Raw genomic sequence first — 56,335 nt, 5'->3', positions numbered from 1 at the left:
TCGCCCGGGCGGGGCCGCAGCGCCGGATCCTCGGGCACCGCCACATGCACCAGCCGATTGTCGCGGGCGCGCCCCGACATCCGCGCGGTCGCGGCGTCCTTGCGCCCCTCCCCGTCGGCGAACATCACCTCGACGGTCTCGCCGACCAACGCCTTGTTCTCCGACCACGCGATGTCGTCGACCAGGGCCACCAGCCGCTCGTAGCGCTCCTGGACGACCGCCTTCTCGACCTGGTCCGGCATCGTCGCGGCGGGCGTACCGGGCCGCTTGGAGTACTGGAAGGTGAACGCCGCGGCGAACCGCGCGCGCTCTGCCACCCGCAGGGTCTCGGCGAAGTCGGCCTCGGTCTCGCCGGGAAAGCCGACGATGATGTCGGTGGTGATCGCGGCATGCGGGATGGCCTCGCGCACCTCGTCGATGATCGCCAGGTAGCGCTCCTGCCGGTAGGAGCGCCGCATCGCCTTCAGCACCGCCGACGACCCCGACTGCAGCGGCATGTGCAACTGCGGCATCACGTTCGGGGTCTGCGCCATCGCGGCGATCACGTCGGAGGTGAAGTCCTTCGGATGCGGGCTGGTGAACCGGACCCGCTCCAGGCCGTCGATCTCGCCGCAGGCCCGCAGCAGCTTGGCGAACGCCTGCCGGTCACCGAACTCCACGCCGTAGGCGTTGACGTTCTGGCCGAGCAGCGTGATCTCCTGCACCCCCTCGGCGACCAGCGCCTCGATCTCGGCGAGGATCTCGCCGGGCCGCCGGTCGGTCTCCTTGCCGCGCAGCGCCGGCACGATGCAGAAGGTGCAGGTGTTGTTGCAGCCCACGCTGATCGACACCCACGCGGCGTAGGCCGAATCGCGCCGGGTCGGCAGGTCGGAGGGAAACGTCTGCAGCGCCTCGACGATCTCGACCTGGGACTCCTGCTGCACCCTCGCCCGCTCCAGCAGCACCGGCAGCGCACCCACATTGTGGGTGCCGAAGACGACATCGACCCAGGGTGCGCGATCGGTGATGGTGTCGCGGTCCTTCTGTGCGAGGCAGCCGCCGACGGCGATCTGCATGCCCGGTCGCGCCTGCTTGGTCGGCAGCAGATGGCCGAGATTGCCATACAGCCGGTTGTCGGCGTTCTCCCGGACCGCGCAGGTGTTGAAGACCACCACGTCCGCGTCCTCGCCGTCGGCGGCGCGGGCGTACCCGGCGTCCTCGAGCAGTCCGCCGATCCGCTCGGAGTCGTGCACATTCATCTGGCAGCCGTAGGTGCGGACCTGGTAGGTGCGCGGCGTGATGGTGGTCGTCATGGCAGCACAGATCCTACGAGCGGCGCCGAACGTAATCGAATCTCAACCATTACCGGGCGCAATCGGCGGCCCCGCTGCCCTAGGGTCACCCCATGACCTCCGAGCCCACCGCGCCGACCGGCGAGCCCTTGGTCGTGCTCGATCAGGTGAACAAGCATTTCGGTTCGCTGCACGTGCTGCAGGACATCGATCTCACCGTCAATCGCGGCGAGGTGGTCGTCGTGATCGGGCCATCGGGCTCGGGCAAGTCCACGCTGTGCCGCACGATCAACCGCCTGGAGACGATCGACAGCGGGACGATCACGCTGGACGGCAAGGCGCTGCCCGCGGAGGGCAAGGCGCTCGCCCGGCTGCGCGCCGACGTCGGGATGGTGTTCCAGCAGTTCAACCTGTTCGCCCACAAGAGCGTGCTCGACAATGTGACGCTCGGACCGACCAAGGTACGCCGCAAGAGCACGAGCGAGGCCAACAAGCGCGCCATGGAGCTGCTGGATCGCGTCGGCGTCGCCAACCAGGCGCAGAAGCTGCCGGCCCAGTTGTCCGGCGGCCAGCAACAGCGCGTCGCGATCGCGCGGGCGCTGGCGATGGAGCCGAAGGTGATCCTGTTCGACGAGCCGACCTCGGCGCTGGACCCCGAGATGGTCAACGAGGTGCTCGACGTGATGATCGATCTGGCGAAGGCCGGGATGACCATGGTCGTGGTGACCCACGAGATGGGCTTCGCGCGCAAGGCCGCCAATCGTGTCGTGTTCATGGCCGACGGCCAGATCGTCGAGGAGAACACCCCCGAGGAGTTCTTCACCAATCCGCAGTCCACCCGCGCCAAGGACTTCCTCGGCAAGATCCTCACCCACTGACCGCCGAACCCCCTACCGACCCGTGTCGAGCAACCGGAGGAAACCAATGAAGACGAAAAAGTTGTTGGCCGCGGCCGCCGCGACCGCCGCGGTCGCCCTCGCCGCCGCCGGCTGTGTCAGCCAGCCGGGCGCCGCCCCGGGCGGGGCGAGTGGCGGCGAGTCCGTCACGATCGGCATCAAGTTCAACCAGCCCGGCCTCGGGTTGAAGGAGGGCAACGACTTCTCCGGGTTCGATGTCGAGGTCGCGCGCTATGTCGCCAAGGAGCTCGGCTACAGCAATGTGAACTTCGTCGAGTCGCCCTCGGCCCAGCGCGAGACGATGCTGCAGGGCGGGCAGGTGCAGATGATCTTCGCCACCTACTCGATCACCGATACCCGTAAGGAGAAGGTCTCCTTCGGCGGGCCGTACTTCGTGGCCGGCCAGGATCTGCTGGTGCGCTCGGACAATACCGACATCACGGGTCCGGATTCGCTGAACGGCAAGAAGCTGTGCTCGGTCACCGGCTCGACGCCGGCGCAGAAGATCAAGGACGAGTACGCCGACCAGGTGGACCTGCAGGAGTTCCCCGACTACGCGACCTGCGTCACGCAGTTGGTGAACGGCGGCGTGGATGCCGTCACCACCGACGACGTGATTCTCGCCGGCTTCGCCGCCCAGCCGCAGTACGAGGGCAAGATCAAGGTGGTCGGCAAGCCGTTCAGCGAGGAGCGCTACGGCGTCGGCATCAAGAAGGGCGATGTCGAGCTCTGCAACAAGATCAATTCCGCGATCACCAAGATGGTCGACTCCGGTGGGTGGCAGACCGCGCTGGACAAGACGGTCGGCACCTCGGGCTTCAAGCCGAACGCCGAGTACAACCCGCCGAAGCAGATGGACGCCTGTTCCTGATCAGATGACACAGCGCCACGCCGGTGCCCGCGGCAACTCGTTCGCGGGCATCCGGCGCGGCACCAGTCACGGGAGGTGACGTGGAGGGACTGGCCGAGGCGATCGCTCAGTTCGATGTGCTGGGAGCGTTCTGGCTCACCATCAAACTGTCCGCCGCGACCATCGTCGGTGCCGGCATCATCGGGCTGGTGATCGCCGTGATGCGGGTGGCCCCGTCGTCGGTGATGCGGGCGATCGGCGGAGCGTACGTCTTCATCTTTCGCAACACCCCGCTGACCTACCTGATCACGCTGCTCTACATCGGCTTCGCGGTCACCCTGGGGTTGCAGCCGCTCGGCCCGGGGGCCGACTTCACCGCCCAGACGTTCTTCTGGGCGACCATCGGCCTGTCGCTGTACCACGCGGCCTATGTGTGCGAGGCGTTGCGCTCCGGCATCAACACCGTGCCGCCCGGTCAGGCGGAGGCCGCCCGGACCATCGGGCTGGGCTTCTTTGCGGCACTGGGCCTGGTGATCTTGCCGCAGGCGCTGCGCGGCGCCCTGGCGCCGCTCGGCAACACCTTGGTGGCGCTGATCAAGAACACCACGGTGGCGGCCGCGATCGGCGTCGTCGGCCCGTCGGTCGTGATGCAGCAGATGATCGAGTTCCGGCCTGACCTGGGGTTGTGGATCTTCCTGATCGTCGCGATCGGCTTCGTCATCCTGACGCTGCCCGTCGGCGCGTTGTTCACCTGGTTGTCCCGCAGGCTGGCGGTGCAGCGATGAGCGATGTACCCGTGCTGTTCGATGTTCCCGGTCCACGGGGCCGGCGCCTCAATGTTGTCCTCGGCGTGGTGGCCGTGGCGCTCGCCGCCGGCGCGGTCGGCTGGGTGATCTGGTTGATGCGCGCCCAGCTCGGCCCGGAGATGTGGCAGCCCTTCACCGAGCCGAGCACCTGGCTGTACTACGTGATTCCGGGTCTGATCAACACGCTGCAGGCAGCGTTGATCTCCGTGGTGTTGGCGTTGCTGCTCGGGATCGCGCTCGGCATGGGGCGGGTGTCCACGGTGCCCGCGATCCGGGTCGTCTGCGGGGTCTTTGTGGAGTTCTTCCGCAGCGTGCCGGTGCTGGTGCTGATGGTCTTCTTCTACACCACCTTTCTGTTCAGCGGCCTGGTGTCCGGTCCGATGCTGCCGCTGCTGGGCGTCGTCTGCGGCCTGGTGCTCTACAACTCGACCGTGATCGCGGAGCTGGTCCGGTCGGGGGTGGGGTCGCTGCCGCGAGGCCAGCGCGAGGCCGGCCTGACGGTCGGCCTGACCGAGGGGCAGACGCTGCGGGCGATCTTGTTGCCGCAGGCGATCACCGCGATGCTGCCGTCGCTGCTGAACCAGCTTGTGGTCATCCTCAAAGACACCGCGCTCGGCTACATCATCACCTACCCCGAGCTGCTGCGTAGCCTGCAGACGCTCGCCAGCGGCCGCAGCAACCTGATCGTCTCCTTCCTGGTCGGAGCCGCCATCGTGATCGTGCTCAACTTCGGCCTGACCAGCCTGGCGACGGCCGTGCAGCGGCGGCTGTCGCGCCGAGGGCGCGCGCCGAAACAGGAAGCGGTCGCCCAGGAGGTCTGACCTGCACGGGGGCGACCGAGCCGCGGCGCCGCGCCGCGAGCAGCGTCAGCTCGTCGCGGTGGCGAGGGCCCGGACGAGCCGCTCGACCTCGGCCGCGTCGTTGTAGGGCGCGAAGCCGATCCGCAGGCCGCCGGCGTCGCGCAGTCCGAGCCGGTGGCTCGCCTCCCAGGCGTAGAAGTGGCCCGCGGGCGCCTGGATCCGTTCGCCGGCGAGTTGCTGTGCCACCTCGGCGGCGGAGATCTCGTCGAAGATCAGCAGCGTGGTCGGGGTGCGATCGGCCGCACGCGACAGATTCGTGACGCCCGGCAGGTCGGGCAGCGCCTCGAGCAGTTGCATGGCGAGCGCGTCCTCGTGCTGCTCGGCAGCGGCGAGCGAGACATCCAGCCGCTCCGACCGGGTTCCCGTGGCCGCGTCGTCCAGACCGGCCAGCCAGTCGGCCACCGCCGGCAGCCCCGCCAGCAGCTCGTACGGCAGCGTACCCAGCTCGAACCGCTCGGGAACGATGTCCGGCGACGGCAGCAGCTTGTCCGGCCGCAGCTCGTCGATGGCGTCCGGGGCCGCGGTCAGGACCCCGAGGTGCGGCCCGCACAGCTTGTAGGGCGAGGTCGTCAGCGTGTCCGCCCCGAGAGCTGCGAGATCGACCCGGCGGTGCGCCGCCAGGTGCACCGCGTCGATGTGTACGTGCGCGGCCACCTCGTGACCGATCCGGACCAGGGCGGGCAGGTCCGGCACCGTGCCGATCAGGTTCGAGGCGCCGGGCAGCGCGACCAGGACGGTGTCCTCGGTCACCACCTTGCGCAGATGCTGCGGGGTCAGCTCCCCCGATTCGGGATCGAAGTCGCAGAACCGGACCGTGGCCCCGGCCCGCTCGGCCGCGATCACCCAGGGCCGGATGTTCCCGTCGTGATCGAGCCGGGTGACCACCACCTCGTCGCCGGGCGCCCAGCCGAAGGCGAGGGTTCGGGCCAGGTCGAAGGTCAGCATGGTCGCCGAGCGCCCGAAGACGACTCGTTCCGGCGCGGCACCGAGCAGGTCCGCCATCGCGGCCCGGGCCTCGATCGTGATCCGCTCCGCATTGCGTCCACCCTCGGTGAGAGTCGTCCGGTTCGACAAGGGCGCGGACATCGCCGCCACCATCGCCTCGATCACCGGCGCCGGAAGCTGCGTACCCCCCGGAGAGTCGAAGAAGGCCGGGCCACCGGCCAGCGCCGGGATCTCGGAACGGATGCGTTCGATGTGGTACGCCACGGCGAACATCGTCACACAGGAGGGCGGCAGCCCGCCCGCGGCCCACCGGCGCTGCCGAGGCCGGGCCCCGACGGTCGGTCCCGACCCGGGTCAGAACACCGCCTCACCGCGCTCGGGCAGCGCCGCCGCGACGCGGGCGGCCATCTCGGCAGACATCGCGGGCAGGTCGTCCGGGGCGAACCAGGCCGCCTCGGTGTTCTCCCCGTCGGCCGGGTGGGGTACGCCCGCGGACCAGGTCAGCCGCCAGGTCAGGTCGATGTAGCGGGTCCGGTCGCCGTTGGCGTAGGTGATCGTGCTCGTCACACCGACCTTTGCCAGCCTGGTCGGCGATGCGGTCACCGCCGCTTCCTCGGCGACCTCGCGAACCGCGGCATCGGCGGGGTGCTCGCCCGGATCCACGATCCCGGTCACCGGCGTCCACTCCCCCGTGTCCGCGCGGCGCACACACAGCACCTGACGCCCGGCGCCCGGCTCGTCCTTGATCACCACCGCGGTCACGCCGGTCAGCCACAGCGGCGCCGTGCCGATCTTGTCGCGCAGTTCGAGGATGAAGTCCGGTGTCGGCACGCCCCGACCCTAGTGCGTGACAGCCGCGGACCGCGGCGCCGAAGCCGGGCCGCGCGGGGCTCAGCCGTCGCCGGTACGCATGGCGTCCTCGACGGCGGACTCGTCGAGGCCGCCCGCCATCTCGTCGAGGACGCGGTAGACGATGCCGGGCCCGAAGCCACGGCGGGCGAGCGCGCCGGCCAGGCGACGCCGGCGAACCTCGGGGTCGAGGCCGCCCATCGACCTGGTCTTCTTCTCCGCGAGGGCGCGCGCCGCGCCCAACTCGTCGTCGCTGTCCACCCCGGCGACGGCGTCGGTGATCACCTCCGGCTCGACGCCCTTGCCGGCCAGCTCACGCTTCAGCGCGCTGCGGGACAGGTGCCGGCGCTGCTGGCGCGACTCCACCCACGCCTGCGCGAAGGCCTGGTCATCGACCAACCCGACCTCGCCGATTCGGTCCAGCACCGCCCGCGCGGCGTCCTCCGGGATCCCCTTGCGGGCAAGGATTCGCTCCAGCTCGACGCGGGTGCGGGCCTGCCCGGTGAGCTGGCGCAACACGATCGTGCGCGCCAGCTCCTCGGGATCGGCGTCGGGATCCGCGGCGCGGTCGTCGCCCGGGCCGGGGCCGGTGTCGCGACGGCTCAGAACGCGACCTCCCCGGTCACCGGGTCGACCCCGGCGGGCACGTCGACCTGCGGGCCGATGCCGAGCTTCTCCTTGATCCGCTTCTCGATCTCGTTGGCGACGTCGGGATTGGTCTTCAGGTAGGTGCGGGCATTCTCCTTGCCCTGGCCGAGCTGATCGCCCTCGTAGGTGAACCAGGCGCCGGCCTTGCGGATGATGCCGTTGTCGACGCCCATGTCGATCAGGCTGCCCTCGCGGCTGATGCCCTGGCCGTAGAGGATGTCGAACTCGGCCTGCTTGAACGGCGGGGCCACCTTGTTCTTCACGACCTTGACGCGGGTGCGGTTGCCGACCATGTCGGTGCCGTCCTTCAGCGTCTCGATCCGCCGCACGTCCAGCCGCACCGAGGAGTAGAACTTCAGGGCGCGGCCACCGGTCGTCGTCTCGGGCGAGCCGAACATCACCCCGATCTTCTCCCGCAACTGGTTGATGAAGATCGCGGTCGTGCCGGCGCCGCTCAGCGCGCCGGTCATCTTGCGCAGTGCCTGGCTCATCAGCCGCGCCTGCAGGCCGACGTGGCTGTCGCCCATCTCGCCCTCGATCTCGGCGCGCGGGGTCAGCGCGGCGACCGAGTCGATCACGATCAGGTCCAGCGCGCCCGAGCGGACGAGCATGTCGGCGATCTCCAGGGCCTGCTCGCCGTTGTCGGGCTGGGAGACCAGCAGCGCATCGGTGTCGACGCCGAGCTTCTTGGCGTACTCCGGATCCAGCGCGTGCTCGGCATCGATGAATCCGCAGATGCCGCCCGCGGCCTGCGCATTGGCGATGGCGTGCAGCGCCACCGTCGTCTTGCCCGAGGACTCCGGGCCGTAGATCTCCACCACCCGCCCGCGCGGCAGGCCACCGATGCCGAGGGCGACATCCAGCGCGATCGATCCGGTGGGGATGGTCTCGACCGGCGCACGGGTCTCCTCCCCCAACCGCATCACCGAGCCCTTGCCGTGGGTCTTCTCGATCTGGGCGAGCGCCGTCTCCAGCGCCTTCTCGCGATCTGCGACGGCCATGCCGGCACCTTTCTCTTCACGCTGCTTGTGGGTCTCTTCACGCTGCTTGTGCGTTCGCGCCCCGCTCGGGCGGGAGCTGTTGTGCTTCTTCATCACTTCCAGACCGTAGGAGCGGGGTCTGACAATCGGGTGGGCCGGTGGGAATCTGTGGAGAAATCCCGCCGTTTGCGTACCCAGTGGAAAACCTAGGCGAACAGGTGTTCGAACCCAAGCGACACGCCGCGGAGGTCAGCGCTCGCTTGCGGGGAGTTCCAGCGCCAGCCAGACGGCGCGCCAGATTCGTTTGAACGGTACGCCCACCGCGATCGCCTCCTCCACGGTGCGACCGAGATCCGGCAACACGGTCTGCGCCGCCCAGACATGGCTGTAGGCCGCACCCAGATGCCTGTCCAGCCGCTCCCAGAGCTCGGTCTCGCGCACCCGGTCAGCGTAGCCAGACCGAGCCTGCAAGACTCGGTCCCGCGCTGCCCACACCGGCCGCTGCCCACACCGGCCGCTGCCCACACCGGCCAAAGGAGTCCCGTGAACAATCGCCCGCCCGTTGTCGCCCTGATCGGCGCCGGCGGCATCGCCTCACCGCACCTGGCCGCGTGGCTCGCGCTCGGCGCCACCGTGCGCATCCATTCCGTCGAGGGCGCCGAACGGCTGGCGGCCGGAGCCGCCCGGGTCGAGGTGGCCCCCGATCTCGAGGCGGCGCTCGACGGTGCGGAGATCGCCGACATCTGCACCCCCACCCCGTCCCATCCCGAGGTAGCCGCGGCTGCGGCCGGCGCCGGGGTGCACGTGGTCTGCGAGAAGCCGCTCGCGCTGACCGCGGCGGCGGCCGACGAGATGCGGCGGATCTGTGCCGAGGCCGGAGTGCGGCTGTTTCCCGGCCATGTCGTCCGGTTCTTCCCCGAGTACCGGGCGATGCGGGCCCACGTCGCCTCGGGTGCGCTCGGCCCGATCGCGGTGCAGCGCTTCTCCCGGACCGGTACGCGGCCGGCCCGCGAGTGGTTCTACGACACCGCGCGCAGCGGCGGCATCGTGATGGACCAGATGATCCACGACCTCGACTTCGCCCGCTGGACGGCCGGCGAGGTGGTCAGGGTGCACGCCCGCGCCGCCTCCGGTGGCCCGCAAGGGGTCAGCTCGGCCCAGATCGTGCTGACCCACGACGGCGGCGCGCTGAGCTATGTCACCGGCACCTGGGCCGCGCCGGGCACCGCCTTCCGCACGACCTTCGAGATCGCGGGGCCCGCGGGTCTGGTGCACCACGATTCCGCGGCCCGCGCCGCCCTGCGGGTCGACGGCGGCGATGCCGGCGCCTCCCGTGGCCTGCTGCCCGCGGCCGCGTTCGGGGAGAGCCCCTATCTGACCGAGCTGCGCGCGTTCTTCGAGGCGGTCCGCGGCGGACCCGAGCCGCCGGTCGACGCCGCCGACGGGGTGGCCGCGGTACGCCTCGGCGAGGCGGCGAACGAATCGCTGGCGACCGGCCGCGCGGTCGAACTCCGGCCGGCAGGGGAGGTGGCGGAATGACGACCGATCCGTTGACCATCGGGATCGTCTCGTTCGCCCACCCGCACGCGCTGAGCTATGCGCGAGCGCTCGGGCAGCGGGCGGACGTGCGGTTGGTCGCCACCGACCCGGGCCCCTACGCGCCGGGTGAGGATCGCGGCGCAGAACTCGCCGAGAGCGCGGCCATCCCCTACGTCGACACCGTCGACGAGCTCTACGCCGAGGGTCTGGACGGGGTGATCATCTGCACCGAGAATGCCCGGCACCGCCCCTTCGTCGAGCAGGCCGCGGCGGCCGGCGTACCCGTGTTGTGCGAGAAGCCCCTGGCGACCACGGTCGCCGATGCCGAGGCGATGGTGGCGGCCTGCGAACGAGCCGGCGTGCCGCTGATGGTGGCCTTCCCCGTCCGGTTCTCCCCGGCCTTCGCGGCGCTCCGCGAGGCGCTCGCCGCGGGCGCGGTGGGCGAGCTGCGGGCGCTGACGGGCACCAACAACGGGCAGCTCCCCGCGGGCCGCGGATGGTTCGCCGATCCCGAACTCGCCGGCGGGGGCGCGCTCACCGACCACGTCGTGCACATCGCCGATCTGGTCGATGCCCTGACCGACGGTACGCCCGCGGCGAGCGTCTACGCCCAGAGCAACAACCTGCTGCACCCGACCGCGGCCGTGGAGACGGCGGGCCTGGTCTCGGTGCGCTATGCGAACGGGCTGTTGCTGACCATCGACTGCAGTTGGTCCAAGCCGGCGGACTATCCGACCTGGGGCGGGCTCACCCTGCAGGCCGTGGGTGAGGCCGGGATCGCCGACCTGGACGCCTTCGGCGAGCGGGTGGACGGGTTCGCCGGCGGGCGGCAGACGTGGCTGTCCTACGGCGCGGATGCCGACGCGGTGCTGCTCGACGCCTTCCTCGCCGGCATCCGCGACCGCACGGCACCCCAACCGGACGGGCACGTGGGAGTACGCACGGCGCGCATCGTCGCCGCCGCCTACGAGTCCGCCCGCTCCGGTCAACCGGTCGAGCTCGGCTGAGCCGCACCGGCTGTCGGTGCCGCGTGGCAGCATCGGTGCGATGACCACGGCACGGACGACCGGCATCGCGGGTGGCGACGCGCTCGCGGGTTTCGCCGCGCCCACCCGCGCGTGGTTCGCGGGCGCGTTCCGGGCCCCGACGCAGGCACAGTCGCAGGCGTGGGCGGCCATCGGCAGCGGTCATCACACCCTCGTGGTCGCGCCCACCGGTTCGGGCAAGACGCTCGCGGCGTTCCTGTCCGCCATCGACCGGCTCGCGTCCCGGCCGGCGCCTGCCTCCCCGCGTACCTCCGTGCTCTACGTCTCCCCGCTGAAGGCGCTCGCGGTGGATGTCGACCGCAACCTGCGCGCCCCGCTGCAGGGCATCGCGCAGGCCGCCCAGCGGATGGGCGAACCGTTCCGCGAACTGAGCGTCGGGGTACGCTCCGGCGACACCTCGACCGGCGACCGGCGCCGGCTCGTGCGCAACCCGCCGGACATCTTGATCACCACGCCGGAGTCGCTGCACCTGATGCTGACCAGCGTCGCCCGCGAGACCCTGCGCGAGGTCGAGACGGTGATCATCGACGAGGTGCACGCGCTGGCCGGGACGAAGCGCGGCGCTCATCTGGCGCTCGGGCTCGAGCGCCTCGCATCCCTGTCCGGCAACGACATCCAGCGGATCGGGCTGTCGGCAACCGTGCGGCCGCCCGAGCGGGTCGCGGCCTTCCTCACCGGCAGCGCGCCGACCCGCCCGATCGACATCGTCGCCCCGCCGAGCGAGAAACGCTGGGATCTCGACGTGGTGGTCCCGGTCGAGGACATGACCGACCTGGCCCCGCCGCCCGATGCCGACCCGGCCGAGACCAGCCGGTCGATCTGGCCGCACATCGAGCGGCGGATCCTCGACCAGATCGGGCAGGCGCGCTCGACGATCGTGTTCACCAACTCGCGCCGGCAGGCCGAGCGGATGACCACCCGGCTCAACGAGCTGCACGCCCAGCGGTCCGGGATCGCGGTCGAGCGCGACCAGCCCGCGGAGATTCCCGCGCAGGCGGGCACCTCGGCCGGGCTACCTGACACCGCCGTGATCGCCCGGGCGCACCACGGGTCGGTCTCGCGCGAGCAGCGAGAGCAGATCGAGTCGGCGCTGAAGGCCGGCACGCTGCCGTGCGTGGTCGCGACCTCCAGCCTGGAGCTGGGCATCGACATGGGGGCGGTCGACCAGGTGATCCAGGCCTCGGCGCCGCCGTCCGTGGCCGGGGGGCTGCAGCGCGTCGGCCGGGCCGGCCACGATGTCGGAGCGACCAGCCGCGGCACGTTCTACCCGACCAGCCGCGGCGACCTGCTGGAGACCGCCGTGGTCGTGCAGCGGATGCGCGAGGGCGCCATCGAGGAGGTGGCGACCCTGGACAACCCGCTCGACGTGCTCGCCCAGCAGATCGTCGCGATCACCGCGCTGGACCCGATCGGCGTCGACGACCTCTATGCCCTGGTCCGCCGCGCGCAGCCGTTCGCCCGACTGACCCGCGGGGTGTTCGAGTCGGTGCTCAACATGCTCGCCGGGCGCTACCCCAGCGAGGAGTTCCGCGAGCTGCGGCCCCGGCTGGTCTGGGACCGGCAGGCCGGCACGCTGACCGGCCGGCCGGGCGGCCAGCGGCTCGCGATCATCTCCGGCGGCACCATCCCCGACCGAGGCCTGTTCGGCGTGTTCCTGGTGGGCTCCGACGAGGGCACCCGACGCGGGCCCGGCCGCCGCGTCGGCGAGCTGGACGAGGAGATGGTCTATGAGTCGCGCGTCGGCGATGTCTTCACCCTGGGCACCACGAGCTGGCGGATCGAGGAGATCACCCACGACCAGGTCCTGGTCTCCCCCGCCCCCGGGCAGCCGGGCAAGCTGCCGTTCTGGCGCGGCGACGCCCAGGGCCGCCCGCTGGAGCTCGGCCGCGCGCTCGGCGCCTTCACCCGGGAACTGTCGGCGGCTCCGGCGCAGGAGGCGAAGCAGCGGCTGACGGCGATGGGGCTGGACGCCAACGCGGCCCGGGGCGCGGTCGACTATCTGGCCGAGCAGCGGGCCGCCACCGGAGCGCTGCCGACCGACCGGCAGGTGATCTTCGAGCGCTTCCGCGACGAGCTGGGTGACTGGCGGGTCTGCGTCCACGCCCCCTTCGGCACCGCGGTGCTCGCGCCCTGGGCGCTGCTGATCGAGGCCCGCGCCCGCGACCGCCTCGGGCTCGAGGTCCATGCGCGGGCCAGCGACGACGGGATCGTGCTGCAGATCCCCGACACCGACGCCCCGCCGCCGGCGGCCGACCTGATCGTCTTCGACGCCGAGCAGGTCGAGGAGCTGGTCACCGAGCAGGTCGCCGACTCGGCCCTGTTCGCCGCGCGCTTCCGCGAGTGCGCGGCGCGGGCGCTGCTGCTGCCCCGGCGCAGCCCGACCTCGCGCTCGCCGCTGTGGCAGCAGCGGATGCGGGCCGCCCAGTTGCTCACCATCGCCGCCCGGCATCCCGACTTCCCGATCATGCTCGAGACGATGCGGGAATGCCTGAGCGATGTCTTCGACCTCGCCGGGCTGGTCGATGTGCAGCGCCGGGCCGCCGGCCGCGACCTCGCGGTCGTCGAGGTGGAGACGCCGCAGCCCTCGCCGTATGCGCGATCACTGCTGTTCGGCTATGTCGGCGAGTACGTCTACACCGGTGACCTGCCGCTGAACGAGCGCCGCAACGCCGCGCTCAGCCTCGATCTCGGCCTGCTGGCGGAGCTGCTCGGCAAGGACGCGGTCTCCGAACTGCTGGACGCGGACGTGATCGCCGGCGTCGAGGACGGGCTGCAGGCGCGCACCGAGGGGCGGCAGGCGGGCAGCGCCGAGCAACTCTTCGACCTGATCCGGTCGGCCGGGCCGTATGCGCCGGGCGAACTGGCGGCGCGATCCACCCAGGATCCGGGCGGCTGGCTGGCCGACCTGATCGCCGCGCGCCGGGTCGCGGAGGTCCGGATCGCCGGTCGGCCGATGATCGCCGCCGCCGAGGATCTCGGCCTGTTGCGCGAGGCGCTCGGCGTACCCACCCCCGCCGGGTACGGCACGCCGGACCCGCCCGACGACGACCCGATCGGCGCGCTGACGCTGCGCTGGGCGCTGACCCACGGACCGTTCACCGCCGCGGAGCTGGCCGATCGTTACGGGATCGGCCAGCCCGCGGTGCTGCGGCAGTTGCGCGCCCTCACCTCCGCCGGCGCCCTGGTCGAGGCCCGGTTCACCGAGGCCGGGAGCGGGGCCGACCAGTGGTGTCACCACCGGGTGCTGGGGCTGATCCGTCGCCGAATGCTGGCCAAGCTCCGCGACGGCATCGAGCCGGTCGAGCCGGCCGCCTATGCCCGCTTCCTGCCCCGGTGGCACGGCATCGCCGCGCGGCCCGGCCTGCACGGGGTGGACGGGGTGCTCAGCGCGATCGAGCAGCTTGCCGGGGCGGCGGTCCCGCTGTCCAGCGTGGAAACCACGCTGCTTCCCTCGCGAGTCGCGGACTACGCCCCCGCGATGCTGGACGAACTGCTCGCCTCGGGCGAGATCGACTGGGTCGGCGACGGCGCGATCGGCGAGCACGACGGCTGGGTCCGGTTCGGCGTCAGTGGCCTCGAGCTGGAGCGGCCGCAGGGCGACCCGGGATCGCCGGAGGCGACCGAGTTGCTGCGGCGGCTGGCCGGCGGCGGCGCGTGGTTCTTCGACGATCTGCTGCCCGGCGAGGCCAGCCGGACGCAATGGGCCTCCGCCCTGTGGCAGCTGGTCTGGGCGGGGCTGGTGCGCAGCGACTCCTTCGGGCCGGCGCGGGCGCTGCTGGCGAGCCAGGGCAGACGGCGCGGGCGACCCGCGCGGCCGAACCGTCCACGCAGCCGCACCGCGCTCAGCGCGGTCCGGGCGGCGCGCGTGGCGCGGACCGGTTCGCCGACCACGGCCGGGCGCTGGTCCGTGGTGCCGGAGCCGGAGGGTACGCCGGACTCGCGGTTCACCGCGGGGCTGTTGGCGCAGCTCGACCGGTACGCCGTGCTGACCCGCGGCGCCGTCCAGGCGGAGAACTCGGCGGGCGGATTCGGTGCCGCCTATCGCGGCCTGTCGGTGCTGGAGGAGCAGGGCCAGTGTCGCCGCGGCTACGTGATCGACGGGCTCGGCGCGGCGCAGTTCGCGCTGCCGGGGGCGGTGGACCGGCTGCGCGCCGATGCCGAGCAGGCGGCGGGCACGGTGCTGCTCGCCGCGACCGACCCGGCGAATCCCTACGGTGCGGCGCTGCCCTGGCCCGAGCGTGCCGGGCACCGGCCGGGTCGTAAACCGGGCGCCCTGGTGGTGCTCGTGGAAGGCAACCTGGCCCTCTTCGTCGAGCGCGGGGCGAGGACAGTGCTCACCTTCAGCGACGACACGGACGCGCTCGACGCCGCCGCGGCTGCGCTCGCGGACGGGGTACGCCGCGGCTGGCTCGGCACGGTCCTGGTGGAACGCATCGACGCGCAACCGGTGTTCGAGCCGCACTCGCTGGTCGACGCACTGACGGGGAGCGGTTTCCGGCTGACCCCGCAGGGTCTGCGGCTGCGGGCCGTCGCCGGCTGAGCGGTCGCGTCGCGCTCAGGTGGCGTAGACGTCGCGCTCAGGTGGCGTAGACGTCGCGCTCAGGCGGCGTAGACGGGGGGCTCAGGCGGCGTAGACGGGGGGCTCGATCCGCTTCGGCGGGATCGGCAGCGACTTCAGCGACTCGGTCCGCGCGACCTTGTCGCTGACCGTCCGCAGCAGCACCGACATCGGCACGCCGAGGGATTCGCAGATCGAGGCCAGCAGCTCCGAGGAGGCCTCCTTCTGGCCACGCTCGACCTCGGAGAGATAGCCCAGGCTGACCCGGGCATCGGCGGAGACCTCGCGCAGGGTACGCCCCTGATCCGTGCGGGCCTCGCGCAGCGACTCCCCCACGGCCTCGCGCAGCAGCACCGGCCTCACGTCCACCTCCACCATGTGTCGACTCTACCCAAACCTTCCCAACGCGATGACGGGCGGGCCGGGGGGCTGATCATCCCGGACTCGCCAGTTCCTGCAACGCCTCGGCGGCGGGGTTCATTCCCCGCCCGAAGCGGCGGCGCCGAGGTCGACGAGCCGGGCGAGCGCGGCCGTCGCGGCGGCGTACCGCACCTCCGAACGGCCGGCGGCCACCGCCGCGGCGGCGACGGTGACGCGGTCGGCGCCGCGATCCCTCCCGTCGGCCCAGCCGACCCACACCGTGCCCGCCGGGTGTCCCTCCTGGGGGTCGGGACCCGCGACCCCGGTGAGCGCCACGGCGACATCCGCGCCGAGCCGCCGCCGCGCGCCGTCGGCCAGCAGTTCGGCGGTCTCGGGCGACACCGCGCCGTAGCGCGCCAGCACCCGCGCCGGTACGCCGGCCAGGGTCTCCTTGCTGTCGGTCGCATAGGTGATCAGCCCGCCGCGATAGACGACCGAGGCGCCCGGCACGGCCGTGATCGCCGCGCCGAGCAGGCCGCCGGTCAGCGACTCACAGGTTGCGGCGGTACGCCCGGCCGCGCGCAGCGCCGCGACCGCCGCAGCGGCGTCAGGCAAGATCACGGGGCGTCCCGCGGACCAGCCGCCATGCCGCGCGCAGGTAGTCCAGGCCGGTCAGCACCGTCAGCACGAGGGCGCCGATCATCGCCACCCAGCCGATGACATCGGGGATCATGATCACCGAGAAGGGTTCGCCCACCGATGGCAGCGGCAGCAGGAAGAGCACGATCGCGGCCGTCTGCAGGGCGGTCTTGGTCTTGCCGCCGCGATTGGCCGAGATCACCCCGTACCTGATCACCGCGAACCGCATGATCGTGATTCCCCATTCCCGCACCAAGATGATGATCGTGATCCACCAGGGCAGCTCGCCGATCACGCTCAGACCGATCAGCGCCATCCCCGTCATCGCCTTGTCGGCGATCGGATCCATCAGTTTGCCGAAACTGGTCACCAGGTTGTGCTTGCGGGCGAGATGGCCGTCGATCAGGTCGGTGATCATCGCCACCACGAAGAGCGCGGTCGAGGCGATCCGCCAGCCGGGATCGGCGGGGTGGGCGATCAACATCCAGCCGAGCAGCGGCACCAGCAGGATCCGCAGCACCGTCAGGGCGTTCGGCACGTTCCACGGCGACACCCGGCCCTCGTCCGCCACTCAGATCACCTCCGCGGCAAGGTCGGCACCCTCGCTGGCCAGCACCCGGCAGCAGACCAGCTCGCCCACCTCGGCACTGCCGCGGACGAGCGCGGTCTGGCCGTCCACCTCCGGGCCCTGGTGCGCGGCGCGGCCGACCGGCCCGTCCTCGCCCAGTTCCTCGACCAGCACGCTGAGCCGGCTGCCGATCCGGTCCTCGGCGCGCTGCTCGATCAGCGCATCAGCAAGATCAACCAACTCGCCGCGGCGGGCGTCGATCTCCTCGGCATCGAGGTGGCCCGGCAGGTCGACGGCCGCGGTGCCCTCCTCGTCGGAATAGCCGAACACGCCGATCGCGTCCAGCCGCGCCGCGATCAGGAAGTCGCGCAACACGGCAACATCATCGGCGCTCTCGCCGGGGAAGCCGACGATGAAGTTGGACCGGATGCCGGCCTCCGGCGCGAGCGCCCGCACGGAATCGATCAGGCCCAGGAAGGACTCGGCATCGCCGAACCGGCGCATCGCCCGCAGCACCGGCCCCGACGCGTGCTGGAAGGAAAGGTCGAAGTACGGCGCGACCTTGTCGATGCCGCAGATCGCCTCGACCAGCGCTGGCCGGGTCTCGGCCGGCTGCAGGTAGGACACCCGGATCCGCTCGATCCCGTCGACGCCGGCGAGCCGTCCCAACAAGTTCTCCAGGGCGCGGATGTCGCCGAGGTCCTTGCCGTAGGAACTCGTGTTCTCGCTGACCAGGAAGACCTCGCGCACGCCCTGCTCGGCCAGCCAGCGCGCCTCGGCCAGCACGTCGTCCGGCGGCCGGGAGACATAGGAGCCGCGGAAGGCCGGTATCGCGCAGAAGGTGCAGCGCCGGTCGCATCCCGAGGCCAGCTTGAGCGGCGCCATCGGGCCCGCGGTCAGGCGACGGCGTACCGCCGCCCGCGGCCCGGAGGACGGCGCGATCCCGGACGGAAGATCCGGCCGGTCGCCGTGGCCGGGCGTGAAGCCGCGGGCCGCCGGCCGGTCGATCGGTGTGATCGGCAGCAGGGTACGCCGGTCGCGCGGCACGTGCGGGGCGTGCCGCTCGCCGGCCAGGATCCCGCGCAGCCGGTCCGCGATGGACCCGTAGTCGTCGAAGCCGAGCACCGCATCGGCCTCGGGCAGCGCCTCGGCGAGCTCGTTGCCGTAGCGCTCGGCCATGCAGCCGACCGCCACGACGGCGCGCGCCGAGCCGGCATCCTTCAGATCGGCGGCGGCCATGATCGTGTCGATCGAATCCTTCTTCGCCGCCTCGATGAAGCCGCAGGTGTTCACCATCACGGCCTCGGCGTCGTCGGCGGAGTCCACCAACCGGAAGCCGCCGGTCTCCAGCCGTGCCGCCAGTTCCTCGGAGTCGACCTCGTTGCGCGCGCAGCCCAGCGACACCAGGTGGACGGTCGTGGGTTCGGGCACGCGGACACTCCTCGCTGCGGGATCGGTTGCGGGGTCGGCGCCCAACTGTACGCCGATCCGCACCGCGCCCGGTCAGTTGCTGGACATGCTCTCGATCAACCACTTGTCCCGGCCCGCGGGTTTGACCAGCGCGAACTCGACGGTCATCGACGAGCCCGGCCGGGTCGGCGCAGCCGCAGGCCGACGTCAGCCCTCGGCCAGAGTGGCCAGCACCTCGTCCAGTTCGTCGGGTTTGACCAGTACGTCGCGCGGCTTGGAGCCCTCCGACGGCCCGACGATGCCCCGGGTCTCCAGGATGTCCATCAGCCGGCCGGCCTTGGCGAACCCGACCCGCAGCTTGCGTTGCAGCATCGAGGTCGACCCGAGCTGCAGGGTGACCACCAGCTTGGTGGCCTCCAGCACGAGCTCCAGGTCGTCGCCGATGTCCTCGGCGACCTCCTTCTTCGCCTCGGTCGCGGCGGCCACGTCCTCCCGGTACTGCGGGCTGAGCTGCTCGCTGACGTGCTTCACCACCCCGCGTACCTCGGCCTCGCTGACCCAGGCACCCTGCACGCGGATCGCCCGCGAGGCCCCCATCGGCACGAACAACGCGTCTCCCTGCCCGACCAGCTTCTCCGCGCCGGGCTGGTCCAGGATGACGCGCGAGTCGGTCATCGACGAGGTGGCGAAGGCCAGCCGGGACGGCACATTGGCCTTGATCAGGCCGGTCACCACGTCGGTCGACGGTCGCTGTGTCGCGAGCACCAGGTGGATACCGGCGGCGCGGGCGAGCTGGGTGATCCGGACGATCGAGTCCTCGACATCGCGCGGGGCGACCATCATCAGGTCGGCCAGCTCGTCGACCACGACGAGCAGGTACGGGTAGGGCTCCAGCCGTCGCTCGGAGCCCTCGGGCAGCTTGACCTGACCCGCGCGTACCGCCTTGTTGAAGTCGTCGACGTGCTTGAAGCCGAACGCGGCGAGGTCGTCGTAGCGGGTGTCCATCTCCTTGACCACCCACTGCAGCGCCTCGGCGGCCTTCTTCGGATTGGTGATGATCGGCGTGACCAGGTGCGGGATCCCCTCATAGGCGGTGAGCTCCACCCGCTTCGGGTCGACCATCAGCATCCGCACCTCGTCGGGCGTGGCCCGCATCAGCAGCGAGGTGATCATGGAGTTGACGAAGCTCGACTTGCCCGAACCGGTCGCGCCGGCCACCAGCAGGTGCGGCATCTTCGCGAGGTTGGCGATCACGAAGCCGCCCTCGACGTCCTTGCCCAGGCCCATCGTCATCGGGTGATGATCATTGCGGGCCTTCGGCGAGCGGAGCACGTCACCGAGCGAGACGATCTCCTTGTCGGTGTTCGGGATCTCGATGCCGATCGCCGACTTCCCCGGGATCGGCGACAGGATCCGCACGTCGGCGCTGGCGACGGAGTAGGAGATGTTCTTGCTCAGCGCGGTGACCTTCTCGACCTTCACCGCGGGGCCGAGTTCCACCTCGTAGCGGGTCACGGTCGGCCCGCGGGTGTAGCCGGTGACCGTGGCGTCGATGTTGAACTGGTCCAGCACGCCGGTCAGCCGTTGCACCACGTCGTCGGATGCCTTGGTCCGCTCCTTGTGCACGCTGCCGGGCTTCAACCGGCCGGGGTCCGGCAGGACGTACTGCACATCGCCGGAGAGCACCTGTTGCTCGGCACGGGCCGGCGCCGGCGAGTGCTCCGGCGGGGCGGGCTCGGGCCGCGGCTCGCTGCGCGTGTCCGCGGGCCGGGCCCCGGGCTTCGGCCGCGGCGGCTCGTCCGGCTCCAGCTCGGCATAGTCGAACACCCGGTCGTGGTCCTCGACGGGCAGTACGTCCTCCGGCTCGTCCGTCGGCGGGTCGAGGTGCACGGTGGCGACCTGCGGCTGACGCGGACGGCTCGGTGCGGGCGGCAGGTCCGCGCTCTCGGCCTCGTCGTGGTCCTCCTGCTCGTCGCCCGCCACCTGTCGGCCGCCGACGATCGGGGTGTCATAGGCCTCGTCCACGCCGTATTCCGGCTCGTCCTCATCGGTCCCCGCCGGCCGGCGCTGCGGGATCGCCTCGCGCAAGGCCTGCAGCCGGGCGGGAATCTCGTGGATGGCGACGCCGACGACCACGACCAGACCGAAGACCGCCAGCAGCACCAGCAGCGGCGTCGCCACCCAGGTGGTCAGCAGGTCGGCCAGCATCGACGAGGAGATGTAGCCGAGCACGCCGCCCGCCTCGCGCATCGCGGCCGGCTCGCTGGGCGGCGGGATGTTGCGGGAGACGCTGATCAGCCCGAGCACGCCGAAGGCCAGCGCGCCCCAGCCGATCAGTTGCCGGCCGAGCGGCCCGTTGCGGTCGGGGTGGCGCAGGGTACGCCAGGCCATCACCGCGAACAGGACGGGCGCGGCGTAGGCCATGAACTGACCGATCACCGTGGTGGTGCCGGTCACGATGGCGGGCCCGACCGGCTCGGGCAGGCCGAACCACAGCGCGGCCGCCAGCACGATCGCGCAGCCGAGCAGGAACAGTCCGATCCCGTCGCGGCGCAGCTCCGGGTCGAGATCGCGGGCGCTGCCGCCGATCGCCCGGGCGCCGGATCCGGTGGCGAGCGCGATGCCGCGCCACACCTGCACGGTGGCGTACCCGATCGTGCCGAAGAACCCGCGGCCCTGCTTCTTCTTCGCCGGCCGCCGCTTGGCCGCGGCGCCGCTGCGCGCAGCCGGCTGGCGGGTCGGAGCGCCCTTGGCCGGCGTGCGGGTACGCGGACTGCTTCCACCGGTGCGGGTGGACGTGGACTTCTTGCTTCCGGACGACCGCGATCTGGCGCTGCTCGAGGCTGCCGACCGCGGTGGGGAAGACGCGCGGGTCGCCATGCGGGCGAGACTAGTCAACTCCTCGTCCGCTGGCGCGCCACCACGCCGGGCGGGCGAGCAGGATCCCGCTCCGGGCCGCTCAGTCGATCCGGCCGCGCAGCTCCCACAGGTGATCGACCGGCCCGATGCCCGACCCGAGCGCAAACCCGCCGGCGATCGCGCCGGTGACGTAGCGCTTGGCCGCCCCGACCGCCTCCGGCATCTCCTTGCCCAGCGCGAGCTGGCAGGCCAGTGCCGATGCCAGCGTGCAGCCGGTGCCGTGGGTGTGCCGGTTGCTCAGGCGCGGGCCGGGGTAGCTGCGGACCGGTTCGGCACCGCGGTAGAGCCGGTCGATCGGCTCGCCCTCGGCGTGGCCGCCCTTGATCAGGGTCCAGGTCTGGCCGGATCCGGCCAGGGCCGCCGCGAGCTCGTCGGGCGGGGTCTGCACGGTCAGGCCGCTCAGCAGCGCCGCCTCACCCAGATTCGGGGTGATCACATCGGCCCGCGCGAACAGCCGCTCGCGCAGGGCGACCACCGCGTCGGGGGCGATCAGCGGGTCCCCGTGCTTCGATGCGCAGACGGGGTCGACGACGACCGGGACCGGCGCGGGCAGCGTACCCAGCAGGTCGGCGACCAGGCCGACCAGTTCGGCGTCGGCGAGCATGCCGGTCTTGATCGCGTCGACGCCGATGTCGTCGACGACGCTGCGGAACTGCGCGGTGACCAGGTCCGCGGGCACCGGCCAGAAGTCCTGCACCCCGACGGAGTTCTGCGCGGTCAGCGCGGCCAGCACGCTCATTCCGTGTACGCCGTGCGCGAGCATCGTCTTCAGGTCGGCCTGGATGCCGGCTCCCCCGCCGGAGTCCGAGCCCGCGATCGTCAGCACCCGGGCCGTGGGCAGCTCACCGCCGGAAGTGCTCATAGCCGCTTGCCTCCTCCCACGGCGCGCCGTCCACGAGCACGCCGGGCCCGTCCGGCCCGGCGTCGCGGACCCGGCCGATGACGAGCCAGCCCTCCGGAACCCGACCCTCGTCGAAGGTGGCGGCCAGCGCATGGTCCTCGCCCCCGGTGAGCATCAGGGCAAGCGGATCGCTCCCGGTGGCGGCGGCCACGGCCCGCAGCGGGTCGGGAACCTCGAAGGCGCCGGTATCGACATCGCAGGTCACGTCCGATGCGTCGGCGATGTGACCGAGATCGGCCAGCAGGCCGTCCGAGACGTCGATCAGCGCACCCGCGCCGGCGGCGGCGGCCTCCGCGCCTGCGCCGTAGGGCACCTGCGGCACCTTCTGCGCCTCCACCACGGCGCGCGGCGATCGGAACCCGCGGCTGAGCACCACCAGCCCCGCGGCCGCCCAGCCGACCCGGCCGCGGAGGGCGATCACCTGACCGGGGCGGGCCCCGGAGCGCAACACGGGGCCGCCGGCGGCCGGCGTACCCAGCGCGGTGACGGCGATGGTGACCTCACCGGAGCGGGTCATGTCCCCGCCGACGAGTACCGCTCCCGCGGCCGCCGCCTCCTCGGCCAGGCCCTGGGAACACTGCCGGGCCCAGCTCGCGGGCAGCTCGGGCGGCGCCGAGAATGCCACCAGCAGGGCGACCGGTCGCGCGCCCATCGCCTCGATGTCGGCCAGGTTCACGGCGGCCGCCTTGCGCCCGACCTCGTGCGCCCACGACCAGTCGCGGCGAAAGTGCACGCCCTCGACCATCGTGTCGGTGCTGCACACGACGGGTCCGGAGAAGTCGATCACCGCGCCGTCGTCGCCCGGGCCGACGCGCACCGCGTCTTCGTCGCCCGGTCCGACGCGCACTGCCTCTTGGGTCGGCAACCCGGCGAGCACCTGGTCGATCAGCCCGAATTCCCCGATCTCGGCGATGGTCGGTCCTGCGCTGTCGGAGCTCACCGGCCACACGGTAGCGTGGCGGCAGCCCGGCGGGTCCGGGCGCGTTGAGACATGGAGGTTCCGATGGTGGTGCAGGCCTACGTTCTGGTCCAGACGGCGGTTGGCAAGGCGGCCGAGGTCGCGGAGGCGATCCGGCAGATCTCCGGTGTCACCCAGGCCGACGACGTGACGGGCCCGTACGACGTGATCGTCCGCGTCGAGGCGCCCAATGTCGACGACCTCGGTTCGCTCGTGGTGGCCAAGGTCCAGGTGGTGCCCGGGATCACCCGCACGGTGACCTGCCCGGTCGTCAACATCTGACCCGCTACCGGTGCGGGACCGCACACCGATGAATCCACACGGGCGGCACCGCACGGGCGGTGGCGCCCTACCGACCGTGCTGTCGGCCCTGGCCGCGCTGCCGATCCTGGCCGGATGTGCCGGACCGGTGGACATCGCCGAGCCACAACCGAAAGCGGCCGCGGCGCAGGCCTGCGCGAAGATGATCGCGGACCTGCCGCCGACCGTGGGCGGCCAGGACCGTCGCGAGGCGCGGCCCGGCCGGACCGGTGCGGCCTGGGGAAACCCGGCGATCGTGCTGACCTGCGGTGGCGAACTGCCGGCCGGGGCCGGCCCCGACGCTCAGTGTTTCGAGGTGAACCAGGTCGGCTGGTACGCCGAGGAGTCCGAGCAGGGGTGGACGTTCACCACCCTCGGGCGGCTCACCCCGGTCCAGGTGACGGTGCCCCCGGAGTACGCGCCGGAGGCCAATGTGCTGGTCGATCTCGCCCGGCCGATCACCGACCATGTGCCGCAGGAGCGCCCCTGCGTCTGACGTCTCAGCGCAGGCCGGCCGGGCGCCCGAGCGCCTGGGACACCAAGGTGTCGATCTGCTCGGCGAAGTCGATGGCTCCGGCCTCGAACACCTTCGGGAACATCGAGGTGGGGGTGAAGCCGGGCAGCGTGTTGATCTCGTTGATCATCACCCGGCCCTCGCGGGTGAGGAACGAGTCCACGCGCGCCAGCCCCTCGCAACCGAGCAGTTCGAACACCCGCAGGGCCTGCTGTTGCAGACGTTCGGTGACGTCATCGGGCACCTCGGCCGGCACCTGGATGGAGACCTCGTCGCCCGGGGTGTACTTGGACTCGTAGTCGTAGAAGCCGTCCTTGCCGTGCATGATCACCTCGCCGACCACCGAGACCCGCGGCGGACCGTCGGGCCCCTGCAGCACCCCGCACTCGAGCTCGCGGGCGTCGACGAAGCCCTCCTCGATGATCACCTTCGGATCGTGCCGCCGGGCCTCCTCGATCGCGGCCGGCAGCTCCCCGGCGGTCGCGACCCGGCTGATCCCCCGGCTCGAGCCGGCGCGAGCGGGCTTGACGAACACCGGAAGGGTGAGCGCGCCGACGGCATCCAGCGCCGCGGCCCGGTCGGTGGTCCATTCCTCGGGCGTGATCACCACGAACGGTCCCACGGGTACGCCGGCCGCCTTCAACATCAACTTCATCAGATGCTTGTCCATGCAGACGGCGCTCGCGGCGACTCCCGATCCGGTGTAGCGCAGCCCGGCGGTCTCGCAGACCCCCTGGACGGTCCCGTCCTCGCCGCCCGGCCCGTGCATGATGATCATCGCCACGTCCAGCGGCTCACTGCCCGAGCCGTCGGTCATCGCCAGCACCGGCCCGTTGGCTGTCGGCACCAGGGCAACCTCCGGCCCCGTGCCGTCGAGCTCGGGCAGCCTGCCGTCGACGATCCGCAGCCGCTCGATGTCGGCGGGAGCGACCCGGGTCCAACGGCCGTCGGTCGCGACCCCGATCCCGGTCACCTGGTAGCGGTCGGTGTCGATCGCCCGGACAACCCCGGCGGCGCCCAGGCAGGAGACGCCGTGCTCGCTGCTCGCGCCGCCGAAGATCAGCCCTACCCGGATCGGTCGGTCGGGTCGCTGCTGGTTCGTCACGAGGGCGACCCTAGCCGATGCCGAAGCCGCGTTCTGGCGTCATCGCTCGGGCTTGACGCTGCGCGCCATCAGCGCGTCGATGACCTCGTCCGCGGTCAGTTCGCCCTCGACGACGGGCGCCACCCGCGACACGATCGGCAGTTCGACACCGAGTTCATCGGCCAGCGCGGCCAGCGAACCCGAGGTGGGAATGCCCTCGATCACGCCGGAGCTGGCGGCGAGCGCGTCAGCCACCGACATGCCGCGGCCGAGCCGCTCGCCGAAGCCGCGGTTGCGCGACAGCGGCGAGTAACAGGTGGCGACCAGATCACCGACCCCGGCCAGGCCGGCGAAGGTGTGCGGATCCGCGCCGAGCGCCTCACCGAGCCGGGTGGCCTCGGCCAGTCCGCGCGTCATCGTCGTACCGACCAGGTTGTCGCCGAGGCCTCGGCCGATGATCATCCCGACCGCCATCGCGATCGGGTTCTTGGCGGCACCGGCCAGCTCGCAGCCGACCACATCGTCGTTGGTGTAAGGGCGGAACGACGGGCTGCGCAGGGCATGCTGCACCCGCAGCGTGATCTCGGGATCGAAACCGGCGACGACCGCCCCGGTGGGCAGGCGGGCCGCAATCTCCCGGGCCAGGTTCGGGCCGGCGATCACGGCGAGGCGTTCGGCCGCCACCCCGGACTCGATGATCACCTCGCTCATCCGGGCGCCGGTGCCGGCCTCCAGGCCCTTCGCCGCGGAGACGATGACCGCCTCGGTCGGCAGCGACCACCGGGCGAGGCTGGACCGCAGAGCCTGGGCCGGTACCGCGAGCACGACCAGGTCGGCGGACTCGCAGGCGTCGTCGGCGGAGGTGGTCGCCCGCACCCGGTCGGGCAGCGTGATGCCCGGCAGGTAACGCTCGTTGGTGTGCCGCTGGTTGATCTCGGCGACCTGGTCGGGCCGCCGCCCCTGCAGCACCACCGTGTGCCCGGCATCGCTGAGCACGATCGCGAGCGCGGTTCCGAAGGCGCCGGCACCGAGGACTGCGGCGCGGGTCATCTGCCGGCCGCCCTGGGGCCCACCCGCCGGCCGAGCCGCAGGTCCCACCGACCGGCCGGCGGCTCGGTCTCGCGCAACTGCGCCACCAGGCCGGTGATCGCGTCGGTGATCCGCTCGGTGGCGGTGATCAGGGTGCCGGCGTCCAACGGGCGTTCCCGAAGATCGTCGAGCGGGACCGGGTCGCCGGCGATCAGGCGCATCGTCCTGCGCGGCCACAGCCGCGGCCAGGTCAGGCGCTTGCCGGGCAGCACCTCCTGGGCTCCCCACTGGCCGACGGGAATCACGGGCGCCCCGGTCTCGAGCGCCAGGCGCGCCGCCCCGGTGCGGCCGGTCATCGGCCAGCCCTCCGGATCGGCGGTGATGGTGCCTTCGGGATAGATCGTCACCGACTTCCCCTCGCCGAGCGCGGCCGCCGCCTCCGCCAGCGCGGTGCCCCCGTCGGCGGCCCCCCGCTGCACGCGGATCTGGCCGCAGGCGCGGGCGATCGCGCCCAGCACCGGGGTCCGGAAGATCGCGTCCTTGGCGAGGAAGCGTGGCCAGCGACCGGACCACGCCAGGTAGTGGCCATAGGCGAGCGGATCGAAGTTGGAGATGTGGTTGACCACGAAGATCGCCGGCCCCGAGCGCGGGATCTTGTCCTGCGCACGCCAGTCGCGCCGGGTGATCCGGCGCAGCAGCGCGGCGAGAATGCCGACCGTCCGGCGCAGGCCTGGCTCGGCCGGCTCGGTGTTCACGCGATCCAGCGGGGCGGCGGCCGGGTCCGGCCCGACCGGTGAGCGATGCGGCATGTTCTCCTTCGGCTGCGGTCGGCTCCACTGTAGGAGATCCGGTTCTTCGCCACATGGCAAGATCGTCCGGTGCCCAGTGCGACCGACAATCACCCGTTCGGCGCGGTCGTCGCGTTGAAGGCCCTCGGCCGGGCGAAGACGAGGATCGGTGGCGATCCACGGCTGCGGGAACGGCTCGCGATGGCAATGTTGCTGGACACGGTCGGCGCCCTCCAGCGCGTCGCCGAACGGATCGTCGTCGTCGGGGTCGGCCTCGCACCGGTCACCGCCGAGGTACCCGTCGAAGTGGTCGAGGATCCGGGCCAGGATCTGAATGCCGCCCTGATCGTCGGCGCGGATCGCCTGCTCAGGCAGGGATCGGGCAATGTCCTGGCCTGTGTCGCCGACCTGCCGGCCCTGCGGCCGAGCAGCGTCGCCGCATTCGTCGGCGCCGCGCCGGACCGGTCCCGGACGTTCCTTCGCGATGCCGCGGGTACGGGCTCGACCATGCTGTTCGGGCGGGCGTTGCGTACCGGAAACGATCTTCAACCGGGCTTCGAGGGCGCCTCGGCGCTGCGGCATCTGCGATCCGGCGCGCTCGATCCGGGGGGTGCGTGGCCGGATGCGCGGCTGGATGTCGACACGATCGCCGACCTCCGCCGGGCCGCCGACCTCGGACTGGGGCCGGCGACCCGCCCCCTGTTGGAGATGATCACCGGAACCGGCTGACGGCGTCGATCCGCCGGGCAGACGCCGGTCCGAGGATGATCGATGTCTCGGAGATGCCGGCGGCGGCCCGGATCATCCGGGCCGCCGCGGCGGAGATGGTGCTGCGATCAGGAACGACGCGCGCTCTTGCGCGCGGGCGCCTTCCGGGTCGCGGTGGCGCGCGTGGTCGCGCGGGCGGCGCTGGTCTTCTTGGCCGGAGTCGCCTTCTTCGCAGTCGCCTTCTTGGCGGTCGTCTTGCTCGCCGTCGTCTTCTTGGCGGTGGCGCGGGCCGTGGTCGCCTTCTTGGCGGTCGCCTTGCTGGCGGTCTTCTTGGCCGGGGTGGCCTTCTTCGTCGCCGTCTTGCTCGCGCTCGCCTTGCTCGCGGCCGTCTTGCTCGCGGCCGTCTTGCTCGCGGCCGTCTTGCTCGCGGTTGCCTTCGCCGTGGACCTGGTGGCGGTCGCCGTCTTCGCCGCAGTCGCGCGCGGGGCCTTCTTCTCCCCCGACACATAGGCCTTCAGCTCGGTGCCCGCCCGGAACCGCGGAACGTTGGTCGCCTTGGCGCGCTTGCGCTCGCCGGTCCGCGGGTTGCGCACCATCCGGGAGGGACGGCGCACCTTCTCGAACACGCCGAAGCCGGTGATCGATACGCGGCCATCCTTGGCCGTCGAGAAGATGATCGTCTCGACGACGGCATTGAGCGCGCGCCCCGCCTCGGCCTTGTTGCCGTCGAATTGCGGCGCCAGTGCTTCGATCAGTTCAGCCTTGTTCACGGTTTCCTCTTAGTCCTAAGGCACCCTGCTGGTCAGGGTTGCGGAGCATTCGGCCCGAATGCTGGCACTCACGCTAAACAGTGCAATCGCACATGACAAATACCGACATGCCGAGTCGCGATCATGTCGGCGGGGTCAGCGGTGATGATCGCCGGCGCCGCGGCCTCAGGAACCGCTGGCCGCCGGCAGCGTGCTCGGCTTGAACGGCAGGCGTCTTCCTTCGTAGGCAGTGATGTCGGACTCGTTGCGCAGGGTCAGCGCGACATCGTCCAGTCCCTCCATCAGCCGCCACCGGGTGTAGTCGTCGATCTCGAAGTCGATCGTCCAACCGGCGACCGTGATCGTCCGGTGCTCAAGATCAACAGTGATCTCGAGCGACGGGTCGCCCGCCACCAGTTCCTGGAGCTTGTGCACATCGGATTCGTCGATCACCGCGATCACGAGTCCGGCCTTGCCCGAGTTGTTGCGGAAGATGTCGCCGAAGCGGGATCCGATCACCACCCGGAAGCCGTGGTCCATCAGGGCCCACACCGCGTGTTCGCGCGAGGAGCCCGTGCCGAAGTCCGGGCCCGGGATCAGGATCGTCGCACCTTCGTGGGCCGGGTCGTTCAGCACGAACGACGGGTCGTTGCGCCAGGCCGAGAACAGACCGTCGGCGAATCCGGTACGCGTGACCCGCTTGAGGTACACGGCCGGGATGATCTGGTCGGTGTCGACATTGCTGCGGCGCAGCGGCACAGCGGTCCCGGTGTGCGTGGTGATTGCTTCCATGATCAATTCCTCGCGATTCTTCAGACGAGCGACGGTTGGGCAAGATCGGCGGGCGAGGCGAGCCGGCCGACCACCGCGGTCGCCGCCGCAACGGCCGGCGAGACCAGATGGGTCCGGCCGCCCTTGCCCTGCCGGCCCTCGAAATTGCGATTCGAGGTGGAGGCGGCCCGCTCACCGGGCGCGAGCTGGTCCGGATTCATCCCCAGACACATGGAACATCCGGCGGCCCGCCACTCCGCACCGGCAGCGAGGAAGATCTTGTCCAGGCCCTCGGCCTCGGCCTGCAGCCGGACCCGGGCGGAGCCGGGAACGACCAGCATGCGCACCCCGTCGGCGACGCGGTGCCCGTCGATCACCTGCGCGGCCAGCCGCAGATCCTCCATCCGTCCGTTGGTGCACGAGCCGACGAAGACGGTGTCGACACCGATCTCGCGCATCGGCGTACCCGCGGCCAGGCCCATGTACTCCAGCGCACGCTCGGCGGCGTGGCGCTCCACCTCGTCGGTGAAGCTCGTGGGATCGGGCACGGCCTCGCCGAGTGCGACGCCCTGGCCGGGATTGGTGCCCCAGGTGACGAACGGCGAGAGATCGCTGACGTCGAGATCGACCTCGACGTCGAAGGAGGCGTCATCATCGGTACGAAGCGTTCGCCAGTAGGCCTTTGCGGCCTCCCACTGCTTGCCCTCGGGGGCATGCGGGCGACCCTCGAGATAGGCGAAGGTCGTCTCGTCCGGGGCGATCATGCCGGCCTTCGCCCCCCATTCGATGCTCATGTTGCAGATCGTCATCCGGCCCTCCATCGAGAGCCGCTCGATCACCGGGCCGCGATACTCCACCACATAGCCCGCGCCGCCGCCGGTCCCGACCTTGGCGATCAACGCCAACACGACGTCCTTGGCGGTCACCCCTTCGGCCAGCTCCCCGGTGACGTTGACCGCCATCGTCTTCGGACGCGCCTGCGGCAGGGTCTGGGTGGCCAACACATGCTCGACCTCCGAGGTCCCGATACCGAACGCCAGCGCGCCGAACGCCCCGTGGGTGGAGGTGTGCGAATCACCACAGACCACGGTCATCCCCGGCTGGGTCAGCCCGAGCCAGGGCCCGATGATGTGCACGACGCCCTGGTCGGGGTCGCCCAAGCTGTGGATCCGGACGCCGAACTCGGCGGCATTGCGGCGCAGGGTGTCGACCTGGGTACGCGAGGTCGGGTCGGCGATCGGCTTGTCGATGTCCAGCGTCGGAGTGTTGTGATCCTCCGTGGCCAGGGTGAGATCGGGTCGGCGTACCGTCCGGCCGGCCTGCCGCAGGCCGTCGAAGGCCTGCGGGCTGGTCACCTCGTGCACGAGATGGAGGTCGATGAAGAGCAGGTCGGGCTCCCCCGGCGCGGACCGCACCACATGGTCCTCCCACAGCTTGTCGCTCAGCGTCTTGCCCATCGCTTCCTCTCCTCGTCCCCGATCCTGCGGCACCCGGTGCCGTTCCGGCTCATCGCAATCCTGCTCGTCCGTCGGTGCCGCCAGTTGCATTCCAGCATCCGAGACGGCAGTATCATCACATGGACAACACTAGCGGCGTCGGCGTTCTCGACAAAGCGGCCGTCGTCTTGACGGCTCTGGAGGGTGGGCCGACCACCCTCGCCGGGCTGGTCAGCGCGACGGGGCTGGCCCGCCCCACCGCGCACCGCCTCGCGGTGGCGCTGGAGCACCACCGGCTCGTCGGCCGCGACCTGCAGGGCCGGTTCGTCCTCGGGCCGCGGCTGGCCGAACTGGCCTCGGCGGCCGGTGAGGATCGTCTGCTGGCCACCGCCGGGCCGGTGCTCGCGCGATTGCGCGACATCACGGGCGAGTCGGCCCAACTGTTCCGCCGGCAGAACGAGTTCCGGGTGTGCGTGGCCGCCGCCGAGCGAAGCTCCGGGCTGCGCGACACGGTGCCGATCGGCTCCCAGCTCACCATGCAGGCGGGCTCGGCCGCCCAGGTGCTGCTTGCCTGGGAGGAGCCCGACCGGATGCAGCGCGGGCTGCGCGATGCCCGCTTCTCCGCGGCCGCACTGTCCAATGTCCGGCGGCGCGGCTGGGCCCAGTCGGTTGCCGAGCGCGAGTCCGGGGTGGCCTCGGTCTCGGCGCCGGTACGCTCCCCCAGCGGCAAGGTGATCGCCGCGGTCAGCGTGTCGGGCCCGGTCGAGCGACTGACCCGTCAGCCCGGCCGGATGCACGCGCCGGCGGTGATCGCGGCCGCCGACCGGCTCAGCGAGGTGTTGCGCCGGTCCGGCGAATGATCAACCGCCGAGGAAGGCGAGCGGGATGAGCGCCATGCCGAGCAGCGTGATCACGACGATGCCGATCACGTTCAGCCACAGGCCGCCCTTCACCATCTGCCCCACGGTCACATAACCGGAGCCGTAGGCGATGGCATTCGGCGGCGTCGCGACCGGCAGCATGAACGCGCAGGTGGCCGCGAGCGCGACCGGCACGGTGAGCATCAGCAGCGGCTGGTCGAGGCCGATGGCGAGCCCGGCCACCAACGGCAGCACCGAGGCCGCGGTCGCCGTGTTCGAGGTCAGCTCGGTCAGGAAGATGACACCGGCGACCAGGACGGCGACGAGCGCGATCGTCGGCAGGAAGCCGAGTCCCTGGGCACGCTCACCGACCCAGGCCGTGAGGCCGCTGTCGGTGAACTGGGACGACAGCGCCAGGCCCCCGCCGAAGAGCAGCAGCACGCCCCACGGCAATTGCACGGCGCTGTGCCAGTCCAGCAACCGGACCCCCTTCGCCGCACCCGCCGGGAGGATGAACAACAGCACGCCGACGGCCATCGCGATGCCGGCATCCGACAGCGGCGGGCTGTCGAAGATCAGCGGCAATGCAACCCAGGCGATCACGGCGAGCACGAAGATCGCCAGGACCCGCTTCTCCCCCGACGACATCGGACCGAGCTTGCGCAGTTCCTCACTCATCAGCTCCCGACCGCCGGGGATCTCGGAGATCTCGGGCCGGAACAACACCTTGGTCAACAACAACCAGGTCACCACGAGCATGATCAGCGCGATCGGCAGGCCGACCAGCATCCACTGCCCGAAGCCGATCTGGATGTCGTAGTTGCTGGACAAGAAGCCGACCAGGAAGGCATTCGGCGGCGTGCCGATGATGGTCGCGAGGGAGCCGATCGACGCGGCGTAGGCGATACCGAGCATCAGCGCGGTGCCGAAATTGGAGCGGACGACCTCCTCCTTGACCGCCGGTGAGGTCGGATCCGGATCCTCGACGGCCGACGACCCCTGGCTTTCCTCCCGACCGGCACCCCGGTCGACCCGCCGCGCGAGCCCCGTCGCGAGCATCAGCACGGAGACCCCGATCGGCAGCATCATCACCGCGGTCGCGGTGTTCGACACCCACATGGACAAGAAGCCGGTGGCGAGCATGAAGCCGGCGACGACCATCGGCGGCCTGGTGCCCATCAGGCGCACGGTCGTCAGCGCGATCCGCCGGTGCAGGTTCCAGCGCTGCATGGCCAGGGCGAGCAGGAAACCGCCCATGAACAAGAAGATGATGTTGTTGCCGTAGGACGCGCCGACATCGTCGAACTTGACCTCGGTGAACGCGGGGAAGATCACCAACGGCACCAGCGCGGTCGCCGGGATCGGGATCGCCTCGGTCATCCACCACACCGCCATCAGCGCAGCGGTCGCGGCCGTCAGCCGGCCGGCAGGTCCGAGATCGGCGGGCAGCACGAAGTAGATCAACACGGCAACGCCCACGCCGACCCCGAGGCCGATCCAGCGGATGCGCCGACGCTGGTCGGCCGGCTCCTGCTCGCCCGGGGATCGCCCCTGCCGTTCGGTCTCGGTGAACTCGGTCTGTTCCCCGTAGCGGTCGGTGTGTTCGGACACGATGCGCTCCCCTCGGCGACGTCGGCGTGGGTGAGGCACCACCCTAGTGCCGTGCGCCGCGGCGCGAACCAGCAGGGATTGCGGGTGCGGGACGGAGCCGCGCAACCCCGAAGACGTCACCAGGGCCCCAGCGGTTCGCTGGGACCCTGGTGATCTGGTAGCCCCGACGGGATTCGAACCCGCGCTACCGCCTTGAGAGGGCGGCGTGCTAGGCCGCTACACAACGGGGCCAGATGTCGCTCGAGGCGACCGACAGAGCGTACCGGACGCGGTCTCCCGCCGCCAATTCGCGCTGTTCGCTGGGGTACTAGGACTCGAACCTAGACTAACTGAACCAGAATCAGTCGGGCTGCCAATTACCCCATACCCCATCTGCCTGACATCACTGCCGAGGCAGGCGATCACCGGCCCCTGGGGGTCCGGCAACGACGGCTAACGTTACTCGATTCCGCGCGGAGCGGCCAAATCGCTGCGGACCGGTACGCCGAGCACCCGCGCGGCGAGCACCGCGAGCACCGCGAAGACGGCATAGCCCACCAGGCCGAGCAGCGCCTCGGCCGGCGCCATCGCGGTCATGGTTCGCGCGGCGGGCAACGTGGCGGTGACCGCGGCCAGCCCGAGCGCAGCGAGATTGTTCAGCACGTGGGCGGCGATCGCCGCCTCGAGCCCACCGGTCAGCCAGACCAGGATCCCCATCACCACACCGAAACCGAACCGGTTGGCGAACAGCCACGGGTCCTGGGCGCCGTGCAGGGCCGCGAAGATCAGCGCCGGACCCACCACGCCCAGCCAGGGCCCGGACACCAACGCCCCGAGGGTCTGGGCGAGAAACCCGCGGAAGACGAGCTCCTCGGCGGCGGCCTGCAGCGGGGAGGTGGCGACGATGATCACCGCGAACCAGGCGAAGTCGGCCGGCGGTGCCGGCTGCGGGCGCGCCAGCAGGGTCACGGCCACGACCGGTGCGAGGACCACGGCGGCCAGGACGGTCGAGGCGACCAGCCAGCGCCCGCGTACCCGACCGCGGACCGAGACCAGCCAGCCCGGCCGCACCCGCAGCACGGTGACGGCCAGCAGGACCGGGATCAGCGCCGTGGCCGCGATCGCGACATTCGTGGCGAACAGGCCGAGCGGCGTCTCGAAGGCGAGCCCGGCGGCCAGGGCTGCCGCAAGCTCCCCGGGGCGCCCGGCGGCCAGCCAGCCCAGCGCCAGGATCCCCTGTGCCAGCAGCGAGACCACCAGCACGAACCCGGCGACGGTGAACAGGGCACAGAAGATCAACAGCCGCGCCGGATGGGCGCCGGTGCGCAGCAGTTGGGGGTACGCCGCGGCGGGCGCCACCGGGCGGGCTACCGGCTCAGCCGGCGGATTCGGCATCGGCGGCGAGCCCGTCCAACGCCCGGTCGATCCGGGCCAGCGCCGAGTCGCGACCGAGCAGCTCCAGCGACTCGAACAGCGGCGGCGAGATCCGGGAACCGGTGACGGCCGTGCGTACCGGCCCGAAGGCGTGCCGCGGCTTCAGCCCCAGATCGTCGACGAGCGCGGTGCGCAGCGCCTCCTCGATCGACGCATGATCGAAATCGGGCAGCCCGGCCAGCGCGTCGCGCGCCGCCTGCAGGGTGTCGGCATCGCCTGGCTTGAGCGCCGCGTCGCTGCCGATGGTGATCTGATCGTCGGCGCGGAACAGGAAGCCCGCCATGCCGACGGCCTCGGACAGCGTGTTGATCCGCTCCGCGATCAGCGGCACGACGCCGGCCAGCAGTCGGGCCTGGTCATCGGTCGGCGGGTCGGCGATCAGGCCGGCCTCGGCGAGGAAGGGCGTCACGGCGGCGGCGAGTTGATCATGGTCGAGCATCCGGATGTGCGCGGCATTGATCGCGAGCGCCTTCTTCGGGTCGAACCGGGCCGCGTTGGCGTTCACCCGTCGGATGTCGAAGGCCTCGATCATCTCGCGCATGGTGAACACATCGCGGTCGTCGGCGATCGCCCAGCCGAGCAGCGCCAGATAGTTGAGCAGCCCCTCGGGCAGATAGCCCGCCTCCCGATAGTCGGCCAGGCCGCCGCCGGGATCGCGCTTGGACAGCTTCTTGTTGCCCTCCCCCATCACGAACGGCAGATGCCCGAAGCGCGGCACCGCGCCGTCGGTCACGCCGACCTCGCCCAGCGCGCGATACATCACCAACTGGCGCGGGGTGGAGGACAACAGGTCCTCCCCGCGCAGCACATGGGTGATCTTCATCAGCGCGTCGTCGACCGGATTGACCAGCGTGTAGAGCGGGTGGCCGTTGGCCCGGACGATCGCATAGTCCGGCACGTGCTCGGAGGAGAACGACACGGGCCCGCGGACCAGATCGTCGAAGCCGAGCTCGCCGTCGGGCACCCGCATCCGGATCACCGGCGAGCGGCCCTCGGCCCGGTACGCGGCGCGCTGGTCCTCGGTCAGGTCGCGGCAGTGCCCGTCGTAACCGGACGGCGCCCCCTTGGGTCGCGCCTTCGCGCGCTCCTCGATCTCGGCCGGGGTGCAGAAACATTCGTACGCCTGCCCGCCCGCGAGCAGTTTCGCGACGACATCGCGATAGATCTCGCCGCGCTCGGACTGCAGGTAGGGCGCGTAGGGGCCGTCGACCTCGGGCCCCTCGTCCCAGTCGATGCCGAGCCAGCGCAGCGCCTCGATGGTGCCGCGCATCGACTCCGCGGTGGAACGCTCGGTGTCGGTGTCCTCGATCCGCAGCACCAGCGTGCCGCCGTGGTGGCGCGCGAAGGCCCAGTTGAACAGTGCGCTGCGGACGTTGCCCACGTGCAGGTTGCCGGTCGGCGAGGGCGGGAAGCGGACGCGCACCTGCTGCGGGGCGAGGTCGCCGAGGACCGGATCGCTCATTTCGCTTCCTTCTCCTGCTCGTCCGGCTGTTCGGTCTTCCGCCCGCTGCTGATCGCGCTCGAGCCGGGTTCGCCGACCGTATTGGTCAGGGTGCCGATCCCCTCGATGTGGACGCTGACGGTCTGTCCCGGGCGCATCTCGCCGACCCCGGCGGGCGTACCGGTCAGGATCACATCGCCGGGCAACAAGGTGGTGTAGGAGGAGATGTAGGCAACCAGGTCGGCGATCGGGTGGACCAGGTCGCGGGTGTTGCCGGCCTGGCGCTGCTCGCCGTCGACCGAGGTCGAGAGCTCCAGCTCGCCCGCCTCCTCGATCGTCAGGTGGGTGACGATCCAGGGGCCGAGCGGGCAGGAGGTGTCGAAGCCCTTGGCCCGGGCCCACTGCCCGTCGGTGCGTTGCAGGTCGCGCAGCGTGGCGTCGTTGGCGACGGTGTAGCCGAAGATCAGGTCCTGGGCGCGATCGGCCGGCACCTGCGAGCCGATCCGGCCGATCACCACGGCCAGCTCGCCCTCGAAGTGCAGTTCCTTCGCCGCCGCCGGGGCGATGATCCGGTCGTCCGGGCCGATCACGGCGGTGTTCGGCTTGAAGAAGGTCAACGGGGTGGCGGGCACCTCGTTGCCCATCTCCTTGGCGTGGTCGGCGTAGTTGCGGCCGACGCCGATCACCTTCGAGCGCGGGATCACGGGGGCGAGCAGGCGTACCGCGTCGAGCGCCAGCCGCTCGCCGGTCAACTGGACCGGCATGGCCAGCGGATCGCCGTTCAGGACGGCCACGGTGTCGGGGTGTTCGCCGTTGTCGCGGGCCAGTTCGACCAGCCCGTAGCGTGGCTCACCGCCGGTGGAGAATCGTGCAACGCGCATTTCCTCAGCCTAGCCAGCCGTGCCGCCGCGCCGCGAACGCGGAGCCCGCCGGGCATACTGCCCGGGTGAGCACCGAGCAGTCGTCCTTCGCCGTCGTCGACCTGATCCGGGCCAAGCGCGACGGTACGCCACTGAACGATGACCAGATCCGCTGGCTGATCCGCGCCTACACCGACGGCGCGGTCGCCGAGGAACAGATGTCGGCACTGGCGATGGCGATCTTCTTCAACGGCCTGACGCCGGCCGAACTCGCCACCTGGACCCGGGCCATGATCGACACCGGCGAGCGGATGGACTTCTCCGGGCTGTCCCGGCCGACGGCGGACAAGCACTCCACCGGCGGCGTCGGCGACAAGATCACTTTGCCGCTCGCGCCGCTGGTGGCCGCCTGCGGCGTCGCCGTTCCGCAGTTGTCGGGTCGCGGGCTCGGGCACACGGGCGGCACCCTGGACAAGCTGGAGGCGATCGGAGGCTGGCGGGCGTCGCTGTCGAATGCGGAGCTGTTCGCCCAGCTCGAGGACGTCGGTGCGGTGATCAGCGCCGCGGGCGCGGGCCTGGCACCCGCGGACAAGAAGCTGTACGCGCTGCGCGATGTCACCGGCACCGTCGAGTCGATCCCGCTGATCGCGAGTTCGATCATGAGCAAGAAGATCGCCGAGGGCACGGGCGCGCTGGTGCTGGACGTCAAGGTCGGCTCGGGCGCGTTCATGAAGGACGAGGCGAGCGCGCGTGAGCTGGCGTCCACGATGGTCGAGTTGGGCCGCGCGGCCGGCGTGAACACCGTCGCCCTGCTGACGGACATGGCCACCCCGCTGGGACGTTCCGTGGGCAATGCGCTGGAGGTCGCCGAATCGGTCGAGGTGCTGGCCGGGGGCGGCCCGGCGGACGTGGTCGAGCTGACGCTCGCGCTGGCTCGGGAGATGCTGGCGGCGGCCGGCGTGGCGGCCGATCCGGAGCACGCCCTCGCCTCCGGCGCGGCGATGGATGTCTGGCGGTCCATGATCAGCGCACAGGGCGGCGACCCTGATGCGGCGCTGCCGCGGGCGCGCGAGACCGAGCAGGTACGCGCGGACCGCGACGGCGTCGTCACCGGCCTGGACGCTCTCGGCGTCGGCGTGGCGGCCTGGCGGCTCGGCGCCGGGCGTACCCGCAAGGAGGACCCGGTCCAGGCCGGCGCGGGGATCGAGATCCACGCCCGGCCCGGCGACCGCGTCGCCGCGGGCGATCCCGTGCTCACCCTGCACACCGACACCCCGGAACGATTCGCGCCCGCGTTGGCCGACCTTTCCGGCGCGATCGCGATCGGCGACGCCGCACCGCACCCGCGGCCGGTGGTGATCGACCGGATCGGCTGACCAGGCGTTCGAGGGTGAACGTTGGTGACGACGTCGCGAAGGCGCGACGCCGGTGGTCGACCTCCTGCCCCGCTGTGTGGACGGTGGTAGGTGTGGTGGATGTGGCAGGCTCCGCGGGTCAGGAACGCCGCAGCCGTGGCGCCCTTCTCGTCGGCGAGTGGCTCGGTGCAGGCGAGCCGGGAGAACCCATCGACGACTGTCGGTTCCGCCCGGGCCGGTGGCTCCCTCGCCAGGCACGGGCAGCCATGACCGTCATCAGCAGGCCGCACGTGGTCAGGCCCGCTGCTACCAGGTAGATGGGCCTGGGACCAGCGGTCGAGTCGGCGATCAGCCCGCCGATCAGACCGGCGCAGGCGGCTGCGACCTGGTATCCGGAGGCGTTGACGGCCATCGCCAGCGTCGGCGCGTCGCCGGCGGTCATCATCACGCGAGCCTGCATGCCGGGGATGATCGCGAAGCCGAGGAGGCCGATCACCACAACCGCCGCCACGGTGAGCGTCGTGGAGGTCGCGACGAACCAGGTGCCGACAAGGGTTGCGGCCAGCAGGCCGAGGAGAACGGGTTGGAACAGTCGCGGGTTGCGGTCGTAGAGCGCGCCGCCGACGAGGTTGCCGATCGTCGCGCCGACGCCATAGGCAAGGAGCAGGATCGGCAGCCGGGTGCTGGGATGTCCGCCCAGATCCGTGAGCAGCGGGGCAAGGTAGCTGAACACCATGAGCACCCCGACGTTGCCGACCGCGGTGATGGCCAGCGCCGCCAGCACCGGGGCACGTCGAAGCACCCGCAGCTCCGAGACCGCCGAGGTCCGACCCTCCTCACCTGGCGACGTGAGCTGCCAGAACACCAGACCGAGCCCGAGCAGGCACGCCACGGCAATCGCAGCGAAGGTGGCGCGCCAGCCCCACTGACTGCCGATCTGGGTGCCGATGGGCGCCCCGAGGATCATGGCCAGGTTCATCCCGAACGCCAGCCGGGCAACCATGGTCCCGGCTCGCTCAGGTGGCGAGGAGGTCACCGCGATCACGATTGCCTGAGCGAAGAAGGTCGAGGTCACCAGCGCGGTGACCACCCGAGCCGCCAGCAGGAGGGAGAACTCGGGAGCCAGGGCGGAGGCCGCGTTCCCCACCCCGGCGACGGCCAGCAGGACCAGCATCAGCCGCTTCCGATCGACCCCGGCAGTCACCGCGGTGAGCAGCGGGCCACCGATGATCATGCCGACGGCGTACGCGGTGACCAACAACCCCGCGGTGCCGACGGTGACCCCGAGGTCGGAGGCGACCTCGGGCAGGATCCCGGCCACCACGAACTCCCCGGTGGTGATGCTGAAGACGCAAAACATGAGGATGACGAGCCGAAGCATGCCCCGCACGCTAAACTCTCACGTCGACGTGAGAGTCAAGTCGACACCGAAGGAATCCGGGTGAAGATCGGAGAGCTGGCAGACCGGACCGGGGTCAGCGTGCGAGCGTTGCGCTACTACGAGGAAAAGGGCGTACTGACGCCGGAACGCACTCCCAGCGGGTACCGGATCTTCGCCGAGTCAGACATCCGCACGGTGGCACACATCCAGACGCTCCTCGCCGCGGGGCTCGGCATGGATCTCATCGGCGAGATCCTGTCCTGCTTGTCCGGCGAGTCCCTGCTGCTGGACGACTGCCGCGAACGACTCGAAGCAGAGCGCCGCCGGATCACCGGCGACATCGATCAACTCGCCCACACCCGGTCACTGCTCGACGGCCTGCTCGCAACCACGCGAGCCCTGTCACGAACGCCCTGACCCGCAACAACTAGGCCGCGCCGGTGTGCCGGTCGAACCAGTTGGGTGTCCGGACGACCAGCGAGCCCATCCCGAGGCCGCCGTGGAAGAACAGCAGCGGCGAGCCCGGCGCCGGGGTCGTCGGAATCTTGGACTTCGCGCTCCCCCAGGACGAGGACAGCCGATCGAGGTTCGCGGCCCACCCCTCGGGCACGATGACCTTGATCGAACCGGCGCCGGGCAGCGATTCGATCATGATCACCTCGGCCAGCGGCCGGGCCTCCAGACAGTTCAGGATCACCGAGCCGAGGCCGCCGTCGATGCGCAGGAAGGGCGGCAACTCCCACGCGCCCCCACGGCGTACCGTCGACCAACCACCGTCGAGGCGCAACGGGTCCTGCTCGCTCATCCCCGGCGCGTGCGGCAGGCCGTCCGGCAGGGTGGCGGCGCGAGGGGCGAGCGCGGTGCCGGCCCGACCCGCCCGCGACGGTGGTTCGACCGGCAGGTCGGCGACCAGCGGATCGAGGTCGCCGAAGGTCTTGGCGGCCAGTGCCGCCTCGATCCGCTCCTCCAACTCGTCGAGATCGATCCGCCCCTCCGCGGCTGCGTCGCGCAGGATCGCCACGACTGCCTCACGTTCGGCGTGCCCGATCCGCATCCCACCGGCCCCACTCATGGGCGCAGCCTAGTCAACCTTGGCGCCACCCGGCCGCCCGCTATCCGGTGCAGACGGTTCGAGCTGCGGCCGATGAGCCATCCGGCCTTCCGCAGGCTCAGCCGCGGCCCCGGATGAGACCGAACCGGTAGGCATCGGTGAGCGCCTCCCAGGAGGCGTCGATGATGTTGGCGCCGACGCCGACCGTGGTCCACACGTGCTCGCCGTCGGTGGTGTCGATCAGCACGCGGGTGACCGCATCCGTGCCATGCCCGGAATCGAGGATCCGGACCTTGTAGTCGATCAACTCATAGCCGGCGATCTGCGGGTACGCCTTGATCAGCGCGTCGCGCAGCGCCTGGTCGAGGGCGTTCACCGGGCCGTTGCCCTCCCCCACCACCAGGTGGGTCTCGCCCTCGGCGGACAGCTTCACCGTCGCCTCGGTGACGGTCGCATGATCAGAACTGGCCTGGGAGTGCACCCGCCAGTGCTCGATCGCGAACGGGTCGCCGGGCAGCGAGCCGGTGCCGCCGGTGTGATCGCGCAGCAGCAGCTCGAAGCTCGCATCCGCCGCCTCGTAGGAATAGCCGCGCGCCTCGCGCTCCTTCACCGCATCGGTCACCCGGGCGGCAAGATCACGATCGGACAGGTCGAAGCCCAGCTCCTCACCCTTGATCTGGATGTTCGCGCGGCCGGCCATGTCGGAGACCAGCATCCGCATGTCGTTGCCGACCAGCCCGGGATCGATGTGCTGGTAGAGATTCGGGTCGACCTTGATCGCGCTGGCGTGCAAACCGGCCTTGTGGGCGAAGGCCGAGGCGCCGACATAGGGCTGGCGGCCCGAGCCGGCGACATTGGTCACCGCCGCGATGGCGTGCGAGATGCGCGTCGCCTCGGCGAGCCGCCCCTCGGGCAGCAGGTCCCAGCCGTACTTCAGCTCCAGGTTCGCGATCACCGGGATCAGGTCGGCATTGCCGGTCCGCTCGCCGTAGCCGTTGATCGTGCCCTGCACGTGCATGGCGCCCGCGTCGACCGCGGCCAGGGTGTTGGCCACCGCGCAGCCGGTGTCGTTGTGGGCATGGATGCCGAGCGGTACGCCGAGCCCCGCCACCTGTTCCACGATCTCGCCCACCCAGGGCGGGAGCATGCCGCCGTTGGTGTCGCAGAGCACGACCACCTCGGCCCCGACTTGGGCTGCGGTGCGTACCACCTCGGTGGCATAGCCCGGGTCGAGGCGGAAGCCGTCGAAGAAGTGCTCGCAGTCGAGGAAGACCCGGCGGCCCTCCCCGACCAGGTGGGAGACGGTGTCGGTGATCATCGCGAGGTTCTCCTCGCGGGTCGTGCGCAGCGCGCGCTCGACGTGACCGACGTGGCTCTTGGCGACCAGGCAGACCGTCGAGGCGAGCGAGTCGCGCAGCGCGGCGACCAGCGGGTCGTCGGCGGCCCGGCCGTTGGGGCGGCGGGTGGCGCCGAACGCGACCAGCGTCGCGTTCTTCAGTTTCAGGTCGTCGGCGGCGGCGGCGAAGAACGCGGTGTCGTTCGGATTCGCGCCGGGCCAGCCGCCCTCGATCCAGCCCACGCCCAGCTCGTCCAGGTAGCCCGCGATTCGCAGCTTGTCCGCGACGGTGAGGCGCATCGCCTCCTGCTGCGCGCCGTCGCGCAGGGTCGTGTCGTAGACGTGGAAGGTGCCGGGCTGACGCGGCGCCGTCGCCTGGCCGTTCAGGCTGGGGGCTGTGGTCATGATCGTCCTCGTTGCTGGGGTGCACTCGCCGGGCAAAGAAAAAACCTCCCGTGGGAACGAGAGGTTGCGCGTCCGACGATCCGCTGGTCAGACGCGCTGCGCAATGATGATGCTCAGGCGATGCACCCCGCCATTGTGTGGCGCGGATTGCCGGACGCGGAACCCCTGTCTCGACATACGGTACGCAGGGCCGCGGCGAGCGGGCCGCGATCATCCCCGGCCCGTGCACCTGAGGGGGCGCATCGCGTACCGCTCGGAGCGGTCAGTCCTCGCCCGGTTCGGCGCGGCCGAGCGATTGGTAGAACTCCTCGTCCGCCGGATCGGCCCGCACGCCCAGCGCGCTCGCCCACAGGTAGGTCAGCGTGCGGTTGGCCTCGGTGAGGTCGTAGTCGCGGTCCTCGGTGACGTGCCAGGTGTAGAAGCTGTGCGTCGTCATCGCGATCAGCGCGCTCGCCACCACCTCCGGGTCGAGCGTGGGCTTCAGCGCGCCGCACGCCTGCTGCCGCTTGATCATGCCGAGCACGCGCCGCTCCGCGGTGTGCCGCAGGTGGATCCGCAGGGCGTGCACCTCATCGTCGAATGTCGTCACCTGCTCCAGCAGCCCGATCAGCCGGCGGTGTTCCTTGTAGACCCGGTAGAACCGCAGGTTGCCGCGCTCGATGCGCTGCACCCGGGTCAGCGATCTCTCCGCCGGCCCGTGCTCGTAGATGCCGGGCATCAGGTCCAGGCACAGCACGCGGAAAATGTCGGTCTTGGAGTCGAAGTAGGTGTAGAACGTGCCGTGGGCGACCCGGGCCTCCTCGGCGACATCCATCACCCGGGCGTTCAGGAAGCCGTCGCGCTCGAACACGGTGCGGGCCGCGCGCAGCAGCCGCTCGCGGGTCCGCCGCGCCTTCGGGGTGAGCTGTTCGAGGCGCGCGGCCGCGTGACGACCGGCCGGGTCCTGTCCGATCCCCGACTCCTCGCTCACCGGCACCCCCTCCCTCTGCCGTGCGCTGCCGAGCCGAGCCGCTCCGAGCTGGTCCGATCCGAGCCGAGCGGGGCCGGCGACGGGCGATGGAACGGCAGTATTGACACGCACGTCAGTTCTAGCCGAGGTTGGCTGCGATGTCACTCAATGATGATGAACCGGCCTCGCTCTACCGCGCGCTGTTCCGCCCCGAATCGGTGGCGATCGTCGGGGCCTCGGGCCGCGGCGTCGGCGTCACCGCCCGCCCCCTGCGCTTCCTGCGCCAGCACCGGTTCGCCGGGCGCATCCACCCGGTGAACCCACGCTACGACGAGATCGACGGCATCCCCTGCTTCCCCGACCTGGCCTCGATCCCCGACGGGGTCGACACCGTCTTGTCGCTCGTCCCCGCCGCGCAGACCGCGCAGATCGTGCAGGAGGCGGCCGCCGTCGGCGCGCGGGTCGTCGTCGTCTTCGCCTCGGGTTTCGCCGAGGTCGGCGAGGAGGGGCGGCGGATGCAGGCCGAGCTCGACGCGATCGCGCGGCGCACCGGCGTACGCATCGTGGGCCCGAACTGCCAGGGCCTGATCCACGTGCGCAACCAGTTCTTCGGCACCTTCACCAATGCGGCCGATCGCGAGATGCACGGCACCAGCGGCGTCGCCTATGTCGGCCAGAGCGGTGCCGTCGGCGGCTCGATGCTCGACCTCGCCGCCGAGATGGGGTTGAGCCTGACCGCCTGGGCCTCGACCGGGAACCAGGCGAACCTCGACCTGGTCGAGGTCGCGGAGGCGATGATCACCGACGACCAGATCAAGGTCGTGCTGATGTATGCCGAGGGAATCGCCGACGGGGCGCGCTTCGTCCGCCTCGCCCGCCGCGCCGCGCAGGCGGGCAAGCGGCTGGTGCTGTTGCGCTCGGGGCGATCCAGCACCGGCAAGCTGGCCGCCGCCTCGCACACCGGCGCGATGCTCGGCGACGACCTTGCGCTGGTCGCGGCGGCCGAACGCTACGGCGTGATCCTGGTCGGCGACGTCAACGAACTGCTCAGCGTCGGCGCGGCGCTGGCCGCCCCGGCGCCGCTGCGCGGCAGTCGCCTCGGCGTCATCACGGCCTCCGGTGGCGCGGGCATCCTGCTCACCGACCACGCCGAGGACAACGGCCTCGAGGTGCCGCCGCTGGGCGAGGGGACGACCACGCAGCTCGCGGCACTGGTGCCGGCGTTCGGGGCGGTCGCCAACCCGGTCGACATCACCGCGCAGGCGTTCAGTACGCCGACCGCCATGCAGGATCTCGCCGAGATCTGCCGGCTCACCGCCGCGGACGAGGCAGTCGACAGCGTCGCGTTCATCCTGACCATGGTGATCGGCCAGCGCGCGCTGGACGTCGCGCAGATGCTCGCCGCACTCGCCCGCGACGGCCTCGACAAACCGCTGTGGATCGTCTGGTTGGCCAGCCGCGAGCAGACCGCGGACGCTCGGGCGGTGCTCCGCGAGGCCGGGATCCCGGTCTTCGCCTCCGTCGGCGACCTGGCGCGTACCCTCGCGCGCGTCGTGCCCGGCCCGACCCGCGCCGTCGCCGATGTCGCCGACGACCCCGAGGCGGCCGCCGCGCTGCTGGCCGACACCCCGGACCGGCTGGACAAGATCTTCTCCGCGCTCGCGGTCGACCGGGCGAGCCCGGTGTTGGCCGCACGGGGTGCCGACGTCGCCGCGATCGTTTCCGGCCGGCCGGGCCCGTTCGCGATGAAGATCAACGCGCCGAGCCTGACGCACAAGTCCGACATCGGCGGCGTACGCCTCGACGTCGCCCCCGAGCAGGCCGAGACCGTGTTCGCCGAGCTGGCCGCGATCGCTGACCAGCACGGGATCACCGACTTCGCCGGCGTCGACATCGAGCCGATGGCGCGCCCGGGACTCGAGCTGATCGTCGGCGCGACCTCCAGCGGCGACGGCTATCCGGCGATCGTGTCCGTCGGCCTCGGCGGCACCGCGACCGAGGTATTGGCCGACGTGGCGGCGACCGCGGCGCCGATCGACGCCGCGCAGGCGACCGACCTGCTCCGCCGCCTGAAGTCCTGGCCGCTGCTGGACGGTTTCCGGGGCCGGCCGCCGGCCGACGTCGCCGCCGTGACGCACGCGGTCAGCGCCGTGAGCAGGATGGCCGCCGCGGCGAGCGGGCACCGGTTCGAGTTCGAGATCAACCCGCTCATCGTGCATGCGGCGGGCGAGGGCGCGACGGCGGCCGACGTGCTCGTGCACACCGCGCCCGCGCCCGACGAGCGTGACTCCTGACCACCGAGCGGACAGCCAACCGAGAGGGCAGCCATGGGACAGATCGACCTGGACAAGACCGACGGCATCGCGCTGATCACCGTCAACTCCCCCGACGTGAAGAACGCGCTCACCGCGGACATGGGCCGGCAGTTGCAGAACGTCTGCGACGAGATCGACGCCGACGCCTCGATCGGCGCCGCCGTGATCCGCGGCGCGAACGGCACGTTCTCCTCGGGCGCGGACCGACGGGCCTGGGACCCCAACCGCGTCCAACTGGAGGACAAGACCTACAAGGACACCGGTGCCGTCTACGGCGGTTTCCGGCGCGTCGGTGATCTGTTGGTCCCGACGATCGCGGCCGTCCGCGGCGCCGCCGTCGGCGCCGGGATGAACCTCGTGCTCGCCACCGATCTGCGCATCGTCGCGACGAACGCCCGCCTGATCTCCGGTTTCCTCAAGATCAACCTGCACCCCGGTGGCGGCTACTTCACCATCTCCCACCGCGCCGCGGGCCGGGAGGCGACTGCGGCGATGGGCCTGTTCCAGGAGGAGATCGACGGTGCCCGGGCCGCCGAGATCGGCCTCGCCTGGCAAGCCGTCGACGACGAGCTGGTCGAGCAGCGGGCGATGGAGCTCGCGGCCCGGCCGGCGAAGGATCCCGAGCTGTCGCGCGAGGCGACCCGTTCGTTCCGGGTCGAGACCGCCAACGATGCGCTCGACTGGGACGCCGCCCTGCAGTTCGAGCGGGCGATCCAGATGTGGTCGCAGTACCGCCGCAACAGCTACTGACCCGCCACCCGAGAAGGAGTCTCCCCCGATGCAGTTCGCCCCGACCGAGCTCAGCGCGAGCGAGCAACAACTGCGCGACGACGTGCGCGAGTTCCTCGACGCCGAGCTCCCCGATGATCACGTGCCCGGCCTGGGCATGGCCGCCGGACACGACCCCGAGTTCTCCAGGAAGCTCGCCGCGCGCGGCTGGCTCGGGATGGCCATCCCGCGCGAGTACGGCGGCCACGACCGGACCGCCGTCGACCGGTTCATCGTGACCGAGGAACTGCTCGCGCGCGGCGCCCCGCTCGGCGCGCACTTCGCCGCGGACCGGCAATCGGCGCCCACCATCCTGCGCTTCGGGTCCGAGGAACAGCGCCGGCGGTTCATCCCCAAGATCGTCGCGGGCGAGTTGTGGTTCTCGCTCGGCATGAGCGAGCCGGACTCCGGCTCCGACCTGTCCTCGGTGCGTACCGCCGCCAAGAAGGTCGACGGTGGCTGGCTGCTGAACGGCACCAAGATCTGGACCAGCAACGCCCACCGCAACCACTACTTCGCCGTGCTGTGCCGCACCTCCCCGCTCGGCGAGGACCGGCACCAGGGGCTCAGCCAGCTCCTGGTCGACCTGCACGACGAGAACGTCGAGATCCGGCCGATCCCGTTCCTCGACGGCACCCACCACTTCAACGAGGTGCACCTCGACGACGTCTTCGTGCCCGACGACATGGTGCTCGGCGAGCCCGGCTCCGGCTGGCAGCAGGTGACCTCGGAGCTGGCGTACGAGCGATCCGGGCCGGACCGGTTCATGAGCACGTTCGGGCTGCTGAAGTACTTCGTCGACACCTACCGCGACGAGCTGGACGCCCAGCAGGCGCGGATCGTCGGCGAGGTCACCGCCCGCTACTGGACGGTCCGGCAGCTCTCCCTCGCGGTCGCGCGGATCATCGACGCGGGCGGTGCGCCCGCCGTCGAATCCGCGCTGGTGAAGGACATCGGCACGAAGTTCGAGCAGGACGTGATCGAGCTGATCCGCGACGGCGTGGACGGCGAGGTCGACCCCGACGGCGAGACGCTGCTGGAGACCCTGCTCGCCAGGGCCATCGTCAGCGGGCCGGCGTTCACCCTCCGCGGGGGTACCACCGAGATCCTCCGCTCCGTCGCGTCGAAGGGACTGCGAGCATGAGCAACGACATCGACGAGATCCGCTCCGCGCTGCGCGCGATGCTCGGCGACACCTCCACGCCGGAGCATGTGGTCGCGGCCGAGAGCGCCGGCTGGAACGAGGGCGCGTGGCGGGTGCTGCGCGAGACCGGGTTCGCCGGCATCGGCGTACCCGAGTCCGCGGGCGGCTCCGGCGGCACCCTGACCGAGGCGGCGGTCGTGCTGGGCGAGCTCGGTCGCGCCAGCGCGTCGGTGCCCTACGCCGAGCACGCGCTGATCGCCGGCTGGTTGGCGACGCGGGCCGGCAAGCAGCTCGACGCGCAGGTCGCGACCGCCGCGGTCGCGCCCGGGCTGAGCGTGGCCGCCGACGAGACCCTTCGCGGAACCGTGCAGCGGGTGCCGTGGGCGCGCAGCGCCGACCGGATCATGGTGATCATTCCCGACGACGACGGGGCGTCGGTCGCGGTGCTGGCAGGCGACTCCGTCGCCATCACCCCGGGGCGCAACTTCGCCGACGAGGCCCGCGACCGGGTGGATCTCGACGGTGTCGCGCCGGTCGAGTCGTGGCGGATCGACGCCGACGGGTTGGAGCAGGTACGCCTGCGCACGGCGTTCGCGCGCGCCGCCCTGATCGCCGGCGCCCTGGCCCGGGTGCTGGAACTGACCGTGCGCTACACCGGCGAGCGGGTGCAGTTCGGCCGGCCGATCGGTCGCTTCCAGGCGGTCCAGCGGCACGTCGTGAAGACCGCCGAGCAGACCAGCCTGGCGACGATGGCCGTCGAGGCTGCCGCCCACGGCGAGCGCGAGGAGCTCGACCTGCCGGCCGCGGCCTCGGCCAAGATCGTCGCGAGCCAGGCGGCCACCATCTCCAGCGCGCACAGCCACCAGGCGCACGGCGCGATCGGGATGACCAAGGAGTACGAGCTCGGCCAGCTCAGCCGCCGGCTGTGGTCCTGGCGCGACGAGGGCGGCACGGCGCAGCACTGGTCGCGCCGGCTCGGCACCGCCGTGGCCGCCGCCGGCACCGACGCCGTGTGGCCGCTGGTCTCCTCCGGGACCGACGCGGCCGCCCGCTCGCGCGCCTGACCCGCCGACGCCGGGCGGTCCGTCGGGGCCGGTCGAGACGGGCTCGACCCACGGGCCGGGGCGGCTCGGATAGGTTGCCCCCATGAGCCTGATCTTCGATGTGCATCCCACCTCGGACCCGATGCCCGCGCGCCGGCGCGAGGAGATTCTCGCCAACCCCGGGTTCGGCCAGCACTTCACCGATCACATGGCCGTGGCCACGTGGACCGCGGCGGACGGCTGGCACGACTCCGCGGTGGTGCCCTACGGGCCGATCCGCCTGGACCCGGCCGCGGCGGTGCTGCACTATGCGCAGGAGATCTTCGAGGGCCTCAAGGCGTACCGCCACGACGACGGGTCGATCTGGCTGTTCCGGCCGGACCAGAACGCCGCCCGGATGCAGCGCTCGGCCCGCCGGCTGGCGCTGCCCGAGCTGCCCGCCGAGGACTTCTTGTCCAGCATCACCACCCTCGTCGGCACCGACGCGGACTGGGTGCCCTCGGGCGGGGAGACCAGCCTGTACCTGCGCCCGTTCATGTTCGCCTCCGAGCCGTTCCTCGGGGTACGCCCCGCGCAGCGGGTCAGCTACGTGCTGATCGCGAGCCCGGCCGGCGCGTACTTCGCCCAGGGCGTGAAGCCGGTCAACATCTGGATCACCGAGTCCTACAGCCGCGCCGGCCGCGGCGGCACGGGCGCGGCCAAGTGCGGCGGCAACTACGCCTCCAGCCTGCTCGCCCAGAGCGAGGCCGCCGAGCAGGGCTGCGAACAGGTGCTGTTCCCCGACTCCGCCGAGGGCAAGTGGGTCGAGGAGCTGGGCGGGATGAACGTCTACCTCGTCACCAACGCCGGCGAGCTGGTCACGCCCGAGCTGACCGGCAGCATCCTGGAGGGCGTCACGCGCGACTCGATCCTCAAGCTCGCCACCGACGAGGGGCTCACCCCCGTCGAGCGCAAGGTGTCGGTCGAGGAGCTGCTGCGCGGGATCGCCGACGGCGCGATCCGCGAGGTCTTCGCGTGCGGCACCGCAGCGGTGGTCACGCCGATCGGGGCGTTCAAGGACATCGACGGCGAGTATCCGGTCGGCGACGGTGCGGTCGGCGAGGTGACGCAGAAGGTACGCCGGGAGCTGCTCGACATCCAGTACGGGCGGGCCGAGGACCGCTACGGCTGGATGACCAAGATCGCCTGAACGAGACGAAGCCCGCGAGACGAGACGGAGCCCGCGAGACCAGCGCTCCCGTCCGACCGGGGTCAGGCGACGGACTCGGCGATGGCGTCGCCGATCTGCGCGGTGGAGCGCCGCTCCCCCGGCTTGCGCGCGGCGAGGTCGGCGATCACGGCCTTGTTCACCCGCTCGGCCTCGGCGGCGTGGCCGAGGTGTTCCAGCAGCAGCGCGCCGGACAGGATCGCGGCGGTCGGGTCGGCGAGCTGCTGGCCGGCGATGTCGGGCGCGGAGCCGTGCACCGGCTCGAACATCGACGGGTGGGTCCGGTCCGGGTTGATGTTGCCGCTGGCGGCGAGCCCGATGCCGCCGGTGACGGCCGCGGCCAGGTCGGTGATGATGTCGCCGAACAGGTTGTCGGTGACGATCACGTCGAAGCGCGCCGGATCGGTGGCCAGGAAGATCGTCGCCGCGTCGACGTGCAGGTAGTCGGTCTCGACGCCGCCGAACTCCTGCCCGACCTCCTCGAACACCCGGCGCCACAGCTTGCCCGCGTTGACCAGCACGTTGTGCTTGTGCACCAGCGTCAGCTTGCCGCGCCGCGCCGCGGCCCGGGCGTATGCATCGCGCACCACTCGCTCGACGCCGAAGGCGGTGTTCACGCTCACCTCGGTGCCGATCTCGTGCGGCGTACCCTCGCGGACCACGCCGCCGTTGCCGCAGTACAGCCCCTCGGTGCCCTCCCGGATGACCACGAAATCGACGTCACCGGGGTCGGCGAGCGGGCTCACGCTGCCGGGATAGAGCCTGCTCGGCCGCAGGTTCACGTAGTGATCGAATGCGAACCTGATCTTGAGCAACAGCCCGCGCTCGAGCAGCCCGCTCGGCACGTCCGTGGCGCCGGGCGCCGCGCCGACCGCGCCGAGCAGGATCGCGTCCGCCGCGTCCAGCTCGGCGAGCACCGAGTCCGGCAGCACCTCGCCGGTACGCTGCCAGCGCGCCGCGCCCAGGTCGTAGTCCACCCGGTCGAACGCGCCGGGGCTGACCGCCTCGATCACCTTGACCGCCTCGGCCGTCACCTCCGGGCCGATGCCGTCGCCGCCGACCACCGCCAATGTCGCCTTCGCCATGGCGTCACCCTAGCCGCCGAGGCTCACATGGTGAGAACGGCGTACCAACATCCGGTCGGTCAGGCGCGCTGCTGGATCCGGACCAGGTTCCCCGACGGGTCGCGGAACGCGCAGTCGCGCACCCCGTACTCCTGATCGACCGGCTCCTGGACCACGTCGGCGCCGGCGGCCTCGAGCCGGGCGAAGGTGGCGTCGACATCGGCCGCGGCGAGATTCACCGCGAACCAGGCGCCCTTGGAGACGAGCGCGAGGATCGCCTTGGCGTCCTCCTCGGGAAGCCCGGGTCCCACCGGCTGCAGAACGATCGCGGTGTCGGGCTGATCGGCCGGGCCGACCGTGATCCAGCGCGTGTTCTCCCAGCCGACGTCGACGCGTACCTCGAAGCCGAGCAGGTCACGGTAGAACGCGATCGCGGCGTCCGGGTCGGTCTGCGGAAGGAAGCTTGAATAAATGCTGATGTCCATGCCGGAGACGCTAGTTCGGCGCGGCCGCGGCGGCTTCTCGATTCCTGATCGATTGATCATGGGCCGAGCGGGTCGGCGTCGGACGGGTGACGCGCCGGGTCACGCACGGCAACAACCCGGGCGGCACGTCCGGCGCGGCGCGATAGACGCTCGGCGGTACGCCGACCAGCTCGCGAAAGCGCGTACTGAACGTGCCGAGGGAGGAGAACCCGACGGCGAAGCACGCATCGGTCACGCTGACATCGCCTCGCCGTAGCAGCGCCATCGCCCGTTCGACGCGGCGGGTGATCAGGTACGCATAGGGCGACTCGCCGTACGCGGCACGGAACAGCCGGCTGAAGTGACCGGGCGACATGTGCGCGCCGGCGGCGAGCGCGTCGACATCGAGCGGCTGGGCGAAGTGCCGGTCGATCCGGTCGCGCGCCCGGCGCAGCGCGACCAGATCGACGACCGCTGGCGAGCTCACCCGGGCATCCTGCCACGGTTCGCGCTCAACGGCGCGCGGCATCGGCGATCGTGCCGGAACGGGGCCGCTAGGGCTTCACGTAGAAATAGCCGGCCACGCAGTGCCACGTGCCCTGTCGATAGGTCCCGCCGGTGGACGGATTGACCTTGATCTCACCCAGCCGCCATTCCTTCTTGGTGCACCGGTAGCGGACCTTCGACAACGACACCCCGGCCTGACAGGCAAACCGCGCGCGGGGCTCCTTGATCTTGCTGCACACGCCGTTACCGGTCCGCGGCGGCTCGGGCGCCGGCCGCGCGGCGGCGGGCTCTGCGGCGGCCGCGAGGGCGCCGAGTCCCAGGAGTGTGGCAGCCGCCGTCAGTCCGACCGTTCGCCGCAGTTCCGAGATCATGTCAACTCCTTCGTCGATTCCTTCGTCGGTGTCGACCGAACGGGACATCCGTCCGGTCCCGCTCTGCACGAGTCCGGCATCGCCCGCGCGGGTTCCGATTGCACGGTGTCGAGACCCGCCACGTCTCGGTTCCTGCCCTCAGCGGCGGGCGGCGATCAGCACCGAGGTGTCGTCGGCGACCAGCACGTCGACCGCGGCGACCCGCGGATCGGTCAGCCACTCCTGCCGCACCACGTCGAGGCGGCCATCGACCATCGGCGGCCATTCCGGCGCCGGCTGCAGGTCGTCGAGCACGATCAGCCCACACGCGTCGACCAGCTCGATCAGTTGTTCCCGGTCGGCCTGCTTGGCCGAGGCCGCATCGACGAACAGCAGCGAGAACGGCGCATGATCGGCGAGCTCGGTCCAGTCGGTCTGCAGCACGTCGATGTCATCGTCGGCGAAGGTCGAGGTGGCGATCTGCGCCAGCGTCGGATCCAGCTCGGCCGTCACCACCCTGGTGCCCTTCGGGGCGCCACTGCGCAGCCATGCCGCGCCCACCCCGCACCCGGTCCCGCATTCGGCGATCGTGCCGGACCGGGTCGCCGCCAGGGTCGCCAGCAGCCGCCCGGTCTCGGTGCGCGTCGCATGCACGTAGCCCTGGTGCAGCGAGGCCCGCAACGCCCGGCGGACGAGCTCGGGAACTTCCGGGTCATAGCTCACGACGCGAGTCAATCATCCGGCGCGGCGCAGCGGCCCGGGTCCGTGATGTGGGCACCCCCGGGCCGAGGACGTGGCGGCCCGGCGGGCGGGCATGATGGGCGGCATGAGCGAGCAGGGGTCGACGGGCAATGTCGCTGGTCAGCACGGTACGCCGGATCCGCAGTGGCACCACGTCGGAGCGCACAGCCACCTGGCCCAGCGCCGCGACGAGCGGCGGCGGAGGACCCGGCGCAACCTGATCACGCTCGGGGTGATCATGGCGCTGGCGGCGGGCGCGATCATCGCGGTGCTGACCATGGCCGGACGCTGGGGCGTACCGGGATTCTCCTACACCAACGATCTCGGTTCGCGGTGCACGAACAAGATCCTCGGCCACACGTGCGACCAGGTCAGCGTCGCCGAGATCAACGCGCGCGCCGAGACGACCTTGCCCGAGCAGACCGAGGTGCTGCAGAGCAGCTATTCCGAGGCCCAGGACTGGGGGTTGTCGGCGGTCGTGGTGGTGCCGGCCGCCGACGCCGCGTCGACCGACGCGATGCTCACCGAACGCTTCGGCAAGTGCGACGGCGATCTGCCGGCCGACGCGCTGCCCGCCGACGAGTACACCGATACCTGTCGCCGCTCGGCCACCCAGTCCTTTGGGGCCGACGGCGATCCCGTCCGGAGCATGCACCATGTCTTCAGCGGGGTACGCCCGGACGGCGCGCTGGTGATCAGCCTCGAGGTCTGGACGACGTGAGCGGGGCCCGGACGACCGGTGGTCTCCGGGCCCCGTGATCGGCTTCGCTCAGCGGGCGGCGGTGCCCTCGACGTAGTCGTCGTCGTGGCTCTTCACCCAGGCCATCAGGTCGCGCAGCTCCTTGCCGGTCTTCTCGATCGGATGCGACTCCGACTCCGCGCGCATCCGCTTGAACTCCGGCGCGCCGGCATCCTGGTCGTCGATGAACTTCTGGGCGAATGTGCCGTTGCGGACATCGTCGAGGACCGCCTTCATGTTTTCCCGCACGCGCGCGTCGATCACCCGCGGCCCGGAGACGTAGTCGCCGAACTCGGCGGTGTCGGAGACGCTCCAGCGCTGCTTGGCGATGCCGCCCTCATACATCAGGTCGACGATCAGCTTCAGCTCGTGCAGGCACTCGAAGTAGGCGACCTCCGGCTGGTAACCGGCCTCGACCAGGGTCTCGAATCCGGCCATGATCAACTGCGAGGCGCCGCCGCAGAGCACTGCCTGCTCGCCGAAGAGATCGGTCTCGGTCTCCTCGGTGAAGGTGGTCTTGATGCCGCCGGCCCGCAGGCCACCGATCGCCTTGGCGTAGGCGAGTGCCAGCGGCCAGGCGTTGCCGGTCGCGTCCTGCTCGACGGCCACCAGCACGGGTACGCCGCGGCCGTCGGTGTACTCGCGCCGAACCAGGTGACCCGGACCCTTCGGCGCCACCATCGCCACATCCACATTGGCGGGCGGCTTGATGTAGCCGAAGCGGATGTTGAAGCCGTGGCTGAAGAAGAGCGCGTCACCCTCGGAGAGGTTCGGCTCGATCGCCTCGGCATACACCGTGCGCTGGATGTGATCGGGCACCAGCACCATGATCACGTCGGCCTCGGCGCAGGCCTCGGCCGGCGTCAGCACCCGCAGGCCCTGCTCCTCGGCCTTGGCCCGGCTCCGGCTGCCCTCGGGCAGCCCGACGCGGACGTCGATGCCCGAGTCGCGCAGCGACAGCGCGTGGGCGTGACCCTGGCTGCCGAAGCCGAGGATCGCCACGCTGCGGTCCGCGATCACGGACAGGTCGGCGTCGTTGTCGTAGAACATTTCTGCAGCCACGGTGGGTGCGCTCCTTCGGTATTTCCTGAACTAGTTGCTGAAACTTGTGGTGTCGCCGAGGCGACCCTACGCGCTCGCCGGGCGCAGCCGTTCGCTGCGTCCGGTCCGGTCGGTGATCGAACGCGCGCCGCGGCCGAGGGCCACCAGTCCGGACTGCACCAGCTCGCGGATGCCGTGCGGTTCGAGCATCCGCAGCAGCGCGTCCAGCTTCTCCGGGGACCCGGTGGCCTCGATGGTGATCGTGTCGATGGTCACGTCGACCGCCTTGGCGCGGAAGAGCTGCACGACCTCGAGGATCTGCCCGCGCGCCTCCGGGGTGGCCCTGACCTTGACCAGGATCAGCTCCCGGCGTACCGCCCCGGACTCCAGCTCGACGATCTTGAGCACCTCGACGAGCTTGTTGAGCTGCTTGGTGAGCTGCTCCAGCACGCGGTCGTCGACGCTGGTGGCGACGGTGATCCGGGAGATCGCCGGGTCCTCGGTCTGGCCGACCGCGAGCGAGTCGATGTTGAACCCGCGCCGGGAGAACAGCGCGGAGATCCTGGCAAGGACGCCGGGCTGGTTCAGCACCAGCACGCTCAGTGTCCGGCTGTTCGGTGCACTCGTCGGTTCGGTCACAGTGCCTCGTCCTCCCACTCCGGCGCCATGTCCCTGGCGATCTTGATGGCGTCGTTGCTGGTGCCGGCTGCGACCATCGGCCAGACCATCGCGTCCTTGTGCACCACGAACTCCACGACCACCGGACGGTCGTTGATCGACATCGCCTGGTTGATCACCTCGTCGACCTGCTCGGGCGCCACGGCGCGCAGCCCGACGCAGCCGAGCGCCTCGGCCAGCTTGACGAAGTCCGGGATCTGGTTGGTCTTCAGATCCGTATTGGAGTAGCGACCTTCGTAGAACAGGGTCTGCCACTGCCGGACCATGCCGAGCGACTGGTTGTTGATCACGGCGATCTTGATCGGAATCCCTTCGACCGCACAGGTGGCCAGCTCCTGGTTGGTCATCTGGAAGCAGCCGTCGCCGTCGATCCCCCAGACCACCGCATCCGGCTGCCCGGCCTTGGCCCCCATCGCGGCGGGCACGCAGTAGCCCATGGTGCCGAGTCCACCGGAGTTCAGCCAACGGCCGGGCAGCTCGTGGGGCAGGAAATGCGCCGCCCACATCTGGTGCTGGCCCACACCGGTCGCGAAATAGGCCTCCGGCCCGGCCAGCTCCCCGATCCGCTGGATCACCTGCTGCGGCGACAGCGTGCCGTCGGCCGGCTCGTCCCAGCCGGTCGGATAGCGCTCCTTCATCCCGCGCAGCCGCTCCTGCCACGGCGCCAGGTCGGGCAGCTCGGTCCCGGCCAGCTCGTCGATCAACTGGCGCATCATCACCTTGACGTCACCGACGATCGGGACGTCGGCGACCCGGTTCTTGGAGATCTCGGCCGGATCGATGTCGGCGTGCACCACCTTGGCCTCGGTGGCGAAGGTGGCCAGGTCGCCGGTGACCCGGTCATCGAAGCGCGCCCCGAGGGAGATCAGCAGGTCGCTGCGCTGCAGCGCGCCGACCGCGGGCACCGCACCGTGCATGCCCGGCATGCCGAAGTTCAGCGGGTGGCTGTCCGGCAGGGCGCCGCGGGCCATCAGGGTGGTCACCACCGGGATGCCGGTCAGCTCGACCAGCTCGGCCAGCTCGGCATAGGCCGCGGCCTTGACCACCCCGCCGCCGACATAGAGCACCGGGCGCGAGGACTCGCGGACCAGCCGGGCGGCCTCGCGCACCTGCTTGGCATGGGGCTGCGTGACCGGCCGGTAGCCGGGCAGATCCAGCTCCTCGGGCCAGGCGAACTCCGCCTCGGCCTGCAGCGCGTCCTTGGAGATGTCGACCAGCACCGGGCCGGGC

The 56,335-nt window shown here is 71.2% G+C and carries 54 protein-coding genes, 2 tRNA genes and 1 pseudogene (2 of these 57 cut by a window edge); 19 read left to right on the top strand and 38 right to left on the bottom strand.

All coding sequences use genetic code 11. The features are described 5' to 3' along the window. Positions 1–1,292 carry the 5' portion of a tRNA (N6-isopentenyl adenosine(37)-C2)-methylthiotransferase MiaB gene (miaB, locus tag GGQ54_RS15445; RefSeq protein ID WP_179446169.1) on the bottom strand. The gene continues 202 nt to the left of window position 1, outside the view, so 1,292 of the gene's 1,494 nt are visible here — the first part of the coding sequence; its start codon is at positions 1,290–1,292; its stop codon lies beyond the left edge, outside the window. A 92-nt stretch (positions 1,293–1,384) separates the two neighbouring features. On the opposite strand from miaB, the gene GGQ54_RS15440 reads away from it, so the two are divergent. The 4 genes from GGQ54_RS15440 (at position 1,385) to GGQ54_RS15425 (ending at position 4,644) form a co-directional block, all read left to right on the top strand. Further along, on the top strand, positions 1,385–2,149 hold the full coding sequence (locus GGQ54_RS15440) for an amino acid ABC transporter ATP-binding protein (protein ID WP_179446168.1): 765 nt from the start codon (positions 1,385–1,387) through the stop codon (positions 2,147–2,149). A gap of 46 nt (positions 2,150–2,195) precedes the next feature. Beyond that, on the top strand, positions 2,196–3,038 hold the full coding sequence (locus tag GGQ54_RS15435) for a glutamate ABC transporter substrate-binding protein (RefSeq protein WP_179446167.1): 843 nt from the start codon (positions 2,196–2,198) through the stop codon (positions 3,036–3,038). 80 nt (positions 3,039–3,118) lie between these two features. Further along, the gene (locus GGQ54_RS15430; RefSeq protein ID WP_343045988.1) at positions 3,119–3,802 is read left to right on the top strand and encodes an amino acid ABC transporter permease; all 684 of its coding nucleotides are present in this window, start codon (positions 3,119–3,121) and stop codon (positions 3,800–3,802) included. Then, a complete protein-coding gene (locus GGQ54_RS15425; RefSeq protein WP_179446166.1) occupies positions 3,799–4,644 on the top strand; it encodes an amino acid ABC transporter permease in 846 nt (281 codons plus the stop codon). Before GGQ54_RS15430 ends, GGQ54_RS15425 begins: the two co-directional genes overlap by 4 nt. A gap of 45 nt (positions 4,645–4,689) precedes the next feature. Here the strand turns inward: GGQ54_RS15425 and GGQ54_RS15420 are convergent, their stop codons facing one another. The 5 genes from GGQ54_RS15420 to GGQ54_RS15400 form a co-directional block, all read right to left on the bottom strand. Further along, positions 4,690–5,901 (bottom strand): cysteine desulfurase-like protein, encoded by a 1,212-nt coding sequence (locus GGQ54_RS15420; RefSeq protein WP_179446651.1) that lies wholly within the window; start codon positions 5,899–5,901, stop codon positions 4,690–4,692. A gap of 81 nt (positions 5,902–5,982) precedes the next feature. Further along, positions 5,983–6,459 carry an NUDIX domain-containing protein gene (locus GGQ54_RS15415; RefSeq protein WP_179446165.1) on the bottom strand — a complete coding sequence of 159 codons (477 nt, stop codon included), beginning with the start codon at positions 6,457–6,459 and terminating at the stop codon, positions 5,983–5,985. Between the two features lie 60 nt (positions 6,460–6,519). Then, positions 6,520–6,996 (bottom strand): regulatory protein RecX, encoded by a 477-nt coding sequence (locus tag GGQ54_RS15410; RefSeq protein ID WP_425487410.1) that lies wholly within the window; start codon positions 6,994–6,996, stop codon positions 6,520–6,522. Between the two features lie 83 nt (positions 6,997–7,079). Beyond that, complete coding sequence (recA, locus tag GGQ54_RS15405; protein ID WP_179446163.1) at positions 7,080–8,126, bottom strand: recombinase RecA; 1,047 nt, start codon at positions 8,124–8,126, stop codon at positions 7,080–7,082. Positions 8,127–8,354: 228 nt separating this feature from the next. Next, positions 8,355–8,546: a DUF3046 domain-containing protein gene (locus GGQ54_RS15400; protein ID WP_179446162.1), complete on the bottom strand. Its 192-nt coding sequence runs from the start codon at positions 8,544–8,546 to the stop codon at positions 8,355–8,357. A gap of 102 nt (positions 8,547–8,648) precedes the next feature. On the opposite strand from GGQ54_RS15400, the gene GGQ54_RS15395 reads away from it, so the two are divergent. The 3 genes from GGQ54_RS15395 to GGQ54_RS15385 are packed head-to-tail and all read left to right on the top strand — an operon-like array spanning position 8,649 to position 15,230. Next, complete coding sequence (locus GGQ54_RS15395; protein WP_343045986.1) at positions 8,649–9,644, top strand: Gfo/Idh/MocA family protein; 996 nt, start codon at positions 8,649–8,651, stop codon at positions 9,642–9,644. Next, a complete protein-coding gene (locus GGQ54_RS15390; protein ID WP_179446160.1) occupies positions 9,641–10,651 on the top strand; it encodes a Gfo/Idh/MocA family protein in 1,011 nt (336 codons plus the stop codon). The genes GGQ54_RS15395 and GGQ54_RS15390 overlap by 4 nt, the downstream gene beginning before the upstream one ends. A gap of 40 nt (positions 10,652–10,691) precedes the next feature. Then, positions 10,692–15,230, top strand: coding sequence for an ATP-dependent helicase (locus GGQ54_RS15385; RefSeq protein WP_179446159.1), 4,539 nt, complete (start codon positions 10,692–10,694; stop codon positions 15,228–15,230). 81 nt (positions 15,231–15,311) lie between these two features. Here GGQ54_RS15385 and GGQ54_RS15380 read toward each other — a convergent pair whose 3' ends face one another. From GGQ54_RS15380 to GGQ54_RS15350, 7 genes are all read right to left on the bottom strand, one after another. After that, positions 15,312–15,611, bottom strand: coding sequence for a helix-turn-helix domain-containing protein (locus tag GGQ54_RS15380; RefSeq protein ID WP_343046028.1), 300 nt, complete (start codon positions 15,609–15,611; stop codon positions 15,312–15,314). Positions 15,612–15,725: 114 nt separating this feature from the next. Beyond that, on the bottom strand, positions 15,726–16,229 hold the full coding sequence (locus GGQ54_RS15375; protein ID WP_179446157.1) for a nicotinamide-nucleotide amidohydrolase family protein: 504 nt from the start codon (positions 16,227–16,229) through the stop codon (positions 15,726–15,728). After that, positions 16,216–16,818 (bottom strand): CDP-diacylglycerol--glycerol-3-phosphate 3-phosphatidyltransferase, encoded by a 603-nt coding sequence (gene pgsA, locus GGQ54_RS15370; protein WP_179446156.1) that lies wholly within the window; start codon positions 16,816–16,818, stop codon positions 16,216–16,218. Before pgsA ends, GGQ54_RS15375 begins: the two co-directional genes overlap by 14 nt. Beyond that, a complete protein-coding gene (gene rimO, locus GGQ54_RS15365) occupies positions 16,819–18,246 on the bottom strand; it encodes a 30S ribosomal protein S12 methylthiotransferase RimO (protein ID WP_179446155.1) in 1,428 nt (475 codons plus the stop codon). It abuts the gene before it with no gap. 186 nt (positions 18,247–18,432) lie between these two features. Next, a complete protein-coding gene (locus GGQ54_RS15360; protein WP_179446154.1) occupies positions 18,433–21,105 on the bottom strand; it encodes an FtsK/SpoIIIE family DNA translocase in 2,673 nt (890 codons plus the stop codon). A gap of 79 nt (positions 21,106–21,184) precedes the next feature. Beyond that, a complete protein-coding gene (gene thiD / locus GGQ54_RS15355; protein WP_179446153.1) occupies positions 21,185–22,006 on the bottom strand; it encodes a bifunctional hydroxymethylpyrimidine kinase/phosphomethylpyrimidine kinase in 822 nt (273 codons plus the stop codon). After that, positions 21,987–22,985, bottom strand: coding sequence for a thiamine-phosphate kinase (locus GGQ54_RS15350; RefSeq protein WP_179446152.1), 999 nt, complete (start codon positions 22,983–22,985; stop codon positions 21,987–21,989). Before GGQ54_RS15350 ends, thiD begins: the two co-directional genes overlap by 20 nt. A gap of 63 nt (positions 22,986–23,048) precedes the next feature. On the opposite strand from GGQ54_RS15350, the gene GGQ54_RS15345 reads away from it, so the two are divergent. Both GGQ54_RS15345 and GGQ54_RS15340 read left to right on the top strand, forming a co-directional pair. Continuing rightward, positions 23,049–23,285 carry an Lrp/AsnC family transcriptional regulator gene (locus GGQ54_RS15345; protein WP_179446650.1) on the top strand — a complete coding sequence of 79 codons (237 nt, stop codon included), beginning with the start codon at positions 23,049–23,051 and terminating at the stop codon, positions 23,283–23,285. A 28-nt stretch (positions 23,286–23,313) separates the two neighbouring features. Next, the gene (locus GGQ54_RS15340) at positions 23,314–23,799 is read left to right on the top strand and encodes a DUF3515 family protein (RefSeq protein ID WP_179446151.1); all 486 of its coding nucleotides are present in this window, start codon (positions 23,314–23,316) and stop codon (positions 23,797–23,799) included. A 4-nt stretch (positions 23,800–23,803) separates the two neighbouring features. Here the strand turns inward: GGQ54_RS15340 and GGQ54_RS15335 are convergent, their stop codons facing one another. Genes GGQ54_RS15335 through GGQ54_RS15325 form a run of 3 tightly spaced genes read right to left on the bottom strand, consistent with a single transcriptional unit; the run spans position 23,804 to position 26,739 of the window. Then, positions 23,804–24,922: a D-alanine--D-alanine ligase gene (locus GGQ54_RS15335; protein WP_179446150.1), complete on the bottom strand. Its 1,119-nt coding sequence runs from the start codon at positions 24,920–24,922 to the stop codon at positions 23,804–23,806. A 39-nt stretch (positions 24,923–24,961) separates the two neighbouring features. Further along, positions 24,962–25,951, bottom strand: a complete 990-nt coding sequence (locus GGQ54_RS15330) for an NAD(P)H-dependent glycerol-3-phosphate dehydrogenase (protein WP_179446149.1) — start codon at positions 25,949–25,951, stop codon at positions 24,962–24,964. Beyond that, positions 25,948–26,739, bottom strand: coding sequence for a lysophospholipid acyltransferase family protein (locus GGQ54_RS15325; RefSeq protein WP_179446148.1), 792 nt, complete (start codon positions 26,737–26,739; stop codon positions 25,948–25,950). Before GGQ54_RS15325 ends, GGQ54_RS15330 begins: the two co-directional genes overlap by 4 nt. A gap of 69 nt (positions 26,740–26,808) precedes the next feature. Here GGQ54_RS15325 and cofC point away from each other — a divergent pair, with 69 nt between their 5' ends. Continuing rightward, entirely contained in the window at positions 26,809–27,447 is a 639-nt protein-coding gene (gene cofC / locus GGQ54_RS15320; RefSeq protein ID WP_179446147.1) for a 2-phospho-L-lactate guanylyltransferase, read from the top strand. A 107-nt stretch (positions 27,448–27,554) separates the two neighbouring features. Here cofC and GGQ54_RS15315 read toward each other — a convergent pair whose 3' ends face one another. From GGQ54_RS15315 to leuC, 3 genes are all read right to left on the bottom strand, one after another. Beyond that, entirely contained in the window at positions 27,555–28,196 is a 642-nt protein-coding gene (locus GGQ54_RS15315) for an HU family DNA-binding protein (RefSeq protein ID WP_179446146.1), read from the bottom strand. 165 nt (positions 28,197–28,361) lie between these two features. Further along, positions 28,362–28,967 carry a 3-isopropylmalate dehydratase small subunit gene (leuD, locus tag GGQ54_RS15310; RefSeq protein ID WP_179446145.1) on the bottom strand — a complete coding sequence of 202 codons (606 nt, stop codon included), beginning with the start codon at positions 28,965–28,967 and terminating at the stop codon, positions 28,362–28,364. 20 nt (positions 28,968–28,987) lie between these two features. Beyond that, positions 28,988–30,403 carry a 3-isopropylmalate dehydratase large subunit gene (gene leuC / locus GGQ54_RS15305; protein WP_179446144.1) on the bottom strand — a complete coding sequence of 472 codons (1,416 nt, stop codon included), beginning with the start codon at positions 30,401–30,403 and terminating at the stop codon, positions 28,988–28,990. Between the two features lie 119 nt (positions 30,404–30,522). Between leuC and GGQ54_RS15300 the strand changes: the two genes are divergently transcribed. Beyond that, positions 30,523–31,242, top strand: coding sequence for an IclR family transcriptional regulator (locus tag GGQ54_RS15300; protein WP_179446143.1), 720 nt, complete (start codon positions 30,523–30,525; stop codon positions 31,240–31,242). Here the strand turns inward: GGQ54_RS15300 and GGQ54_RS15295 are convergent, their stop codons facing one another. The 6 genes from GGQ54_RS15295 to GGQ54_RS15270 all read right to left on the bottom strand — a co-directional run bounded on the left by GGQ54_RS15295 (position 31,243) and on the right by GGQ54_RS15270 (position 36,588). After that, the gene (locus tag GGQ54_RS15295; RefSeq protein WP_218843893.1) at positions 31,243–32,853 is read right to left on the bottom strand and encodes a DASS family sodium-coupled anion symporter; all 1,611 of its coding nucleotides are present in this window, start codon (positions 32,851–32,853) and stop codon (positions 31,243–31,245) included. Positions 32,854–33,008: 155 nt separating this feature from the next. After that, positions 33,009–33,084: transfer RNA gene (locus GGQ54_RS15290), tRNA-Glu, on the bottom strand. A gap of 68 nt (positions 33,085–33,152) precedes the next feature. Continuing rightward, positions 33,153–33,224, bottom strand: a tRNA-Gln gene (locus tag GGQ54_RS15285). Positions 33,225–33,291: 67 nt separating this feature from the next. Then, positions 33,292–34,227, bottom strand: a complete 936-nt coding sequence (locus GGQ54_RS15280) for a CPBP family intramembrane glutamic endopeptidase (protein ID WP_179446142.1) — start codon at positions 34,225–34,227, stop codon at positions 33,292–33,294. Beyond that, the gene (gene gltX, locus GGQ54_RS15275) at positions 34,208–35,728 is read right to left on the bottom strand and encodes a glutamate--tRNA ligase (protein WP_179446141.1); all 1,521 of its coding nucleotides are present in this window, start codon (positions 35,726–35,728) and stop codon (positions 34,208–34,210) included. The genes GGQ54_RS15280 and gltX overlap by 20 nt, the downstream gene beginning before the upstream one ends. Continuing rightward, complete coding sequence (locus tag GGQ54_RS15270) at positions 35,725–36,588, bottom strand: fumarylacetoacetate hydrolase family protein (RefSeq protein ID WP_179446140.1); 864 nt, start codon at positions 36,586–36,588, stop codon at positions 35,725–35,727. The genes gltX and GGQ54_RS15270 overlap by 4 nt, the downstream gene beginning before the upstream one ends. A 65-nt stretch (positions 36,589–36,653) precedes the next feature. On the opposite strand from GGQ54_RS15270, the gene GGQ54_RS15265 reads away from it, so the two are divergent. Then, entirely contained in the window at positions 36,654–37,943 is a 1,290-nt protein-coding gene (locus GGQ54_RS15265; protein ID WP_179446139.1) for a thymidine phosphorylase, read from the top strand. Positions 37,944–37,960: 17 nt separating this feature from the next. Here the strand turns inward: GGQ54_RS15265 and GGQ54_RS17215 are convergent. Together GGQ54_RS17215 and GGQ54_RS15260 are read right to left on the bottom strand one after the other, a co-directional pair. Then, positions 37,961–38,143 (bottom strand): annotated as a pseudogene (locus tag GGQ54_RS17215) (hypothetical protein); the annotation flags it as partial. After that, positions 38,062–39,303 (bottom strand): MFS transporter, encoded by a 1,242-nt coding sequence (locus GGQ54_RS15260; protein WP_179446138.1) that lies wholly within the window; start codon positions 39,301–39,303, stop codon positions 38,062–38,064. The gene GGQ54_RS15260 and the pseudogene GGQ54_RS17215, both read right to left, overlap by 82 nt. Positions 39,304–39,363: 60 nt before the next feature. Here GGQ54_RS15260 and GGQ54_RS15255 point away from each other — a divergent pair, with 60 nt between their 5' ends. After that, positions 39,364–39,720 (top strand): MerR family transcriptional regulator, encoded by a 357-nt coding sequence (locus GGQ54_RS15255; protein WP_179446137.1) that lies wholly within the window; start codon positions 39,364–39,366, stop codon positions 39,718–39,720. A gap of 10 nt (positions 39,721–39,730) precedes the next feature. On the opposite strand, the gene GGQ54_RS15250 is transcribed toward GGQ54_RS15255, so the two are convergent. From GGQ54_RS15250 to GGQ54_RS15240, 3 genes are all read right to left on the bottom strand, one after another. Further along, on the bottom strand, positions 39,731–40,375 hold the full coding sequence (locus tag GGQ54_RS15250) for a DUF1707 SHOCT-like domain-containing protein (RefSeq protein ID WP_179446136.1): 645 nt from the start codon (positions 40,373–40,375) through the stop codon (positions 39,731–39,733). A 97-nt stretch (positions 40,376–40,472) separates the two neighbouring features. Next, entirely contained in the window at positions 40,473–42,095 is a 1,623-nt protein-coding gene (gene cimA, locus GGQ54_RS15245) for a citramalate synthase (protein WP_179446135.1), read from the bottom strand. A 262-nt stretch (positions 42,096–42,357) separates the two neighbouring features. Then, entirely contained in the window at positions 42,358–43,065 is a 708-nt protein-coding gene (locus tag GGQ54_RS15240) for a TetR family transcriptional regulator (RefSeq protein WP_179446134.1), read from the bottom strand. 137 nt (positions 43,066–43,202) lie between these two features. Here GGQ54_RS15240 and GGQ54_RS15235 point away from each other — a divergent pair, with 137 nt between their 5' ends. The 5 genes from GGQ54_RS15235 to GGQ54_RS15215 all read left to right on the top strand — a co-directional run bounded on the left by GGQ54_RS15235 (position 43,203) and on the right by GGQ54_RS15215 (position 49,503). Beyond that, positions 43,203–45,338: an acetate--CoA ligase family protein gene (locus GGQ54_RS15235; RefSeq protein WP_179446133.1), complete on the top strand. Its 2,136-nt coding sequence runs from the start codon at positions 43,203–43,205 to the stop codon at positions 45,336–45,338. 33 nt (positions 45,339–45,371) lie between these two features. Beyond that, positions 45,372–46,109: an enoyl-CoA hydratase-related protein gene (locus tag GGQ54_RS15230; RefSeq protein WP_179446132.1), complete on the top strand. Its 738-nt coding sequence runs from the start codon at positions 45,372–45,374 to the stop codon at positions 46,107–46,109. Positions 46,110–46,137: 28 nt separating this feature from the next. Further along, positions 46,138–47,271 (top strand): acyl-CoA dehydrogenase family protein, encoded by a 1,134-nt coding sequence (locus tag GGQ54_RS15225; RefSeq protein WP_179446131.1) that lies wholly within the window; start codon positions 46,138–46,140, stop codon positions 47,269–47,271. Beyond that, positions 47,268–48,335, top strand: coding sequence for an acyl-CoA dehydrogenase family protein (locus GGQ54_RS15220; RefSeq protein ID WP_179446130.1), 1,068 nt, complete (start codon positions 47,268–47,270; stop codon positions 48,333–48,335). Before GGQ54_RS15225 ends, GGQ54_RS15220 begins: the two co-directional genes overlap by 4 nt. An 82-nt stretch (positions 48,336–48,417) precedes the next feature. Next, entirely contained in the window at positions 48,418–49,503 is a 1,086-nt protein-coding gene (locus GGQ54_RS15215; protein WP_179446129.1) for a branched-chain amino acid aminotransferase, read from the top strand. A gap of 62 nt (positions 49,504–49,565) precedes the next feature. Here GGQ54_RS15215 and GGQ54_RS15210 read toward each other — a convergent pair whose 3' ends face one another. The 5 genes from GGQ54_RS15210 to GGQ54_RS15190 form a co-directional block, all read right to left on the bottom strand. After that, positions 49,566–50,606, bottom strand: coding sequence for a 3-isopropylmalate dehydrogenase (locus GGQ54_RS15210; RefSeq protein WP_179446128.1), 1,041 nt, complete (start codon positions 50,604–50,606; stop codon positions 49,566–49,568). Positions 50,607–50,665: 59 nt separating this feature from the next. Next, complete coding sequence (locus GGQ54_RS15205) at positions 50,666–51,070, bottom strand: VOC family protein (RefSeq protein WP_179446127.1); 405 nt, start codon at positions 51,068–51,070, stop codon at positions 50,666–50,668. A 10-nt stretch (positions 51,071–51,080) separates the two neighbouring features. Further along, positions 51,081–51,536, bottom strand: coding sequence for a helix-turn-helix transcriptional regulator (locus GGQ54_RS15200; protein ID WP_425487409.1), 456 nt, complete (start codon positions 51,534–51,536; stop codon positions 51,081–51,083). Positions 51,537–51,603: 67 nt separating this feature from the next. After that, the gene (locus GGQ54_RS15195; RefSeq protein ID WP_179446124.1) at positions 51,604–51,927 is read right to left on the bottom strand and encodes a hypothetical protein; all 324 of its coding nucleotides are present in this window, start codon (positions 51,925–51,927) and stop codon (positions 51,604–51,606) included. 138 nt (positions 51,928–52,065) lie between these two features. After that, positions 52,066–52,629: a class I SAM-dependent methyltransferase gene (locus GGQ54_RS15190; RefSeq protein WP_179446122.1), complete on the bottom strand. Its 564-nt coding sequence runs from the start codon at positions 52,627–52,629 to the stop codon at positions 52,066–52,068. 103 nt (positions 52,630–52,732) lie between these two features. Between GGQ54_RS15190 and GGQ54_RS15185 the strand changes: the two genes are divergently transcribed. Next, positions 52,733–53,368, top strand: a complete 636-nt coding sequence (locus GGQ54_RS15185; RefSeq protein WP_179446121.1) for a hypothetical protein — start codon at positions 52,733–52,735, stop codon at positions 53,366–53,368. A 48-nt stretch (positions 53,369–53,416) separates the two neighbouring features. Here the strand turns inward: GGQ54_RS15185 and ilvC are convergent, their stop codons facing one another. The 3 genes from ilvC to GGQ54_RS15170 form a co-directional block, all read right to left on the bottom strand. Beyond that, on the bottom strand, positions 53,417–54,436 hold the full coding sequence (gene ilvC / locus GGQ54_RS15180; RefSeq protein WP_179446648.1) for a ketol-acid reductoisomerase: 1,020 nt from the start codon (positions 54,434–54,436) through the stop codon (positions 53,417–53,419). 78 nt (positions 54,437–54,514) lie between these two features. Continuing rightward, entirely contained in the window at positions 54,515–55,066 is a 552-nt protein-coding gene (ilvN, locus tag GGQ54_RS15175) for an acetolactate synthase small subunit (protein WP_179446119.1), read from the bottom strand. Continuing rightward, positions 55,063–56,335: the 3' portion of an acetolactate synthase large subunit gene (locus tag GGQ54_RS15170; protein WP_179446118.1), read on the bottom strand. 518 nt of this gene lie beyond the right edge of the window; 1,273 of the gene's 1,791 nt are visible here — the last part of the coding sequence; its start codon lies off the right edge, out of view; the stop codon is at positions 55,063–55,065. Before GGQ54_RS15170 ends, ilvN begins: the two co-directional genes overlap by 4 nt.

The organism is Naumannella cuiyingiana (genome assembly GCF_013408305.1).
Taxonomy (GTDB): Bacteria; Actinomycetota; Actinomycetes; order Propionibacteriales; family Propionibacteriaceae; genus Naumannella; species Naumannella cuiyingiana.
Note: the sequence above shows the minus strand (reverse complement) of the source record. Positions and strands in the feature narration are given on the sequence as shown.

Coding starts and splice junctions, on each gene's coding strand:
- GGQ54_RS15210 (WP_179446128.1), bottom strand. CDS start 50,606: ATGGCGAAGGCGACATTGGCGGTGGTCGGCGGCGACGGCATCGGCCCG.
- GGQ54_RS15185 (WP_179446121.1), top strand. CDS start 52,733: ATGAGCGAGCAGGGGTCGACGGGCAATGTCGCTGGTCAGCACGGTACG.
- GGQ54_RS15425 (WP_179446166.1), top strand. CDS start 3,799: ATGAGCGATGTACCCGTGCTGTTCGATGTTCCCGGTCCACGGGGCCGG.
- GGQ54_RS15195 (WP_179446124.1), bottom strand. CDS start 51,927: ATGATCTCGGAACTGCGGCGAACGGTCGGACTGACGGCGGCTGCCACA.
- GGQ54_RS15205 (WP_179446127.1), bottom strand. CDS start 51,070: ATGGACATCAGCATTTATTCAAGCTTCCTTCCGCAGACCGACCCGGAC.
- GGQ54_RS15390 (WP_179446160.1), top strand. CDS start 9,641: ATGACGACCGATCCGTTGACCATCGGGATCGTCTCGTTCGCCCACCCG.
- GGQ54_RS15230 (WP_179446132.1), top strand. CDS start 45,372: ATGGGACAGATCGACCTGGACAAGACCGACGGCATCGCGCTGATCACC.
- GGQ54_RS15345 (WP_179446650.1), top strand. CDS start 23,049: ATGGTGGTGCAGGCCTACGTTCTGGTCCAGACGGCGGTTGGCAAGGCG.
- GGQ54_RS15360 (WP_179446154.1), bottom strand. CDS start 21,105: ATGGCGACCCGCGCGTCTTCCCCACCGCGGTCGGCAGCCTCGAGCAGC.
- GGQ54_RS15385 (WP_179446159.1), top strand. CDS start 10,692: ATGACCACGGCACGGACGACCGGCATCGCGGGTGGCGACGCGCTCGCG.
- thiD (WP_179446153.1), bottom strand. CDS start 22,006: ATGAGCACTTCCGGCGGTGAGCTGCCCACGGCCCGGGTGCTGACGATC.
- GGQ54_RS15330 (WP_179446149.1), bottom strand. CDS start 25,951: ATGACCCGCGCCGCAGTCCTCGGTGCCGGCGCCTTCGGAACCGCGCTC.
- leuC (WP_179446144.1), bottom strand. CDS start 30,403: ATGGGCAAGACGCTGAGCGACAAGCTGTGGGAGGACCATGTGGTGCGG.
- GGQ54_RS15325 (WP_179446148.1), bottom strand. CDS start 26,739: ATGCCGCATCGCTCACCGGTCGGGCCGGACCCGGCCGCCGCCCCGCTG.
- GGQ54_RS15340 (WP_179446151.1), top strand. CDS start 23,314: ATGAATCCACACGGGCGGCACCGCACGGGCGGTGGCGCCCTACCGACC.
- GGQ54_RS15270 (WP_179446140.1), bottom strand. CDS start 36,588: ATGCGCGTTGCACGATTCTCCACCGGCGGTGAGCCACGCTACGGGCTG.
- GGQ54_RS15235 (WP_179446133.1), top strand. CDS start 43,203: ATGTCACTCAATGATGATGAACCGGCCTCGCTCTACCGCGCGCTGTTC.
- GGQ54_RS15220 (WP_179446130.1), top strand. CDS start 47,268: ATGAGCAACGACATCGACGAGATCCGCTCCGCGCTGCGCGCGATGCTC.
- GGQ54_RS15215 (WP_179446129.1), top strand. CDS start 48,418: ATGAGCCTGATCTTCGATGTGCATCCCACCTCGGACCCGATGCCCGCG.
- GGQ54_RS15280 (WP_179446142.1), bottom strand. CDS start 34,227: ATGCCGAATCCGCCGGCTGAGCCGGTAGCCCGCCCGGTGGCGCCCGCC.
- recA (WP_179446163.1), bottom strand. CDS start 8,126: ATGGCCGTCGCAGATCGCGAGAAGGCGCTGGAGACGGCGCTCGCCCAG.
- ilvC (WP_179446648.1), bottom strand. CDS start 54,436: ATGTTCTACGACAACGACGCCGACCTGTCCGTGATCGCGGACCGCAGC.
- GGQ54_RS15260 (WP_179446138.1), bottom strand. CDS start 39,303: ATGCTTCGGCTCGTCATCCTCATGTTTTGCGTCTTCAGCATCACCACC.
- cimA (WP_179446135.1), bottom strand. CDS start 42,095: ATGACCACAGCCCCCAGCCTGAACGGCCAGGCGACGGCGCCGCGTCAG.
- GGQ54_RS15250 (WP_179446136.1), bottom strand. CDS start 40,375: ATGAGTGGGGCCGGTGGGATGCGGATCGGGCACGCCGAACGTGAGGCA.
- GGQ54_RS15435 (WP_179446167.1), top strand. CDS start 2,196: ATGAAGACGAAAAAGTTGTTGGCCGCGGCCGCCGCGACCGCCGCGGTC.
- GGQ54_RS15300 (WP_179446143.1), top strand. CDS start 30,523: ATGGACAACACTAGCGGCGTCGGCGTTCTCGACAAAGCGGCCGTCGTC.
- GGQ54_RS15420 (WP_179446651.1), bottom strand. CDS start 5,901: ATGTTCGCCGTGGCGTACCACATCGAACGCATCCGTTCCGAGATCCCG.
- leuD (WP_179446145.1), bottom strand. CDS start 28,967: ATGGAAGCAATCACCACGCACACCGGGACCGCTGTGCCGCTGCGCCGC.
- gltX (WP_179446141.1), bottom strand. CDS start 35,728: ATGAGCGATCCGGTCCTCGGCGACCTCGCCCCGCAGCAGGTGCGCGTC.
- GGQ54_RS15225 (WP_179446131.1), top strand. CDS start 46,138: ATGCAGTTCGCCCCGACCGAGCTCAGCGCGAGCGAGCAACAACTGCGC.
- GGQ54_RS15440 (WP_179446168.1), top strand. CDS start 1,385: ATGACCTCCGAGCCCACCGCGCCGACCGGCGAGCCCTTGGTCGTGCTC.